This window comes from Paraburkholderia sp. Cpub6, from assembly GCF_014201065.1.
In the GTDB taxonomy this organism is placed as follows: domain Bacteria; phylum Pseudomonadota; class Gammaproteobacteria; order Burkholderiales; family Burkholderiaceae; genus Paraburkholderia; species Paraburkholderia tuberum.
The window spans coordinates 1-57,671 of record NZ_JACHDM010000029.1 but is presented as its reverse complement, the minus strand read 5'-3'; the positions used below and the strand labels follow the sequence as shown (position 1 = coordinate 57,671).

Below are 57,671 nucleotides of genomic sequence, written 5' to 3'. Positions count from 1 at the left end.
GAAGCCTATCTGCTGCGCGCCTTCCTCCAGTACAACAGCGCGTTCGAAGTTGTCCTGATGAATACGTTCATGGGACACTTCCATGCGGACCTGATGAACGCGCGGATGCCGCTCTTCATGCGCAATCCCGGCGCGAGCTTCTGGATTCGAAAGACACGTTAGGCGCCGCGGCGCAAACGTCTCACCTTTTGCGGAGATTGATAGATGACTTCGACGAACGCGCTCGAGCATCGCACCGAAGGCGCGTCCATGCGAGCCGGCTTGCAAGACGGGGTGCGCGCGATGAAGGTCGGCCGCATCCCGGTACCTGAGTTGCTACCCGGCACCGTGATCGTCAAGGTGGCGAGCGTCGGTATCTGCGGCAGCGATCTGCACGCTTACCGGAACGTCGACGTTCATCAAAGCGTTCCGAACGGCCACGAACTGAGCGGCACCGTGGTCGAGATCGGCGAGGGCGTGACGAGCGTGCGCGTCGGCCAGCGCGTGACGATCGACATGGTGATGGGCACCGCGTGCGGCAAATGCGAGTACTGCAAGCTCGGCACGCCGATTCACTGCCGCGCGCGCGAATTTCCGTTCGGCGGCGGCTTTGCCGAATACGTGCGCACCAAGGAATCGGGCGTGTTCCCGCTGCCCGATGCCGTCGACGATCAGCTCGGCGCCATCGTCGAGCCGGTGGCGGTCGGCATCCACGGGTGCCGCAAGATGCCGATTGCGCGCGGCTCGGTCGGCGTCGTGATCGGCGCGGGCACGATCGGCCTCGCGGCACTCGCCGCGGCGGTGGACGCTGGCAGTGAAAATGTCTACGTGGTCGCAAGACACGCGGCTCAGGCGCGCGCGGCGCTGGCGATGGGCGCCACCGCGATCCTGCCGGCCGATCGCGCCGAAGCGCTCGCCATGGTCGAACAGGCAACCGGCGGATTGGGCGCGCACTACGCGATCGAAGCGGTCGGCGGAACGGCCGACACGTTCGACTTCGCCTGTCAGTTCGTGCGCCCGCTCGGCCACGTGTGCGTGCTCGGTGCCTTCGATCACGGCTTCAGGAACATCGAAATCATCAAACCGCACATCAAGGAACTGACGATTCATTTGCCGAACTGCTACGGCTATATCGACGGTCAGCACGACTTCGCGCTCGCGATCGATCTGCTGGCGCGCAAGGGCGATACGTTGCGCGCCATGATCACGCACGACCTGAGCCTCGACGACGTCGACGAGGCCTTTCGTCTGGCCAGCGACAAAAGTTCGGACTCCATCAAGGTGCAGATGCATACCTGATGGTGTAAGCGGTCTCGCGCAATGCAGTGAACATCGGTCATAACTGGAAGCTGTGCCGTCCAATACGAGGAGGCAACATGGCGAAGGAAGACAATGCTCCAAGCATCGATGAATTTCGAGATAAGCGGCGTTGCCGTTTGCTGAAAGGCCTGAACGTCAAGGAAAGCGTCGGCGTGGAAATAGGCCCGCTTTGCTGGCCTCTCGTGCGACGCAGCGACGGCGGCGAGATCATTTACGTCGACCATACGGACACGCCGCACCTGCGAGAGAAGTACAAGGACGATCCTAATCTCGACGTCAATGAGATCGTCGATGTCGATGCGATATGGGGGCGCAATACGCTGCACGAAGCTATCAAGGGTCGCTATGTCGACTACGTGGTGGCCTCTCATGTCGTCGAGCATGTTCCCGATCTCGTGACGTGGCTAAGAGAACTGGCCACGGTTCTCAAGCGGACCGGCGAAGTGCGTCTCGCCGTGCCCGACCGGCGCTTCACCTTCGACTATTTACGCCGCGAAAGCCGGCTGCCCGAAGTGCTGGCAAGCTATATCGCCCGTGCCCGGGTACCGCAGTCCTACTCGGTACTGGATCACTGCCTGTCCGCCGCCGATATCTCGACGCTGGAAGCATGGCAAAAGCGGATCGACCCACATTCGGTCAAGCGGCTCCATACATGGCAGGGCGCGCTGCATGTCGCACGCGACGCCTTCGAAAACGGCACCTATCACGACGTTCACTGCTGGGTTTTCACGCCGCGCTCGTTTGCAAAACTGATCGCCGATCTTTGCGAAATGGAGCTGATCGATTTCGCTTGTGAAGATTTCAACGACACGCTGCACAACGATATCGAGTTTTCTGTCGTGATGAGGCGCTCGCGCGATCGCCAATATATTGCCGACAGCTGGCGGCGAATGGAGCGCGAGGCCAGCGACGCGACGCCGGCCGTGCCGTTCTGGCGCACGCATCGCAAACTCAAGGAGCTATGCGCCGGACCGAACGCCCGTAAGAGCACGCCGCGCGTGAGCGGACAGCCCAGCGAACTGGACCCGGACGTAGCGGTCGAATTGCCGCCGGGTTTCAACGAGCAGGAATATCTCGCCGTCAATACGGACGTGGCGGCGGTGGGCGTGAATGCGGGTCAGCATTACCTTCAATATGGATGGCGGGAGGGGCGGGCCTTGCGGCCGGCCCCCGAGGCTCAGGCTGCCCCTGCTCCGGTCGCCATTGAAGCGAGGTAACGATCGAGACGGGGAAACGCGCGATGACCTAATGGCTGGGCGGGCTAGCAGGAATCTGTACCGCCCAGTTCGGCGCGACCTTTAGCGTATGCCCCTTGTCGTTCGCCGTAATGTTCCACATTGGCCATTCCGACGCGGGAAATCTCGTAGCGCTGGCCAGCAGGATAACGACGGCGAATCCCCCCGCTAATACCCGCGACAGCTTCGACCTCGACGTTGCGATCGACAGCAGCGCGGCCCAGAAAAAGAACAGCAAGGCAGGATAGATGTACCGGGCACCGAAGCCGTACCACTCCATGTGCACCGAGTACGGATTCGATCTCGCGGCGCCGAGCAACCAGATGATGCCCGCCATCGGCGCGAGCAGCAGACAGGCAAAAACCGCTCGCGATCTCGCCACGACGAACACCAAGACGATCGCCAGGATCAAGCCGGCGATTAGCGGAATGCTATCCGGGGACGGCAGCAGACTGCAAAACAGCTCGCGGATCATCCGGGAGCCATAACGCCACACATACGGCGCCGGGCCGAAGTCGAGCGGCGGCGAGGCGTTCGTTGCGACCGCATAAACCTGCCCCGCTACGCCCGCGGTATAGACGGCCAGAAAGCCAGTCTGACGATATGAAAACTTCCCACGACGCCGCGCGCAGATACAAGCCAGCACGGTCGGGCCGAACGTGATGATGCCAAAGGGGCCTGTCAACGCAATGACCGCAGCCGCCAAGGCCCGAACGCTATACCAGGATGTCGGCGGATTGAACAGGTTTTCCCACAGCAGAACGATGAGCGCCGGAAGCAGTATCCATTGAATATTCGTAACGTTCAGCAGCGTCTCGCCCGTCTGCGGGACCAGCAGAGGTCCGAGTGCGAGAAGTGCGGCGATGGGACGCGAGAAGATTCTAAACGCGTGAGCCATGTAGGCGCTCGACCCGGCCGTGATCAACGCGCACGCCCACATGAAAAAGTACGGCGCCTCGTCGATTGGCGTCGTTTTCATCTGCAGCCACGCGACCAGACGCGGAACGACATGCCAATAGCCGGAATAGCCCTGGACGAATGACCGGATACCCAGTTCGTGCGCTTGCGCGATAAAGATCGTGGCGTCTTCGGCCCACAGAAAGCCGTGCTCGATGCGCTGAGGCGCCCGATACCACATGAGCAGCAACGCGCATAAAAACACGAGCAATGGGAAGAGGCGGGGTTTTTCTCGCTGCATACCCGTAATTCAGTATTTTTTGGACAAAAAGATGAGCAGAAGCCCACAGCCGACTCGAACATCGAGTCGGCCGTTATTGCCTCAAGCCGGCAGGCATGAAATCGCAACGAGTGTTGCAGGGCTCATCAGGTCCGCGGCCCTTTTGCGCATATTTGAATCTGCTGCTGCGTCCCCGCGGCGTCACTGCGCCGTAGCAGGCGGTAACCAGCGAAATGGAATGTGTCCACAGGAGCATAGGCCTGGCTCGCGAGCAGGCAATTCGCGCTTGCCTCGAAAGTCCAGAGCGGCTCATGCACGAGAATGTAATCCGGGCTGTACTTCGTGAGCCACGAGTAAAGATCCTTGCGAGCAATGTAGTCCGCGTTATAGCGATTGGTCAGACCGAGAATGTCGATGATGTACCGGTCGGAGTACCAGCCCACGGTTCCGATCTCGACGCTTGCAACGACCGCCTTGGCAGGTGTGTTGGTTTTTATCCATTCACCAATATTCTTGTATGCGTCCATGGGGCCGCGCTGCACGTTCGAGATACTAAAGCTGTGGTAAACGAAGCCGCTCGTGACGAGAAAAAACGCAAGGAACAGCGAGAGGAAAACAGAACTCTCCCGGGACCGCTCGTACGTGAAGCTGAGCACTCTCCACGCGCCGACACCAACGAACAACAAGCCGAAGAAGAAGAATGGTGCGTAGTACCAGTGGTAATTCGGAATATGCAGAAACACATAAAACGAGCCCAGCAGCACGAGATAGAGAATGACGAGCCACGCGATCCTTTTGCCGAGACTCGACAGCACACCGACGAGACCGATCGGCAGCATGAACGCGAGCAGCCGGAAGTCGCCCCCGAAGAAAGCGTCCTTCATGTACTGCACGTGGAGAAAAATCAGTCCCTCGCCCCAGTACCCCGACTTGCCCTGTCCGAGCTTCGCATTGCCGGTGGCCGGAAGAAACGCGCCGTAGTAGTAGTAGTTAAATATGAAATTGGCCGCGAGCAGAATGACCGGCGCGACCAAATACTTAACATGAGGCAGTTTTCTGTTCCTGATGAAGTAATCGACGACCACGACGAGGCCAAGGAACACACCTTCACTGCGCGTGATGAACAGCAGGCCCAGCACCACACCCAGACCGAAAAATTGCTCCCTGCGATAGAGTACCAATGCGAGCGCGGAGAGGAACAGAAACAGCGAAGTCTCCATCCCAAAGGTGTCGTAAAAATAATTGAAGGAAACAACGATCAGCGCGCACAGCGTCTGTTCGTATTTTCCGCTCGCCAGCAGATGCGCTCCGGTGATCGCGGCCGCGCACAGGAACACGAACGACAAAAAGATCGTCGTATATTGCAAATTACCGGCCACGACGTTCGCCACGATCAGCAAGTAGGAGTACAACGGCGAGGTGAGCCCGTTGAAGCGATCGCCCGCGTTGTAGGTAAGCCCTTGCCCGTCAAACAGATTGCGCAAATATCGCAGATAGATCAGCGAATCATCGAGCTGAAAGTTGCGCGTCTGCCACGCGAGATAACCACCCACGGCAATGGTGACCGGCAGTAGAAGCGCGTTCTCCGAAAGGTACTGTCTAAATCGTTGCATGTTCATTGGTCAATATTTTCTGATTACGCGCGTGCGGCAGCGCAACTACAAAAATCAATGCATTGCCCGAATCAGGCAAAAACGAACTTCTTGTCGAGCCGATATTTGACTATGTAACCGATCACGAGGCCAATCACGCCGCCCGTAAAGCGGGCAGGCTCGGAATGATAGATCGCGTCCGCGCCGAATTCGAAGCCCCAGAAAATCGCCGTAGTTGCGAGCCCCATCACCGTGTACAGCAGAAAACTCTGTATGCCGTGCGACAGATCGCGATGCTGGTATCGAAAGATCCAGAGCTTGTCGAGTAAGAACTTCACCACCAGCCCGCCACCCGTTCCGACGACCACCGACAGCGGCACGCTGAACGCTCCCGAATAGGTGATCAGCGAGAGCTTCTGCAGACCGATATTCGCGGCGATCGAAACTGCCGCGAATATCGCGTAAAAAATCACGAGGCGCGACGCGCTCATGGGAGTTGCCGAGGAGTTCACGAAAGGCACACCAGGTCAGGAAGGTCGAAAGAACATTCGCCGCGCCATGCGCTCGCTGGGCGGCGACGGTTGCCGTCGAGCACGGCAGATCCGTCGCGATGCATGCAATGCATCACAACGAGAGCCGCTTGAACACGCGGCCAGGAATAGAGCGAATGATCAGCATGATGCCCCACCAGAACCACGGGGTATAAATGACATCCCTACCCTTTTCCACCGCGCGCACGATGTCGCCCGCGACCTTGTCCGCGGTAGCAACAAGCGGTCCCGGCAAGGGAAGACCCGCTGTCATTGGCGTCGCGACAAAGCCAGGCTTGATCGTCAGCACATGCGCGCCCGCCTTGAACAGGCGCGCCCTCAGGCCCTCGCAAAACGCGGAGAGCGCTGCTTTTGCACTGCCGTACAGATAGTTCGACTGGCGACCGCGATCGCCGGCCACCGACGAAATGACCGCGATCGTGCCGCGCCGCTGCTGCTCGATCACAGTGGCAAAACGCGTCAGCAACGCGATGATCGATACGGCATTGGTATTGAACTCGCGGACCGCGACGTCGGCATCGTTCTGACAGTCCTGCTGGTCAGGCAGCGTACCGGGCGCCACCAGCACGATGTCGAGCGCGCCGAACTCGGCCGAACAACGCTGCATCATGGCGGCATGTTCACCGAGCTGATCGATGTCCAACTGCTGACACAGCACGTCTTGCGCACCACGTGCCTTGAGGTCGTCGGCAACCTGCTGGAGGCGCTCCATGTTGCGCGCGACGAGAAAGAACCGCGCGCCCTGTTTAGCCCATTGCCGTGCACAGGCAATGGCGATCGCCGAAGTGGCGCCTACGATAACGATGTTTTTCATACTCGAGTGGTTCGTTCCCAAAAGCGTGACAGCAAAGCCGGATCACGCAGCGCTTCGACCTGTTCCCACTGCGGATAGGCAGCGCGAAAATCTTCGCCCGACATATGCGCGTCCTTGGCGGGATACAAACGGCCGCCGCTCTCGCGCACGATCGCATCCAGCCGGTCGAAAAGCTTGCGATTCGATGCCTCGCGCTGCGGGAAGTCGAGCGCGAGCGAGGTGCCTTCGAGCGGAAAAGACAGCAAGCCCGGCGATTTGATGGCGCCGCAGCGCTTCAGCACGGCAAGTATCGACCCCGTGCCGCTGCGGGCAATCGCGTCGAGAATGGCCCGCGTTGCCTCGCGCGCAACGTCTGCCGGGATCACGCATTGATACTGCTGGAAGCCCGAGCGGCCATAGATGCGATTCCATTCAAGCAGGCTGTCGAGCGGATAGAAGTACGAGTCGTAACTGACCGTCGAGCGAACCGCGTCCGCGCGTTGCCGCCTGTAGTACAACTCGTTGAAGGCGCGCAGGGTCAGGCGGTTGAAAACGGGGATCGGCGACGTGAACGGCACCGTACGCGTCTTGCGGCGTTCGACGTCGAGCCCCCCCTCGGAGGCGTGATCGCCGACCATGAAAATGCCTCTGCCCAACGCGGCATCGCGGCTCTGACAGTCCACCCACGCCACGCTGTACTCATGCAGTTCGTCGAGCCGTTCGGACAGCGCGAAGAACTCGTCGAGGTTGGCAAAGCGGATACTGGTCACGTCGAGCATGCTCGACCTGATCGGCATCAGCTGGATTTCAGCCCACGCGATCAGCCCCGTCATACCAAGGCCGCCGATCGTCGCGGTGAAGTACTCGGGGTGGAGGTCCGGCGTACATTCGAACTGCGTGCCGTCGCTTCGCAGCAAGGAGAAACGCCGCACATGCCGGCCAAACGTGCCGCGTACATGGTGATTCTTGCCGTGCACGTCGTTGGCGATCGCGCCGCCCAACGTCGCGTACTTCGTCCCCGGCGTCACGGGCAACATCCATCCACGCGGAATCGCCACGTCGAGAATCTGCTCGAGCGTCATGCCCGGTTCAGCGCGCAATACGCCGTTTTGCCAGTCGGCCAGAATCATCCGGTCCAGCGGCAGCGTCTGGACCACGTGCCCCGACGACGCGAGGCAACTGTCGCCGTAACTGCGCCCATTGCCGAAGGCAAGGGTCGTGCGCTGCGTGCCGCCGACACTTCGCCATACCGCCGTGGCCGTATCACGCCAGGCGATCGGATGGGCCTCTTGCAGCGCGTACGGATAGCGCCCCCAGGACTGGACTTTCGACATGGCTAGATCGCCATCCAGAACACGGCACCGCATAGGGCCATGATCAGCCAGCTGCTCCGGTCTTTTGCCGCGAATATGATCGGGTCGTCATGCATGGAGCCGCGATGCGCGATGATCCACGTGCGGCTCACCCAGTAAAGCAGCAGAGGACAGGCCACCCAGATGTACTGTGGATGCCGATAGAGGCTCGCCGTATTGCCGTCCTGAATATAAAGCGCGAGAACCAGCACGGACAGATAGCCCGAGGCCGCGCCTAGTGACGAAATCAACGGCAGATCGCTCGCGACATAGCCGCGGCCGCGTGACTTCACGAGGCCGCGCTCCTTCAACGCGTGCAGTTCCGCATACCGCTTGACGAGCGCGAGGCTGAGAAAAATGAACATCGAAAACGCGAGCAGCCAGAACGTGAGCCGCGCATCGATCGCGGCGCTTCCGGCGATGATCCGTGTCGTATACAGCAAGGCCAGCACCACCACGTCCATCATGACTCGCCGCTTCAGATGGAACGAATAGGCCAGCGTGAGTACGTAATATCCAAACAAAACCAGCGCGAACTGATGAGGCAGGCAGAACCACGCGATCGCGCCGCCCACGGCCAGCAGAACGGGACAGAGCGCCGCGCCCCAAACCAGCGGCAACGCGCCCGAAGCAAGCGGGCGTTTGCGCTTGGTCGGATGATGCCGGTCGTCCTCGAGATCGAGCAGATCGTTCAACAGGTAGACGCTCGACGCACAGACACCGAAGGCAAAAAAAGCGAGGAGCGCGGCAATGACCAGCGCGGCGTCCGACAGTTGATGCGCCGCGAGCAGCGGAACGAAAATCAGCAGATTCTTCAGCCACTGATGCAGTCGCAACGACTTCGCCCAGGTTCCCGGCCACGCGGAGCGTTGGTCGATGACGCGCTCGACGTTGCCCTGCTTGCGGGCCGCGCGCTCTACGCCCCTCGACGGATTGATCACATAAGCACGCTCGGCCGCGGCCCAGACTGCGACATCGTCGTGCGAATTGCCCGCGTAGTCGAAGCCTTTCTCGCCGAACTCGGCCACGAGCCTGTCGCGCTTGCGATGCGCGGACAGATTGATGTCGCTATGCGTGGCGAAGGTTTTGTCGAATAGCCCAAGATGATCGGCAATCGCCTTCGCGTAGCGTTCATGGCTAGCGGTCGCCAGCACGAGCGACCGCCCGGCGGCCCGTTCTTCCTTCAGCCACTCGATGACCGTGGCGTCGTAGGGCAGGACGGTGACGTCGATATCGGTCGCTTCGGCCAAGCGGGCTTTGAGGCCGGCTTTGCCCCCGCGCAGGAGCCACAGAAGCGGCTCGTAGAACCGATGGGGAGCGGATCGGGTGAAAGCAAATCCGCATTCAATCAGGACGTCCGAGCGAATCAGAGTTCCATCAAGATCGACGACGAGTGGTTTGCTGCTCATTCAGTGAACCGCCGCAGGGCAGAAAAGAGTGTGGAAGGCACATGCGATGCCGTAGAAATTCGTTCTGGCGCGGCAGCGGGTCAAGTCGAACCACGAGGATCAGAATCCGGACCGCGTAAAGCGGCATCACGCTACCATCTCGCGCCCTCCCCTACAACCCGCTTCCAATTTATTTGTCAGCTTATTGCCGACTGATTTAACAACCATGAGCTCGCAATATCTGTAACGAAGCAGAATAATCAGTGTACCGGGCTCGACCGCGCAGATAATACCAACATCTCGCATATAGGCCGAATTTGCGCAAACAAAGGTGAATTAAACACTTTCGCAAGCTTTTCGGCGATATAGAGAGAAAGAAAATAACGACTCAGGAAGACAATACGTGTTCATACAGCGATTTATATGCGTTTCCCAACGCTGGCCCAGAAAATAGCCGCTCATATCGCTGCCGCGCCGCCGCTCCCATGCCGCGCGCCAGTGCTTCATCCAGCGCCAGCCGGTTAATCGCGGCGATCAGCGGTTCGGGCGCCTCGGGCGGCACGACAAACCCCGTCACCCCATCCTCGTTGACGAACGACGTCCCGGACCCCACCTCACAGCACACCATCGGTTTGCCGAACATCGCGGCTTCGACCAGCACCATCCCGAACGCTTCGGAGCGCAAATGCGAAGGCAGCACCATCGCGCGACAGCCCTCGAGCAGCGCAACCTTTTCCTCATGCGTGACCTGCCCGGCAAACACGACGTTGGTCGCGCCATGCTGCCGCGCCAAGGCGGCGAGCCGCTCGCGCTCCGGCCCCGAGCCAGCGATGACGATTTTCGCCTGCACATGCCGGGCGGCCTCGACGAGCGTATGCAGTCCCTTGTAGTAGCGCAACACGCCGAGCGCCAGAAAATACGGCTCGCCCGGCGCCAGGCCGAGCCGGCTCTCGAGCTTGCGCTGCGCGTCGAGCGGCTGCGGCTCGTCGCGATAGTCGATGATGCCGAGCGGAATCGTCTTCAAACGCTCCTTCGACACGCACGCGGCAAGCGTCTCACTGGTCCGCGCATAGGCGGCCGACGTCGCGACCACCGCGGACATGCTGCGCAGCGTGCGCCGCATCAGCGGTCCATAGACGGCGCCGAGCAGCTTCTGCCGCACGATGTCGGAGTGGTAAGTCATCACCGTCGGTTTGCTGGTGCGTCCGAGCAGATGCAATACGTCGGCGAACGGCCACGGAAAGTGGAAATGCACGACGTCGGCCCAGTCGGCCAGCTCGCGATACCTGATCACCGAGCAGGGCCCGCCGAGATCGCACGATGCCGGCGCCGCCCACGATTTCTCGCGGATCACCTGCCCTTCCGGGCGTTCGACGACGGTCGGCGTCGGGCTCGGCGACAGCGTCAGAATGCGCGGTTCGACGCCGCGCTCGCGCGTCGCTAGCGCAATCTGGCGGATCGCTTCCTGCAGGCCGCCGGGCGGGTCCGGGAAGTACGTGCGGTACACATGAACGACCCTCACGTGCGCACCTCAGCGCCGTGTGGCCGCGCGCTGCTGCCGCCCGCCTGCGGGAAGTGGAAGGTGATCGCCAGCATCTTGTCCAGCCGCGCTTCCCACGTGTTCTCGCCAACCGCCGCGCGGGCTTCCTCCACGCTCAGCTTGCCGCGTGCAAGCTGCTTCTCGATCGCCGCGATGAACGCGTCGGCATCGCTGCCCACTTCGAGCCCCGCGCGCGGTTCCTTCGCGAAATCGAGCGGCGTCGATACGACCGGCAGACCGGCCGCGAGATATTCGTAGAACTTCATCGGAAACATCGAGTGCGTGTATTCGTTGATCAGCGTCGGCAACACACCGACCCGCATGCCGCGCAAATACTGCGGCAGCACGCGATACGGCCGGTAGCCGAGCAGATGCACGTTCGGCAGACGCTTGAGCTGCGCGAGCAGGTCGCTGCGCTGCCCTTCGCGCTCCTCGCCGATGATCACCCATTGCCACTGCGGCCGCGCCTGAGCGGTTTGCAGCAGCAACGGCAGATCGACCTTGAAGTCCGACAGCACGCCGTGATACACGAGCCGCGGCTCGTCGATCGCGGCGAGCTCGGCGGGCAGTGGGCCGTCCGCGCGCGCCGCGCCGAAGTGCGCTTCATCGACGACGTTGCCGAAGAAATGCGTATTGGGGTTAAACGGCTGGCACACGTCCTTCAGCGACTGCGCAGTCGTGAATACCGCCTCGCAGCGCCCGAGCAGGTCCTGCTGGGCATTGCGGAACGCGTCGACGTCGACGCCCGGAATCGCCGCAATATCGTCGACGCAGTGGTAGACCAGGGGACCGCGCGGCAGCGTCGCGATCGCATCGAGCATGTACGGGTGGTACGTCCACACGACCGGCTTGACGTAGCGATGCGACCTCGCGAAGCGGTTCACCGAAAAACGCAGCATCGCCTGATTCAGCGAGCGCACGAACGGCAGATGATGCCCGGCCGGCACCATCAGCGGCGACAGCACCCAGATGTTGTCGGCGCGGCGCGGCGGGCCGAGCACGAGCGACTGCACGCCGCGCCACAGACGTCGCCACAGGCGCGACCAGTCGCGGCCGCTGGCCACTTTCGGCGAGCGGAAGCCAACGCTTTCCACATACAGAATCCGCCAGCCGCGCGCGGCGAGGATGCTCGCCGTGTGCTGCTTGTTGGTCCAGTACGGCTCGTCCCAGTCGGCGCTCGAAAACAGCACGCAGTCTTGCGGGGCAAGCACGGGGTTCTTGCCGTCAGCCAACGAACACCTCGACCGGTCGGCCGCGCAGGCTGTCGACGATGCGTCGTGAGGCCAGTCCATCGCCGTACGGATTCGCGCGATCGCGCAGCGCCGCGCGCCGCGCGGGATCGTCGAGCCAGCCGATCACCGCGCTTTCGATGCTCGCCGCGCTCTGGCCCGCGAGCGTCGCGAAACCGGCGTCGACGCCTTCACGGCGCTCGGTGTGATTGCGCATCACGACGACCGGCACGCCGAAGGTTGGCGCTTCTTCCTGAATGCCGCCCGAATCGCTGACCACGACGGCGCTGCCGCTGATCAGATAAAGGCTCGTCGGATAGTCGACCGGCTCGATCAGCGCGAGGTTCGGAATGCCATCGAGCTCGCGATGCACGGGCTCGCGCACGGCCGGGTTCAGATGCACCGGGAACACCCAGCGGTAATCGCTATAGCGCTGACACAGGTCGCGCAGCACGCGGCAGATGTCCTGCAGCACGTCGCCGAAATTCTCGCGCCGATGGCACGTGACGAGCACGTGCTGCTGCTGCGCGCCATGCCATGCGGGCAGCGGACTCGCCGGCGGCGTGACGCTCCAGCTCGCGCGCACTTCGCCGATCGCATCGACGACCGTGTTGCCGGTCACGACGATCTTCTCTGGCGCGACGCCTTCGCTGAGCAGGCTGTCGCGCGCGCGCGAGGTCGGCGCGAAATGCAGCGTCGCGATGCGGCCGAGCAGGCTGCGGTTCGCTTCCTCGGGAAACGGACTCGCCAGATCGCCGGTGCGCAGCCCCGCCTCGACGTGACCGACGCGGATGCCGCGCTGGAACGCCGCGAAGCCCGCGCAGAACGCGGTCGTCGTGTCGCCCTGCACGATCACCCAATCGGGACGTGTTTCGTCGAGCGCGCGATCGAGCGCGGCGATCAGGCGCGACGCGAGCGCGTTCAGCGATTGACCCGGGTGCATCGTTTCGAGCGTGATGTCCGGTTCGATGCCGAAGAATTCGAGCGCCTGCGCGGCCATGTCCCTGTGCTGCCCGCTCGCGCAGACGATCGTGTCGAACTCGCTGCGCAGCGCTCGCACGAGCGGTGCGAGCTTGATGACCTCGGGCCGCGTGCCCATCACCACCATGACTTTCATTGCAGTGCTTTCCCCGCCTCGACTTTGGTATGAGCGCCCCGGAACTCGACGCCAAGCGCGAGCGGCGTCGTGTCGGCGAAGGGCGTGACGACGCGAAAGACGCCGTCGTGTTCGACGATCTGCGCGAGCGAGCGCAAGCGCAGGAAATCGAGCGCGGCTTCCTCGTGCAGGAACAGCGGCCGTTGGGCCTTGCCGCGCATGTAGGCGATCAACTGCTCGTGCGCGTCGATGCGCGCCGCCTCGTCGGACCAGCCGTACGCATAGCGCTCGGAGAACGGATGGTCGAGATAGCCGAACAGCGTGTTGGTCGCGTACGCGGTGTCGAAGGCCTGCTTGAAGATCGCGAGCGGATCGCCCTCTTTCAGCATGCAGTCGCCGTGCAGCATGCACTGCTGGCTATGACCGACGAAGCCCGCCGGCAAACCGGCCAACGCGCCGCCGCGTGCGCTCAGAAACTCCGGATCGTTGCGGATGATGCCGCCGATGCAGCCCGCGTAGCCCGCGTCGATCAGGCCGCGCATCGCGTACGGCGGCGACTGGTGAAACGGCGACACCGCGTAGCGCACCGGCACGCCGGTCGCGCGTTCGAGCAGGTCGGCCGATTGCACGCCTTCCGCGATCGCGGTGTCGTAGCTGCCGCCCCAGTTCGGCGAGTGCGTCGCCGTGTGCGACAGCACCGCGCCCTGCTGCCGGTCGGCAAGCAGTTCGCGCAGGATGTCGTGCTGGCCGCCGCGTTGCAGGTTCTGCGTATGCACGGCGAGCGTGAACGGCACGCCGAGACGCCGGTACGCGTGCCACAACGGGCGCGCCGATTCGACGTCCTCGTCGCAATCGAGCCGCGACGTGATCGCCGCGTCGTAACCCCACGGGAGTTCGCTCAGCACCGGCTGACATGGCAGCGCATCAGCGCGGTAGCCCGACAGAAACTGCTCGACGAGGCGCCATTCGAACGAATCGCACGGGCCGACCGGCCGGTTGAACCACAGCACGGCCGATGCGCCCGCATCCCACAGCGCCGCGTACGCGAACTGTCGCTCGCCGTTCACGACGACCGCGGCCAGCTCCGCTTCGGCCGGAACTTCGGGCGCCTGCGCGAGCGCCCAGATCGAGCCGTCGGCGCGAATCGCGCCGTAGCCGAGGTTGTTCCATTCGTCGGTGAAATCGAAGCGCTCGAACGGGCGATGCCATGGCGCGCCGCCGAGTGTCTGCGCGAGCGCGCCGTAGCGCACCGCCGCCGCGCTTTCGCGCGACTCGCCCGAAGGCGCCGTTGCACTGCGGCTCGCTTGCGAGAGGTCGGCGGGCAACGCCGCGGGCCGATAGCGCAGATAGTCCGCGAGCGCGATCGGCATATGGCCGAACACGATCAGCTTGCGCGGCCGCGCCTGCACGAACGCGATCAGGTCGGCGCTCCATGCATCGGGCGCGTCGACCGCGACCACGACGTCGGGCGCGATCTCGCGCAGCATGTTGCGCGCGATCGCCTGGGCCTGGGTCGCGCTGACCGAGCGCCGCAGCGCCGCCAGCACGTATTGGCCGGCGTCGGCGCGCGCATCGGGATACGCGACGCCGATCATGCGCTCACCACGTGACGGAATTTGGCGCGACTGCCCACGCGCACGAAATCGTCGTGGCCGACGTAGGCGATCGTGAACGCGTCCTGCCAGAAGTGGCGCAGCTTCGCGGTGGTGTCCTCCGCGCTCGCGTGCGGTTCGAGCACGATGCGCAAAGTGGGCGGCGCCGTGCGCAGATCGATCTGGAATTCCTGGATGCCGCCGACGCGATGATCGAGCATGTCCTGGATGTGGTGCGTCGGATGCGCGACGCCGTTGATCGGCACGACGTCGTGAATCCGGCCGACCACGTCGGTCAGGAAGAAGCCCTTCTCCGTCTCCTGCACGCGCGCGAGGTCGCCGGTCGTGTAGCGGATCAACGGCATCAGCCGGTTGCGGAACCCGGTGAACACGAGCTCGTGCGCGCCATCGGGGTTGTCCGGCGCGACGCGGCTTTCCGGCCAACCTTCCGATTCGAGGATCTGGAAGCCGCCTTCGTGACCGTCGAGCTCATAGGCCATCACACCGAGCTCGGCGAGGCCGTAGCGGTCGATCACGCGGCAGCGCAACGCCTTCGCGATCATCTCGCGCGCATGCGGCTCGAGCAGTTCGCCGCTCGACTCGAACACCTGGAACGCGTTGCCGCCGCCGTACTTGCGCTCGACATAGCAGGCGAGCGCGTACATCGTCGACGGATGCGAGTGCGCGAGATACGGGCGGCGGCGCTTCAGCGTGCGCCACATTTCCTCGAGGCCGTGATCGTCGATGCGGTCGAAGAAGACATTGCTGCGGTTCATCGCGAAGCATTTGAAGTCTTCGCGCGACGGCCACTCGGGCACGACCTGATCCGGGAACCGGCACGCGAAGTGCAACTCCGAGCGATGGCGCAGCTTGCCGATCCGCTCGCGGCAATAGTTGGTGACCGCCGACGAATAATCGGCGCCTTCCTGGTCGTAGTAAATCGTCGTGGAGAGGCCGGTCGAGCCGCCGGTCTTGCACGCGTGGTGCCTGCCAGCCTCGAGCGGTCCCGACAGGAGACGCGGACCCTGCTCGCGGATGATGTCCTTGGTCAGATACGGCAGTTCTTCGAGGTAGCGCGGGTCGTTCCTGACCTTGGCGGGATCGAACTGCTTCGCCTGGAACAGGTCGCGATAGTAAGGCACCTTCGCGCCGGCGAATTCGAGCGTGGCGACGAGCCGTTCGAGCGCGATGCGGCGGCGATGCGGCATCGGCAGCGAATAGTGCTCGCGCAGCTCGCGGATTTTCGGGCGCACGTTGCGCTTTTCGGCGTTCTCCGCAATCGGATACGCGATATAGCCGCCCGCGAAACCCTTCAGCGTGCGAAACGGCTGACGCACCAGCAGGGATTCGGAGTAGCGCAGAAATGGGTGATTAGCTCGCATCAAATTCGAACCTTGTTACGCCTCGGGATTGGCCACGAGGGTGTTGCTGAACTGCGGGACTGGCTTGCGCCGGGGCGCGGTTTAGCCGATGAGCCGATGGATTTGCCTGCCGCCGTCGCGCTGGCAGCTCGCGCGCCGGCGCACATGCGGCAGGCGCAGCATGCGCCGCGCCGGTCGCGCGCCGGCGCGCTCAGTGCGGCAACTGCGCGGTGTGGCTGATGAGCGGCTCGTCGGATTTTTCCGACGGCAGCACGGCTTCGTCGGCGACCATCTTGCCGTGTTCCATCGAGATCTTGCGGCTGCACACGCGCGCGACCAGCGACGGGTCGTGCGACGCCACCACCAGCAGCGCCGCCTTGCCGACGAGGCCTTCCAGACGCTCGGCCGCCTTCACGCTGAACTCGGCGTCGCCGACGCTCAGCCATTCGTCCATGATCAGGATGTCGGCTTCGACGCTCGTCGAGATCGCGAACGCGAGGCGCAGCATCATCCCGCTCGAATAGGTGCGCACCGGCAGATTCAGGTAATCGCCCAGTTCGCTGAAGTCGGCGATCTCGTCGATCTTGCTGCGGATGCGCGCGGGCTTCAGCCCGTCGAGAATGCCGCGCAGATAGATGTTTTCGAAGCCGGTCGCGTCGGGGTCGAGGCCCATCGACACGTCGAGCAGCGACGCGATCTTGCCCTGCACCTTCAGCTCGCCGCGCACCGGCGCATAGACGCCCGACAGCGTGCGCAACAGCGTCGTCTTGCCCGAGCCGTTGTGGCCGATCAGGCCGATGCGCTCGCCTTCGCTGAAGGTGAAGCTCAGGTCGTCGATCGCGCGGACGATCGCATGGCGACCCGCGTCCTGGCCGATCCGGCCGCCCGTCGTCAAATTGAGCACCGCCTTTTTCAGCGAGCGATGCGAGTTCTCGTAAATCGGAAATTCGACGGAGATGTTACGAGCGACAATCGATGAAGAACTCACAATATCAAAGCCAGTAAGGAACGCGATTACGGAAACGCTTCATCAGGATCTGCGCGAACGCAAAGCCGACGATCAGGAGACCAATCGACCACGCCCACGACTCCCAGTGGGTCGGGCGGCCGGTGAGCGGCGCGCGCACCGTTTCGATCAGGTGATAGAGCGGGTTGTATTCGGCGACCCACGCGCGGTCCTTCAGGATTTCCGGCGACCACATGACCGGCGTGAAGAAGAACACGACCTGGATCAGGTTCGTGACGATCGGCGGAATGTCGCGAAAGCGTGCGCACAGCACGCCGAGCGTGACGCCGATCCACACGCCGTGCAGCAGCAGGATCACGAGCGCGAACGGCACCAGCACGATTTCCCAGCCCTGCCAGTGACCGAACACGAACAGCAGCACGACGACGACCGGCAGGCTATGCAGCAGGATCACGAAGTTGCGCCACGCGATGCGGCACACGTGCACGGTGAGCGGCAACCTTATCTGCTTGATCAGATAGGCCGAGCCGATAAAGGCCATGCAGCCCTCGTTGGCAACCGACGCCAGATACGCCCACACGACGAGACCCACCGCGAGATACGGTAGATAGTCGGAGAGTTCCTGGTGCAGCAGCGTCGAGTACAACGCGCCGAGCACGACCACCATGATGACCGTGCTGAGCGTGAACCAGAACGGCCCGAGCACCGAGCGGCGATAACGCTGCCGGATGTCGTGCCAGCCGAGCGTGCCCCAGACCCGCACCGCTTTCATGCCGACCAGCAGGTCGTCGCGCTCGTTGTGACGTGTCAGGTCTTCCGAGTCATTGGTAAAACTGATATCCATCTCAAGTACGTCCGTAAATGTCTTCGAAGCGAACGATATCGTCTTCGCCCAGATATTCGCCACTTTGCACTTCGATCATCACGAGCTCGACGACGCCCGGATTTTCGAGGCGATGTTTGTGACCCGCCGGGATATAGGTCGACTCGTTGGTCGACACGAAGAACTCTTTTTCGCCGTTGACGACCTTCGCCATGCCGCTCACCACGACCCAATGCTCGTTGCGGTGATGATGCATCTGCAGGCTCAGGCTCGCGCCCGGCTTCACCTCGATGCGCTTGATCTTGAAGCGCGGCCCCTCTTCGAGCACCGAGTACGTGCCCCACGGCCGATGCACGGTGCGATGCACCTTGTACGTCTCATGGCCGCGCGACTTCAGCTCCGCGAAAATCTGCTTCACGTCCTGCGCGCGATCCCGGTGCGCGACGAGCAGCGCATCGGGCGTGTCGATCACGATCAGGTTGTCGACGCCGACCGCGCCGATCAGGCGCCCGTCGCTGCGCAGATACGAGTTCTTCACGTCGACGAGCAGCGCCTCGCCTTCGACGCGGTTGCCGCTCGCATCGGCCGGCGACAGGTCGGACAGCGCGGTCCACGAGCCGACGTCGGTCCAGCCGAGGTTGCAGCACACGACCGCCGCGTGCTCGCACTTCTCCATTACCGCGTAGTCGAACGACAGCTCCGGCACCGCGCCGAAGCAGCCCGGCTCGAGACGCACCTGCGCGCCGCTCTTGCCTTCGGCGGACGGCGACTTGTCCATGCATTCGGCCGCGGCATCGAGAATGTCGGGACAATGCTCGCGCATTTCCTTCAGGATCGTGCCCGCGGTGAAGCAGAACATGCCCGAGTTCCACACGAACTTGCCCGACGCCAGATACTCGCGGGCCTTCTCCACCGACGGCTTCTCGACGAAGCGCACGACTCGCTCGCCATCGGCTTCGATATAGCCGTAGCCGGTTTCGGGCGTATCCGGATGCATGCCGAAGGTGACCACGTTGCCGGCCTGCGCAAGCGTCTGCGCACGCGCGACCGCCGCGGCGAACGCGGTTTGATCCGCGATCAGGTGATCCGCGGCGAGCACCAGCATCACGGTGTCTGCGCCATGCGCCTTCGCCGTGTGCAAGGCCGCCGTGGCAACCGCCGCGGCCGTGTTGCGGCCGAACGGTTCGAGAATGAACGAGGTCGCGACGTTCTTGCCGTTCACCTCGCGGAAATCGTCTTCGGTCTTGAAGAACAGCTCACGGTTGGTTACCGTGAGCACTTCCTTCACGCCGGGCAACGCGACCGCGCGCAGGAACGCTTTCTGCAGCAGGCTTTCGCCGTCCGCGAGACGGATGAACGGCTTCGGGTGCGATTCCCGCGAGACCGGCCAGAGCCGCGATCCCGCTCCGCCGCACAGAATGATCGGTAACAAACTCACAGCTTCCTCTCGATACCGTATTTTTTACGTGGCCATACTGGCTTGCGCGCGGTTGACGCACACGTTTGCAATCTACTGCGCATAGAACGTTAAATCCGCGCCTGGAACGCCCTCGCGTCGAGCGACATTCTACCGCCGCACCCCTTTCACCATTGTCAGACAACAATCGTCTCGATCGGTCCCGGACCACGACGGCATCATGGCGAGCGGCGTGCGCGGCAGGACGTCCGATGCGAGTGTTTCCTTCGCCGCACCGGCGCTCGCGAGCCCTGCGTCGAAACCGCGACTCAGGTGCGCGCCGCCGGCGACTTTGGAAAACCGTCCGTCAGACACAGCTTCAACGCGTCGCGCCAATGCGGCGCGGCGAGCCCGAACACGCGCGCCAGCTTGTCGTTCGACATTCTGGAATTGGCTGGGCGCTTCGCGGGCGTCGGGTAATCCGCGGCCGGAATCGGCAGCGTGTTCGGCCTGTTCGGCAAATCCGCGAGTTCAAAGATCGCCGACGCGAAACCGTGCCACGACGTCGAGTCGCCCGCGCACAGGTGATAGATGCCCGAACGCTCGTCCCACCACTTCGCGCCGTCTTCGGCGGCGAAGGACTGCGCGCACAGATGCGCGGTCAGCGTCGCGATCGTGTTGCACCAGGTGGGCGCGCCGAACTGGTCGGCCACCACCTTCAGCTCCGGACGATCGGCGCCGAGCCGCAACATCGTCAGCAGAAAGTTCTTGCCGCGCGTGCCGTACACCCAGCTCGTGCGCAAGACGAGGTGATTCACGCCGCTCGCCGCGATTGCCTGCTCGCCCGCGAGCTTGCTGCGGCCGTAGACGTTCTGCGGATCGGTTGGATCGTCTTCGACGTACGCGCCTTCTTTCGTGCCGTTGAACACGTAGTCGGTCGAATAGTGGATCAGCGCGGCGCCGAGCTTTTTCGCTTCCTCGGCGAGCACGCCCGGCGCTTCGCCGTTGATGCGCATTGCCAGGTCGCGCTCTTCTTCGGCCTTGTCCACCGCCGTATAAGCGGCCGGATTGACGATCAGCGCGGGACGCACGTCGCGCACCACCGCGCGAATCTGATCGAGGTTCGACAGATCGAGCCGCGAGCGGTCGACCGCGACCACGTTGCCGAGTCCTTGCAGCGTGCGCGCGAGCTCATAGCCGACCTGGCCATTTACGCCGGTGACGAGAATCGTCCGTTTCGCGTCGTGTGCGCTCATGCGATCCCCTTATGCGTAGACTTCGGCGTCGGCGAGACGCTTGCCCGCCGCATCCTTGGCCGCGAGCAGCGGCTCGAAGTCGACCGGCCATTCGATCCCGATCGCCGGATCGTTCCACACGATGCTGCGCTCGTGCTCGGGGAACCAATAATCCGTGGTCTTGTAGAGGAACTGCGCGGACTCTGACAGCACGATGAAGCCGTGTGCGAAACCGGGCGGCACCCATAGTTGCCGATGGTTCTCGACCGACAGCGTCACGCCGACCCACTTGCCGAAGTTCGGCGAACTCTTGCGGATGTCGACGGCGACGTCGAACACCTCGCCCTCGACCACGCGCACCAGCTTGCCCTGCGCATGCTGGATCTGATAGTGCAGACCGCGCAGCACGCCTCTCGCCGAACGCGAATGATTGTCCTGCACGAACTCGACGCCCGGCTCGACCTTCTCGGCGAATTCGAGCGCATTGAAGCTTTCGAAAAAGAAGCCGCGCGCATCGCCGAACACCTTCGGCTCAATGATCTTGACTTCGGGCAGCGCGGTTGCGGTTACCTGGATGGCCATGCGACGTGATCCGTGAGAATGTTTTGCAGGTATTGCCCGTAGGCATTTTTCGCGAGCGGTTTGGCGAGCGCGAGCAACTGCTCGCCGTCGATCCACTGACGCCGGTACGCGATCTCTTCCGGACACGCGACCACCAGACCCTGGCGCTTTTGCAGCGTTGCGATGAAGGTCGCGGCTTCGATCAACGAATCGTGCGTGCCGGTGTCGAGCCACGCATAACCGCGGCCCATGATCTCGACGTTGAGCGCCGCGTTCGCGAGGTAGCGCGAGTTCACGTCGGTGATCTCGAGCTCGCCGCGCGGCGACGGCTTGATGTCCGCGGCGATGTCGCAGACCTGCTTGTCGTAGAAGTACAGACCCGTGACCGCGTAGTTCGAACGCGGCCTGGCGGGCTTTTCCTCGATCGACAACGCGCGGAACTGCTGGTCGAATTCGACCACGCCGTAGCGTTCCGGATCCTGCACGTGATACGCGAACACGGTGGCGCCGTCGGTCTGATCGTCGGCGCGTTCGAGTTGCTTCGCGAGATCGTGGCCGTAGAAGATGTTGTCGCCGAGAATCAACGCCGACGGATCATTGTTCACGAACTCGCGGCCGATGATGAACGCCTGCGCGAGTCCATCCGGCGACGGCTGCACCGCGTACTGGATGTTCATGCCCCACTGGCTGCCGTCACCGAGCATCGCCTCGAAGCGCGGCGTGTCCTGCGGCGTGGAGATGATCAGCACGTCGCGGATACCCGCCACCATCAGCGTGGACAGCGGGTAGTAGATCATCGGCTTGTCGTACACCGGCAGCAGCTGCTTGGAGACCACGTGCGTGATCGGATACAGGCGGGTGCCCGAGCCGCCCGCGAGAATAATGCCTTTGCGCGCCATTGCCGTGCCTTTACGCGCGCTGCGCGTAGTTGGTCTCGACCCACTTCCGGTATTCGCCCGAAGCGACTTCGTCGACCCATTGCTGGTTGTCGAGATACCACTGGACCGTTTTGGCGAGCCCCGTCTCGAACGTTTCCGCCGGCTTCCAGCCGAGTTCGCGCTCGAGCTTGCGGGCGTCGATCGCGTAACGGCGGTCGTGACCCGGACGATCTTTCACATAGGTGATCTGGTCGCGATACGAGCCGGCCGCCTTCGGGCGCTGCTGATCGAGCAGGTCGCACAGCGTGTGCACGACCTCGAGATTCTTCTTCTCGTTCCAGCCGCCGACGTTGTACGTCTCGCCCGGCGTGCCGCGCGCGAGCACTTCACGGATCGCGCTGCAGTGGTCGCCGACGTACAGCCAGTCGCGCACGTTCTGCCCGTCGCCATACACGGGCAGCGGCTTGCCGCCGAGCGCGTTGGCGATCATCAGCGGAATCAGCTTTTCGGGGAACTGGTACGGGCCGTAGTTGTTCGAGCAGTTGGTGGTCAGCACCGGCAGGCCGTACGTGTGGTGGTAGGCGCGCACGAGGTGATCCGAACCGGCCTTGGTCGCCGAATAGGGGCTATTCGGCGCATAAGCCGTAGTTTCGGAGAACTGCGGATCGGTTGCCGACAGCGAGCCGAACACTTCGTCGGTTGACACGTGCAGGAAGCGAAACGCGGCGCGCTCCGCAACGCCCAGCGTGTTCCAGTAGCTGCGCGTCGCTTCGAGCAGCGTGAAGGTGCCGACGACGTTGGTTTGCACGAAATCGGCCGGACCGTGGATCGAGCGATCCACATGGCTCTCGGCCGCGAAATGCAGCACGGCGCGCGGCTTGTGCTCGGCCAATAGCGTATCGAGCGCGGCGCGATCGCAAATGTCGACGCGCGCGAAAATGTGTTTGGGATTGCCCTGTAGCGACTTCAGCGTGCCCAGGTTGCCGGCGTAGGTCAGTTTGTCTACGTTGAGCACCGCATCGTCCGACGCATTCAGCCAGTCGAGCACGAAATTAGCGCCGATAAAGCCGGCACCGCCCGTTACCAGGATCATGTAATTCCCTTGTCGATGTTAGTGACAGGCGGCGAAGAGCTTGCGACCTGTTCACCCCGCGTGGTGTCCGTTTCTCTGGTCGTCCGTCGCGTTCCCCGGAGAGTGGACACTCAGACGCCAATTTTATGAATCCCCAATTATAAAGCCGCCCAGTGCAAAAACCAGAACCCTAACAACTTGAAACAGCTTGACAGAATTCGTTGCCGTTGGTCTGTGAAAAGGGGCTTTTCGGTGCGGTTACGCGCATTTTGGCGCCTGTAATGATGTGCGCCACATACTGTGCGGCGCGGCGCGGAAAGAGTGGGAAACGAAGAAGAAGAACGGCGAAAGCGTCACGAAAGGCCGCAAACGCGGCCCTTCGGTGCAGACCGTCAGGCGGTTGCTCGCGCGAGCGCGCTCAGGCCGCGAGCATCCAGCGCAGCGTATCGATGAAAGGGATCGACTCGACCGCCGGCACCAGCGAGTGCAATTTGGCGGGCGAACCGGCAAGCATCTTGACGTCCGTTTGGCGGACAAAGGCGGGATTGACCTGGACTTCGATGTCGTGACCGGTGAGTTCGCTCGCGGTCGTGAGGATTTCACGCAACGAATACGGCGCGCCGGTGCAGACGTTGACGATTTCGGCGGCGACATTGGAGTCGAGCAACGCCTCGTACGCGCTCGCCACATAACGCACGTCAGAGAAGTCGCGCGCGATGTCGATATTGCCGAGTTCGATCGATGCCGCGCGCCGCGCGAAGTGGCTGACGATCTTCGGCACGAGGAAGTTCACCGCCTGGCCGCGGCCGGTGTAGTTGAACGGCCGCACGATCAGGATCGGCAGGCGGTCGAACCAGGTGCGCACCAGCGCTTCCATGGCCGCTTTGCTGGCCGCGTAATGATTGACCGGCATAAGCGGGAAGCTCTCGTCGATCGCGGCGCTGCTGACGTTGCCGTACACGTTCGCGCTGCTTGCGATCAGCAGCTTGCGCGGCACATGGCCGATCGCGACACAGGCTTCGAGCAGGTTCTGCGTGCCGATCACGTTGACGCGATAAAAGTCGAGCGGATCGTTGTGCCCCACGAAGCTGATCGCGGCCAGATGCACGATGAAATCGGGCCGCACGGTTTCGAGCACGCGTCGGCAGTCTTCCGGTGAGATGATGTCGAGTTTGACGCGTGCCGGCGTGTCGGGCTCGTCGCGGCCGGACACCGCTTCGATCACGGTATGGCCGCGCCCGGTCAGCTTCTCGACCAGATAGCGGCCGGTAAAACCGTTCGCACCGGTGACGAGCGTGCGAAATGATTGCTTCGCCGCGGCAGACGACATGCTGGCTTCGTTCACGAGAGAGTCATCCTGTTGTTGTATTGGAATCGCGCGCGGTCCATGCGTGGTTGCCGCGGTGCCGTGTTACGGCGGTTTTCCACCCGCGTCCCGCAACGTGATCGCGCGATACCCGAACCCCAAACGGGCTATTATCTCACGCTATCTTGCTGCTCTGCCCAGCGTGGCACGCGTCGTGCGGCACCGCGCGTATCGAATCGCCTTGATTTCCTCGATGACACCCCTTAACGCTTCCAGTACCTCCGCTCCCCTCGTCCCTCTTGCTTTCGGCGATCTGCAAGGCTGCCGCGCGCCGTTTCGGCAACTGCTGGCCAAAGCCGCGCCGCCGGACGGCACACCGCTGTGGTTCGCCGGCGATCTGATCAACCGCGGCCCCGACTCGCTCGACACCTTGCGCGACGTGATCGCGTTTGGCGAGCGCGCGGTGCCGGTGCTCGGCAATCACGATCTGCATCTGCTGTCGGTGTCGGCGGGGATTCGCAAGTCGAAGAAAGGCGACACGATCGAAGAGATCCTCGCCGCGCCCGATGCCGCCGATCTGCTCGAGTGGATACGCCACCGCCCGCTCGCGCATTTCGACAACGGCATGCTGATGGTGCATGCGGGCGTGCTGCCGCAATGGGATGCGACGCTGACGCTCGAACTCGCCGACGAGTTGCAACGCGCGCTGCGTGCGCCGAACTGGAAAGAGACGCTGGCCGGCTTGTACGGCAATGAACCGAACCGCTGGAAGCCGGGCCTGAAGGGTATCGAGCGTCTGCGCGTCACGTGCAGCGCGTTGACGCGCATGCGCTTTTGCAGCGCCGATGGCGTGATGGATTTCAGCAGCAGCGGCACGCTCGCATCCACGCCGAGCGGCTGCATGCCGTGGTTCGACGTGCCGTCGCGCAAGACCGCCGACGTGACCGTCGTGTTCGGACATTGGGCCGCGCTCGGCCTGATGTTGCGCGACAACCTGATCGGCCTCGACTCGGGTTGCGTGTGGGGGCAGAAGCTGTCGGCGGTACGGCTCGCGAAAGTCCCGGCTGAGCGGACGTTGACGCAAGTCGATTGCGATTCGCGCGGCGTGCCGCGCGGGGGCAACTAAACAGAAGACGGCGACGCTGCCCGGCAGCGCCGCCGCTTAGACCGAGCGGCGCGGCTGATCGACGGGCTCGATCAGCGTTTCCGCCGTCTCAGCGGCGTCGCTCGACGACGCAGCATCTACGACGTCGCCCTCTTGCGCGACCGTCCCCGCCACTGCGTTGCCGGCCTGCATGTCCCGCAACGCGTTCGCCACCACCTGCTGAGCCTGCGCCGCGAGCACCCGCCGGTCCGCGTCCGGCGCGAGCGGTGCGCCAACATATACGTGGGCGGTCAGCGGACCGCCACGCAACAGCATGTCGAGCGAGTCGGACAACGACACGTCGTCGATATATGCGGGTGCCGTCGACTGCCGGCCCTGCGCGTCCTCGTACATGATGCACAGCGGCTGCACCGGCACACCGGCCGACACCGCGGCCTGGAACATGTTCGCGTGAAACGGCAGCAACTCGAGCCCGTTCGACGTCGTGCCTTCGGGGAACACGCACATCAGCTCGCCCGCGCCGAGCCGTGCGGCGAGTTCGTGCATGATGCGCTTCGCGTCGCTGCGCTTCTCGCGCTGGATGAACACCGTATCGAGCTGCTGTGCGAGCCATCCGACCACCGGCCATTGCCGGATCTCCGCCTTCGAGACGAACGGCGTCGGCCGCCACGCGTTGATGACGTAGATGTCGATCCACGAGATGTGATTGGCGACGACGAGCACGCCACGATCGAGCCGCACCGCGTCGTTATGCACGACGAGGCGCATGCCGCACAGCCGCAGCATCTTCAGCGACCACGCGCGATTGAGCGCGTGACGCCGCTCGGCGCTCGCGTTCGGAAAGCGCGTCGCGACGGTCCACATGCCGTGCAGCAGATGCGTGATGAGACGGACCTTGCGTAACGCGAGTTTCATGGCCGGAGCTTTCCTTGACTGGACCGAAACGATACCGCTCAGCGCTGTTCGTAGGCGAGCTGACCGGACACGACGGTCGCGCGCACCTGTGCCGGCAGCTCGTAGCCGAGGAACGGCGTGTTGTGCCCCTGGCTCTTCAGCGCACGCGGCTCGACGCGCCAGTGAGCGTGACGGTCGAACACGCAGAGGTCGGCCACCGCGCCGAGCGCGATGCGGCCAGCCGCTTCGAGGCCGAGCACCTGCGCCGGCGCCGCGGTGATGCGATTGAGCGCGGTCGCGAGCGGCACGCCCGCTTCGTCGGCCCACTTCACCGTCAGCGACAGGAACAATTCGAGGCCGGTTGCGCCCGGCGTCGCTTCGGCGAACGGCAGCAGCTTTTCGTCGTCGTCGACCGGCGTGTGCGCGGAGCAGATCGCATCGATCGTACCGTCGACGAGGCCCGCGCGGATCGCTTCGCGATCGCGCTGCTGGCGCAGCGGCGGATCGAGCCGGAACTGCGCGTCGAAGTAACCGATGTCGAGGTCGATCAGATGCACGTGGTTCACGGTGACGTCGCACGACACCGGCAGGCCCTCGCCCTTCGCCGCGCGCACGAGCGCCACGCCCGCCGCCGACGACACATGCGACACATGCACGCGCGCGCCGGTTACGCGCACGAGTTCAAAGATTGTATGCAGCGCGATCGTTTCGGCCACCACCGGGACACCCGACAGCCCGAGCCGCGACGCCAGCGCGCCGCTCGCGGCGACGCCGCCCTTGCCCAGATACGCATCGACGGGACGCAGCCACACGGTGAAATCATAGGTCTTCGCGTATTGCAGCGCGCGCATCAGCACCTGGGTATCGACGATCGGCGTGTCGGCCTGCGAGAAGCCGACGCAGCCCGCCTCGGTCAGCTGGACCATCTCGGTGATGACCTGCCCCTTGAGACCGACCGTCAGCGCGCCGAGCGGATACACGTGCGCCTTGTTCAGATTGCGCGCGCGGAACTTCAGCATTTCGACGAGACCCGGCTCGTCGAGCATCGGATCGGTGTCCGGCGGACATACGAGGCTCGTCACGCCGCCCGCGAGCGCCGCGGCCATTTCCGAGCCTAGCGTCGCCTTGTGCTCGTAGCCCGGCTCGCGCAAACGCGCGCACAGGTCGACGAGACCCGGCGCGATCGACAGACCGCGCGCGTCGAGCGTGCGCTCCGCCTGGAAGCCGGCCGGCGCGTTGCCCAAGGCAGCGATCTTGCCCGCCTCGATAAAGATGTCCTGCTGCTGTTCGGTGCCCGCTGCCGGATCGATCAGCGTGCCGCCTTGAATATGAATCTTCATGCGCTGCCTTTGTTAAACCTGTGGTTCAGCCTATCGTTCGGCTTCCCGATCAGTCGTTGCTTAGTCGTTATTGCCCGCGACGATCCCCATCACCGCCATGCGCACCGCGATACCGAACGTGACCTGATTCAGGATCACCGATTGCGGGCCGTCCGCGACCTGCGAGTCGATCTCGACGCCGCGGTTCATCGGGCCGGGGTGCATCACGATCGCATCGGGGGCGGCGAGCGCGAGACGCTCGGGCGTGAGCCCCCAGCTCTTGAAGTACTCCTGCGACGACGGCAGCAGCGCGCCGCTCATGCGTTCGTTCTGCAGGCGCAGCATGATGATCACATCGACATCCTTGAGACCTTCGTCGAGGTTGTGGAACACGCGCACGCCCATCTGTTCGAGGCCGCCCGGCAGCAGCGTGCGCGGACCGATCGCGCGCACTTCGGGCACGCCGAGCGTGGTCAGCGCATGAATGTCCGAGCGCGCGACGCGCGAATGCAGGATGTCGCCGACGATCGCCACGCGCAGCTTCGTGAAGTCCTTCTTGTAGTGGCGGATCGTGTACATGTCGAGCAGACCCTGCGTCGGGTGCGCGTGACGGCCGTCGCCGGCGTTGATCACGTGCACGTGCGGCGCGCAGTGCTGCGCGATCAGGAACGGCGCGCCGCTCGACGCATGACGCACGACGAACAGATCCGCGTGCATCGCCGATAGGTTGTTGATCGTGTCGAGCAGCGATTCGCCCTTGCTCGTCGACGACGCGTTGATGTTCAGATTCAGCACGTCGGCCGACAGCCGCGTGGCCGCGATCTCGAACGTGGTGCGCGTGCGCGTCGAGTTTTCGAAGAACAGGTTGAACACCGACTTGCCGCGCAACAGCGGCACCTTCTTCACTTCGCGATCGGTCACGCTGACGAACTGGTCGGCGGTCTCGAGAATGTGATTGACGATGGCCTTCGGCAACCCCTCGATCGACAGCAGATGTTTGAGCTCGCCGCTCTTCGTGAGCTGCGGGTTGCCCTTCAGGAAGCCGTAGCGGAAGCGCTCGGATGCGCTAGCGGAGGAATCTTGCGGAGCCGGGGTGGCGGTGTTCATGATGTACCTGCTTCAAATACGGGCTTCAACGTGATCGAGGTCGCGTCGACACGCCGCTCACGCGCGTTTCAATCGACGCGTGCTTCAGTGTGAAAAGAAAACCGCTGGCCGCCCGCGCCGTCGTCTTCACGGGCCAGCACGAGCGTCGCGTCGTCGGGTACGTCGACAACGCCACCGACGAAGCGCGCCGCCACCGGCAACTCGCGTCCGCCCCGATCGGCGAGCACCGCGAGTTCGACCGATGCCGGCCGGCCATAGTCATACAGCTCGTTGACCGCCGCGCGAATCGTGCGGCCGGTGTACAGCACGTCGTCGACCAGCACGATGCGGCGGCCATCGACCTCGAACGGTAGCGAGGTCGGGCTTGCTTGCGCGTGCAGCCCTTTCTTCGCGTAGTCGTCGCGATGCAGCGCGACGTTCACCACGCCGAAGCTCGCCAGCTTCAGGTCACGCGCGAGCCGCTCGGCGAGCCACGCGCCGCCGCTATGGATACCCGCCAGTACCGCCGCGTCGGCACCGTCTTGCGTGGCGGCGAGCTGGTCGCCGTACGCCGCGCGAATCTGGTCGAGCAACGCGCGATACAGCGCTTCGGCGTCAATGAAACTCATGATCGTCGGAAAGTCCGTCAAGATATTGCTGGAGGATGATGCTCGCGGCTTCGGCGTCGAGCATGTCGGCGCGGGCATTGCCGGCGCGGATTTCCGCCTCGGCCTCGACCGACGAGTAGCGCTCGTCGACCCAGGTGACCGGCAGATTGAAGCGGCCGTTCAGCTGGTTGCCGAAGCGCTTCGCGAGTTGCGTGCGCTCGTGCGGTGTGCCGTCGGGGTGCATCGGCAGGCCGACCACCAGCGCATCGGGCTTCCATTCGGCGATCAGCTTGCCGAGCGCTTCGAAGCGGTACTCCCTGCTGCGGTTCTGCACGACGACGAGCGGCCGCGCGCGGCGCGTCAGCGAATTGCCGACTGCCACGCCGATGCGTTTCTCTCCGTAGTCGAACGCAAGCAGCGTCGCCTCACGTCCGGCCGGCAGATTCATGCGCGACCCCTCATGCGTGCCCGGCCTCGCCCGACAGCATCGACAACGACACGCCGAGCAGCGCGAGCGCCGCTTCGAGACGATCTTCGGCGGGCACGTCGAAAACGATCTTCGGATCGGCCTCGACCGTGAGCCAGCCGTTCTTGGAGATTTCGTCTTCGAGCTGACCCGCGCCCCAGCCGGCGTGGCCGAGCGTCAGCAGGAAACGCTCCGGACCGTTGCCGCTCGCGACGGCCTCGAGCACGTCTTTCGACGTGGTCATTTCGAGCCCGCCCGGCACCGACATCGACGACGTGTATGCGCTGCCGCCTTTCGGGTCGTGCAGCACGAAGCCGCGCTCGGTCTGCACCGGGCCGCCGAAATACACGGGGACATGGAGAAGCGGTTCGATCTCGAGCTTCAGATCGATGCGATTGAAGAGCGCCTGCAGGTCGATATCGGTCGGCCGGTTGATCACGAGGCCGAGCGCGCCGCGCTCACTGTGATCGCAAAGGTAGACCACCGTTCCTGAAAACGTCGGATCGGCCATGTTCGGCATGGCGATCAGGAACTGGTTGGTCAGATTGATGCGATCGGTACTCTTGGACATAGTTCGGATTTTAGCAAAGACGATGCGCGATGGCGGGCTGCTTAGCATTGCAACCCGTTGGGTTGCACGCTACGCGACGCGCCATCGACGCCGGATCAAGTTGCACTCTATCACGCGCGCGACTTGCGCCATGCCGCGATCAGGCGCCGAAACACCGCGTAGAACGGCACGTTCGGCGCGCGTCGCGAAGTAGCGGGATTGTGACTTGTCACAATGGGTTTCAGCGGGTTCGGCGCGCGTCGGTCGAAGCGTTGCGGACGCAATTCGCGCGCCACGTCGCGCGTTTGGTTCGACCCGGCTTGCGCTTCACGCGCCGCCCTGCTCGATCGCACGCGTGAGCGCGGCGAGCGCCGCCTGCGTGAAGCTGCCGCCCGCCGGCCCAACGCCCGCGGCGACCTTGTGCAGCGACGCACGCAAGGCCTCGGCGGCCTGCTCGAGCGTGTCGGCCGGCGGCGCGCCGACGATCACGTGCGCGCGCACCGCCGGCGTCGCGACGCTCGCATGCGCACGACGCCGCCATGCGAGACCGAGCGCGTCGGCGAGCAGCGCCACGTGACCGAGACCAAGCGCGCAGGCGGCCGAGCCAAGCCGGTAGGCGGCGTCGCCCGCCTGCAGCGCTTCGCTCGGGTCGGCTTTTTCCGGCTGATCGGCCGCGCGCGCATGGGCGGCGAGCGCCTCGATGGACGCGTCGGCGGTCTGCAGGAAGTCTTCGTACGCGTTCGCGTTGACGCTCAGCACGCCGAGATCGCGCGTGTGCGGCAGCGACTGCGCCTCGAGCGCGCCCGCCTCCCACAGCGCTTCCGACGACTGCGTGCCGGCGACGTGCCAGTCGACGGTCAAGCCATAATCGTGCAGCACCTCGACCTGGTCGGCGTCTTGCGCGGCCGCGCCGAACAGCGCGTAGTCGCGCCACAGCAGCGCGAGCGTCGCGCGCACCAGCGAACGCGGCGCGCGCTCGATGCCGCGCGCGTGATCGGCGAGCGCCAGGTTGCAGCGCGCGTAGAAGCGCCGCGCCTCGATATCGCGGATTGCGTGCCCGCGCGCGCGCAGCGCCTTCGCGCAGGCGCGCGCGAGCCGCCAGAAGTCATACGGATCTGGGCCCGCGAGTTCGGTGAACACGGCGTCGAGCTCGTCGAGCGCGGCGTTCGTGACCGCAAGCGCCACCGCGCTGCCTGTGTCGGCCTGCGAGCGCAGCACCGGCAGCAACGCGCGCTCGTAGCGCGCCCGCAGATGGGCAAGCTGATCGGCCGATTGCGCGTGCAGCGAAGCCGGCGGCACTGGCCGCGCGCACAGCGCGAGGTCTTCGAACGCGACGGCGGAGCCCGGCGTGGGTTCGATGAGTTGCGCACACAGCTCGCGGTAGTGGTTGAACAGGGTCGGCGAGCAACTGAGCTCGCGCAGATTGTGACGCTCGAGCGCCGCGCGGAAGTCGCGCAGCGCCGCGCCGAACACTGGCCGCGCGCTTTCCGCTTCGGCTGGCTCGCCGCTCGCGAGCGGCGAGAGCCGCACGAGGGCGTCGGTGAAACGCTGCGCGCTGAGCCAGCCCGCCGTGCGCAATGCATGCGACGCGCGCAGCAGCGCGGCACCGCTCTCGTCGCGCTGCTCGAACGCGAGCGACGCCTCGGCGAGCGCGAGTTCCGCAGGGCGGACCGCGCCGCCGCGCGGGTTCGGCAGTGCATCGATGGAAACGGGTGCTGCGGATCGAAGAGTCATGGGCAGGCGACACGAAGCTGACGGGGCCGTCGCTTCGCGCCGCATACTGAGTGAGCGGCCACCGCGCGAACCGGCGACAGGACAATGACAGACTACCGTTGCGACACGACGCGACCGGCGATGTTCCGCGCCGGCGCGCTCAGACAGGCGCCGGGCGTGCCGGACGCATCAAGCGATTGCAGCAATTGCGCGGCGGATGACGCCGCTGACTTTTCGGGATCGAAGCTCAGGGTTCAGGTTTGGACCGAATCTCGGGACCCGGTTTGGGGGCCGAAGCTTCCGGCGTGTCGCACGAGCCCATCAAACCGCGACGCCGGAACAATGATCAAGCGACGCGAACGACCGGCCGGCTGACGCCGGCGGCTTGCCGAACTTCAGATCTGGACCATTTCGAAGTCTTCCTTGCGCGCTCCGCACTCAGGACACGTCCAGTTGATGGGCACGTCTTCCCAGCGCGTGCCCGGCGCAATGCCTTCGTCGGGCAAGCCGGCCTCTTCGTCGTAAATCCAGCCGCAAATCAGGCACATCCAGCTTTGATATTCCATTCTTTTGTCGCGTCGTTGAGTCCGTGGAAGCGGGAGCCATGATGGTACCGTGTTGCCGCCCCCATGCCTAGCAATCGAAAACTCGCAATCGTAGCGTGGACCGGGCTTCGGCGGTGCGCCCGCGCGCCGTGCGCACGATGCTCGCGGCGTCATGCCGCATGGCGGTGGGGACACCCGGCAGCGCGATAGAGGGCGCCCTCGGCAAGCTCGCGGCGCTAGCGTGGCAACCTCAACGCGATCCCCGCCGGCCGCGCGTCAGCGGGCCGCGAGCCAGCCTCTGGCGATCCCCGCCGCGCGAAAAAACGCCCTCTCCACGGTTTAGGCCGCATAATTGAGCCAATTGCGCATTGCGCGCCGAAATCCTGCTTTCCTTATCCATTTTCATGCCCAGCGACACGCCTCCGATCGTCCTCACCTTCGGTCTCTCCGACCCCACCGGCGGCTCCGGCCTGCAGGCGGACCTGTTGACACTTGCCAGCATGGGCTGCCACGGCGTTTCCGTGCTCACGGGCTATACCGTGCGCGACTCGGCGAACTGCGACGAAGTCACCGGGCTCGACCCGGACATCGTCGCGACGCAGGCGCGCATGCTGCTCGAGGACATGCCGATCGCCGCATTCAAGGTCGGCGCGTGCACGCGCGCCGAAGTGGTCAGCGCGATCGCGGAAGTTGTCGCCGACTACGACGACATCCCGCTGATCCTCGCCCCGGACTTCACGCTCGACGACGAGCACGTGCTCGCCGCCGACGAACTGCGCGAAGCGATCGCCGATCTGCTCGCGCCGCAAACCACGCTGCTGGTCGCCGACTCGGCGACGCTGCTCGCGCTCGCGCAGCCCGACGGCGACGCGGAGGCGCCGAGCCTCGACGCGGCGATCTCGCATCTGCTGTCGCAGGGCTGCGAGTACATTCTGTCGACCGAAACCGGCACGCATCGGCTCGTCAATACACTCTTCAGCGAGGACGGCCAGTTGCGTCAGGACATGTGGGACCGCGCGCCGCATCGGTTGACGGGCCTGACCGATACGCTCGGCGCGGCGATCGCCGCGCTTCTCGCCAACGGCCAGGAGCCCGCGGAAGCGGTGCGCGAAAGCCAGGAGTATCTGTATCAGGCAGTGCGCAATGCGTTCCGGCCCGGCATGGGGGCGTACATGCCCGATCGCTTCTTCTGGGCGCGAAGCAGCGATGAAGACGAAACGCCGCCCGCGCAAGGCAAGGGCGCGGCGCCGGGGGAAGCGCGGCACTGACCTCGCCATTCGTCGGCATCTTAAAAACCCCTGTCAGCCGGTTTTTCATTAATGTGACTTTCGCGATTGGTGCGACTTTCCATTCGATTTATCCAAATTGAACAATGTAATTAGCGCGTAGCTATCGATACTGCCGCGCCCAATTCGTCTCGCGGGCATCCAGTCAATTATTTTGCATAGCCGCATGAATCTTGCTGTCGGCGATGCAACCAGACGTTTTACCGCGTAATCAAACGTTACAACGCCGATGACATCTTTTGTCTAGACTTTACGCATCACGATCAGTCATATGTCCCCACATGTCATTTCCCACCTTTTTCATCCATCCACCGAAATGCGGCGGTTCGACCGTTATTTCGTTTTTTGATTTGAATAAAGGTAATGACCAATTCATTAGCTTTGTCTGGGATCAGGATGGATGGGGAAACTGTCGCGCAAAACTGCTCGAGACGCAGGTAGGCGGCGGTCATCTCCCGTATGGCATTCATCGGATGATCAAACATCCGGTCAACTACTGCACGATCCTGCGCGAGCCGCTCGCGCGCCAGATCTCGCACTACTGGTATGCGGCGAACGGCAAGAACGGCGAGGTCACACGCGGCGTCAGCGTGTCCACGCCGGAAGCTCTGGCGCAGCAAGGTGTGCTGTCGCTCGACGAGTGGGTCAGCGAATCGCTCGGCGGCAAGAACCTGTTCGTGCACATGTTGAGCGGCGAGCCAGTGGCTAACCAAACGAGCCTCGCCGTTGCGCAAATCCATTTGCGCGAACAGATCGGCACCGTCGGCGTCTGCGAGGACATGAGCGAATTCTTACTGCGGCTTTGCGGTTCGACTGGGATAAAATTGCCGTTCTATTTCGAAGCGAATCGCACCAATGGCACGGCGAAGGGCAAGGCTCACTTAAGCGACGCAACAAGACAAAAATTTATCGAGGACAATAGCCTCGATTACGAACTGTTCCGCGACGCGAGTCAGATCGTGGAAGCTTACGCGAAAGAAACGGGCAGCGTCTTTTCGAATGCGCTCGAATTGGTCCGCGTGATTCAGTCCGAAATCGATCAGCTCGACAATCCGCACGTCTATAGTTCGACCGTTTTCGGCTTCGACGGCTCATTCCTGTCGCGCGTGCATGAGGTGATCCGCCGCTTCGATCTCGCGCCGATCGATACCTATCTGGAGTTCGCGCGAAGCCGGCAGCGTCCGCCGGTCGACCTGTTCGACGGTTTTGTCGACACGGTGCGCGACGGCGTAGTGTGCGGCTGGGCCGTCAACCTGAGCGAGCCGCAGCGGCAGGTACCGCTCGAGGTGCGGGTCGGCACGCAGATCATCGCGACCGGCTGCAGCGGCGAGCCGCGGCCCGATGTGGCGAGCGCCGGCTATCCGAGCGCAAACAGCGGATTTTCGATTCCACTGCCGAACGATATTTTGGAAGGCTTTCGCGTTACCATTGCCAATTCCACCGAAAGCCTGCACAACGCCGGCACGTGGCGGCAAGGCTGGCACTGCGAATGAGCCAGAAGAGCCAAGAGAACCTATCCATGAAAGAGCCGCCCCAGTTCGTGCAACGCTTCCACGGCAAGATCGCGGTGCAGGACCGCATACGCATGTTCGATCAGATGCCCGCCACGATCTGGCTGACCGGCCTGTCCGGCGCCGGCAAATCGACGCTCGCGTTCGCGCTCGAGGAGCAGCTGATCGCGCTCGGTCACGCCTGCTATGTGCTCGACGGCGACAACATCCGCCACGGTCTGGCGAGCGACCTTGGATTCGAGCCCAACGACCGGCGCGAAAACATCCGCCGGGTCGCGCACGTCGCCCAATTGATGAACGACGCGGGTCTGATCGTGATTTCCGCGCTGATTTCGCCGCTACGCGAAGATCGGGCGATGGCGCGCGCGATCATCGGTGCCGACAAGTTCGTCGAAACCTATGTGTCCGCCTCGCTCGCCACCTGCGCGAGCCGCGATCCCAAAGGTCTTTACGCGAAAGCGAGGTCTGGCGAGATCAGCTCGTTCACCGGCGTATCAGCGCCCTATGAAGCGCCGATCGATCCCGACCTGCACGTCGACACGGGAACGCTGAGCCCCGCGCAAAGCGTCGCGCAGATCTTCCACTACCTGCGCGAAAAGTGCCTCGGAAGGTCCTCTCATCGCTCGGCTCACGCCGCGGGCGCCTGATCCGGCAAAAGGGCGTCCGCAAGCGCTCGCCAGCAAGCACATCAACGCCGGCCCCAAACGAAAAAAAACCCGCATAAGCGGGTTTTTTCGTTTGGGGAAACGCCTCGCGGCGCACTCCCCACATGGACTTTCCAGCCGGGCCTCGTCCGTGATCCAGACGCGCGGCAGTTCAACCACGCGGCCGGACCACGAGGCCCGAGCGGAATTACATGTCCATGCCCATGCCGCCCATGCCGCCGGGCATGCCGCCAGGCATCGGAGCATCTTCCTTCGGCAGTTCGCAGACAGCTGCGTCGGTCGTCAGCAGCAGGCCAGCAACCGAAGCTGCGTTTTGCAGCGCCGTGCGCGTCACCTTCGTCGGGTCCACGACACCTGCGTCGACCAGGTCGACGTACTCGCCGGTCGCTGCGTTGTAGCCGTAGTTGCCCTTGCCAGCAGCAACCGCTGCCACGACGACACTCGCTTCTTCGCCACCGTTGGCGACGATCTGGCGCAGCGGCTCTTCCATGGCGCGCAGAACGATCTTGATACCTGCGTCCTGATCGGCGTTAGCGCCCTTCAGGCCAGCGATTGCCGTACGTGCACGGATCAGCGCGACGCCGCCACCCGCCACGATGCCTTCTTCCACAGCCGCGCGCGTTGCGTGCAGTGCGTCTTCGACACGTGCCTTCTTTTCCTTCATTTCGACTTCGGTCGCAGCACCGACCTTGATCACCGCAACACCGCCTGCCAGCTTGGCGACGCGCTCTTGCAGCTTTTCACGGTCGTAGTCCGAGGTCGCTTCTTCGATCTGCGTGCGCACTTGCTTGACGCGAGCTTCGATGTTCGCTGCTTCGCCAGCGCCGTCGATGATCGTGGTGTTTTCCTTGCCCACTTCGATGCGCTTCGCCTGGCCCAGTTCAGCCAGCGTTGCCTTCTCGAGCGTGAGGCCGGTTTCTTCAGCGATGACCTGACCGCCGGTCAGGATCGCGATGTCTTCCAGCATCGCCTTACGACGATCGCCGAAGCCCGGAGCCTTGACGGCAACGGTCTTCAGGATGCCGCGGATGTTGTTGACGACCAGCGTTGCGAGCGCTTCGCCTTCGACGTCTTCAGCGATGATCAGCAGCGGACGGCCAGCCTTCGCGACTTGCTCGAGCACCGGCAGCAGGTCACGGATGTTCGACACCTTCTTGTCGTGCAGCAGCACGAACGGGTTCTCGAGCACGGCGACTTGCTTGTCCGGGTTGTTGATGAAATACGGCGACAGGTAGCCGCGGTCGAATTGCATACCTTCGACGACGTCCAGCTCGTCTTGCAGCGACTTGCCGTCTTCGACGGTGATCACGCCTTCCTTGCCGACCTTGTCCATTGCTTCAGCGATGCGCTCGCCGATCGACGAATCGCTGTTCGCCGAGATCGCGCCAACCTGGGCGATTTCCTTGTTGGTCGTGCACGGCTTGCTGATCTTGCGCAGTTCTTCGATTGCGGCTGCAACAGCCTTGTCGATACCGCGTTTCAGGTCCATCGGGTTCATGCCCGATGCGACGTACTTCATGCCTTCGCGGACGATCGATTGCGCGAGAACCGTAGCGGTCGTCGTGCCGTCGCCTGCGTTGTCGCTGGTCTTGGAAGCGACTTCCTTGACCATTTGCGCGCCCATGTTCTGGAGCTTGTCCTTCAGTTCGATCTCTTTCGCGACCGACACACCGTCCTTGGTGACCGTCGGGCCGCCGAAGCTGCGCTCGAGAACCACGTTGCGGCCCTTCGGACCCAGCGTGACCTTCACGGCGTTGGCGAGAATATTCACGCCTTCGACCATCTTGGCACGGGCGGAATCACCGAATACGACGTCTTTAGCTGCCATCTTCTAACTCCTTGAATACTTTGGATATAACCGGTGAAGTAGCGACCTTGCGCTTACTTCTGCACCACGGCCATGATGTCTTCTTCGCGCATCACGAGCAGTTCGTTGCCGTCGACCTTGACGGTCTGGCCTGCGTACTTGCCGAACAGGACGCGGTCGCCGACCTTCACGTCGAGCGCAATGGCTGCGCCCTTGTCGTCGCGCTTGCCCGGGCCGACTGCGAGGATTTCACCTTGATCCGGCTTTTCCGCTGCGGCTTCGGGGATCACGATGCCCGACGCGGTCTTGGTTTCCTGATCCAGACGTTTGACGATCACGCGATCATGCAAAGGACGAAGGTTCATACATACTCCTCTCTGATTGAGACTGAAGAACGCTGAGAAAAACCCGGCTGGCCGAGCCAACCGGAGATGTTGTTAGCACTCTCGTGCAGCGAGTGCTAATTATATGGACGGGCAGTGACAAATTCAAGAAGGGGGAACGCGGTCGAAGGTCTCTGACCCTGAAACGTGATTCGCTCGGGCTTGAACCCCGCCCCGTGCGGAACGTCTGCCGTTCGGCATTTTCTCTAAGAAAACAATAATTTACCGACGTGTTGCGTCGAGATTCGGCCCTTCGTGAAGAAAGAGGCGAGCCATGACGAGGCAGCGACTTCGGAGCGGCGCGCCCGCTCGAAACGTCAAACCCAGGGAAATCCCCATAAGCGCGGGCCGTTACGATAGTCAGCCTTCAGGCAAGTCGAGGCGGCTCGTGAATGTGCTTCACGGCTGAGGCACCAGTCGGTCCAGGTATATCTGGACCGTTGCAGCGGCCGTTGATAGTGGGATTGTGAAATTGATAGCAGCTGCAAGGACGATACTTGCAGAACCGTAGCGCTATAACTGAGTTCGAAAGATTTGAGATCTTTCCACTCTGAAGATCAGCGACAAATATGTCCAACTGACAAGTCGGTAATTGCGCTCCTCCAGATAGCGAAATATGGCGGAATCTATTACTTCCCTTATCGAAGTCAGCGTCGACTCCACAATGATGATCTTTGGTTTATACCTGCTGATATCAATCGATCGCAAGACTTCGTAATCGTGACCTTCCACGTCGATGGAAAGCAGATCGATTTCCTGGCCGGCGTACGGGGTGTGCTCGAGAACGTCGTTCAATGTGGTGGTTTCAACGGTCCGGACAGAGATAGGCTTCTGGACTTCGGCCGCAGCCACTATGGGATCTATGGTCGAAGTCAACCCATAATTTGAAAAATTATAGACTTCCTTGAGCTGTTTCTCGTTCGAGACGGCCGCACATACATTGACATCACCAGACCGCGCAAGAGAAAACGTTTCAATTTTCACTGGATCCATGTCTATGTTGATGCCGCGCCAACCACGCTTGTAAAGCGCATGTGTGTTCGAGAACTTGACAGGGTGGTATGCACCAACGTCGACATAAACACCCTTATTGCACCGGGGACTGATTATCTCGCGCAACACCGCGTCCTCTCCAAACTGCGAGTAGTACAAACGCGGCCCGCGTGTTATCCACGTCTTGCGGACGAGCCAAAGGAAGTGTCCGAACGTCTTCGGGTTCAACATAATCGCTCCCCACTTCGAAACGATAACGGCAATAGGTCAAACAGCGTTTGACCTGGAAGCTTGCCGAGCAGAAGGTCGGTCCGGCATTACGTTAGCTAATATTCGCATAGCAGGCCTCATTACCGCTGCAAATGTGCCGTAGTACGGACAAAACGATATTCGCGAATTAGTTACATGCTCGAAAAGTCGTTGACAGTTACATCTGCAGACTACTCGACGGTTAGCCGAACATTAAGCGAAAGTCATAATAATGTGTATTTTTGGCCGAAACCGTCGAGTGATGCAAAAAGCTCCCGGTTCCAGTCGGTTCGCATGTCGCGGAATACAGCCGCGCGAGATTCAGCCCGGCGAAGCCTTCTGCATCAGGCCACGATCCGCCAGTTTCGGTCGCCCGACAGCGCGCTCGTTTCACTTCACTTCTGCGCAGGCCGGTGCAACGCATTACCCGCCATCCACTTGAGCCGTTCGCAATTGACCTTGATGCGCGCCGCGAATTCCTTCGGATCTCGCTCGCGCAGTGCGTTCATCTGGCTATTGGTGATGTCGGCGCGGTGCCAGCCCGTGTCCCAGTGCTGATCGAAATCGGTCGCACCGGTCAGGACCTTTCGGAGCCGCTCCTTATAGGCGCCGATCCGCTCGGGCGACACGTCGCAAAACGCCTGCGCGAAGCTTGCGCGCTCGCCCGCCGTCTCCGCGCTCAGGTTGGCGTCGCTCGCACCGCTCGCGAGCGGCGCGGCGAGCGACAGCACCGACAGACAGAACGCTGCGCAAAGCGGCCGATAGCGATACGATAGGTTTTTCATCTTCGACTCCTGACGATCCTTCGTGGCGACCAGGGATTGTCCCGATCTTCAACGCCGCCTCGCCGATTGTGTCCTGATTGCACTGCACGATGGCGTTTTCGCGCGCTATCCGATGCATCGCGTGGCCAAACCGCGGTGCTACGCTCGTTAAAGCGGCATTCGCGACGTGCCCGTTCCGGGGAGCCGTGGCGCAAGCACCGCAACGCCACGGCCTATCGGCAGGCCGCGACAGAAGCACGAGCGCCAGGCATGAGAACGAGCTCGAACACGACGCGCAACGAGCACAGAACGAAAGCACGACACGAAATCAAACACAAAAAGGCGAGACATCGCTGCGGGAGTGACTGCGATGGCATTTAGAACATATACCGTACTGACGCTGTTGGTGACGAGCACTGCCGCGTTCGCGTGGCGGCCTGTCACCTATCCGATCCGAAGTCAGAGCCCTTACGAGCGCAGCATCGACAACGCGATGTGCTACGCCGAGGCGAACCGCGTGACCGGGGTCAACATGGCCCACGAGTCGCAGATTCCGCCGCGTCAGCCGCCCGCGGCCAAAGGTGCGTCGACCGGCGTACCGTCGAAGCCGCCGCTTCCGCCTAGTTCCTTCTCAGCCACGCCGCTGCCGTGGAGCGCGAGCGCGCCCGAAGCCGCGAGCGCGCCGTTGGCTGGCGCGCAAGCGCCTGGCGGCGCATCGTCGGCGAAACCGGTGAACGAAGCCGCGGCCGGCGCCAGCGCGCCAGGCGCGCCAGCCACCGCGGCGGCGAATGCACCGTCGAACGCATCGGCGGCGGCACCGGGCGCGAGCGAGAACGCGGCACCCGGCGCGTCGGATGGGGCGGCCGCTTCGCTGCAGGCCAACGCGGCGTCGAACGTGAAGCTGCCGCCGCTACCCGCGCCCGAGCCGCCGATGACCCGCTATTGGGCCGCCTACGGCGCGTGCATGCAGGCGCGCGGTTACGTCGTCCAGTAGTCCGGCCGACGCCGCTTGCGGGCGTCGTTGCATTCATTCTTTTTGATGGCGCCGCCCTTCGGCGCCAGTGGAGCGACACGGCCATGCCGCGCGACACGACCTCCGACCAGCCGTTTTTCCATCACTGCGCATACTGCGGCGTGCCGCTGCCGGGCCGCTTTTCGCCGTGTCCCGCATGCCATGCGCTGCCGATCGATTCGTTCGATACGGACGACAAGCCCGGCGAGCGCTCCGCGCGATCCCGGGCGCTGAGCGCATCGCGCACGCAACTCGAACCGCTGCCAGCGGCCGCGAGCTTGCCCGCGGACCGTTCCTCGCGACGCTCCGCGCAAACGAAGATGAGCCCCTACGATCTGCTCGACGAAGCGACGTTCGAGCCAGGCGGGCGTCGACGGCGGCATCCGCTCGCGCTTGCCGCAGCCGCGCTCGCGGCGCTCGGCGTCGTGTACGTCGGCTTCGTTCTACTCAACGACGACGATGCGAGCGTCGACACGCCGGTCACGGTCTTCGGCACGGTGCGCCCGGACAACCCTGGCCAAGCCCCTGCACAGAACGTTGCGCAGAATGCGGCGCCGTCGGTTGCCGCGGCGCCGAAGCCGGCGTCGATCGTCGCGCAACCGCCGCGTCCCGTTGTCGCCGCGCGGCAGCAACCGGCGAAAGTGCACGCGTCCCCCGTCGCGCCACCGGCACCGCCCGTCGTGGCGACCGCGTCCACCGTAGCGCGATCGTCACCGCCCGTCGTGGCGACCGCGCCGACCGTCGCGCCATCGTCAACGCAGGTCGTTGCGACCGCGCCCGCCGTAGCGCGATCGAGCCCGCCCATTGTGGCGACCGCACCGACCGTCGCGCCATCGTCACCGCCCGTCGTTGCGACCGCGCCTGCCGTGGCGCGATCGGCTCCACCCGTCGTGGCGACCGCGCCCGTCCCAGCGCGACCGTCAACGCCCGTCGTTGCGACCACGCCGACCGCAGCGCGACCGACACCGCCCGTTGTCACGACCGCGCGCGCCGTAGCGTCAACGAAGACATCGAGCGCGGCCATCTCCGCGCCCACGCCGCGTGGCACGGCGCTCGCGTCGACCAGCACCAACACCAACACCGACACGATGGCCGCCCCGCTCACGCAAGCCGACAAACAGCGCGCCGACGCCGAGCGCAATCTGAAAGCCGCGCACGGCTATCTGCAACGAGGCAATCTGGCGGCGACCAGAGCACGCCTCGCCGCCGTAATCACCGCGCAGCCCGACAATCGCGACGCGCGCAGCATGCGCGCCCAGGTGAGCACGCTGGAGCAGCAACGCGACGCGTTGCTGAGCCTCGCGCGCGGCTGCAGCAACGTGGGACATTGGGAGTGCGCGTCGCACAACGCCAACGAGGCGTTGCGGATCGATTCGAGCAGCAAGGCCGCGCAACGGCTCGTCGCGCTCGCGTCGCACGAGTCGGCGTGGCAGACCATGCAGCCGACGGCGGAAGAGTCGCGCGCATTGCGCGATCTGCTGCGTCACCACTAAGGATTGCGAGGTATCTCGCGGGACGGCGGCACGGGCGTGCAGTCGATCACGCCCGCCCGCGCGGCGCCCCGAAAGACGCGCGCGCGGGCAGCAGTGTCAGCCGGCGATGCTGTCGTAGCCGTAATAGCCGCCCTGATACCCTGAGCCGAGAAACGCCGCTTCCTGCGGCACGTCGGTGAGCAGCACGCCGCGCAGACCGACGCCACCGTTACGCAGGCGTTTGGTGGTTTCGATGATCTCATGCAGCGGTTGACGCCCATGCCGCACGACGAGCAGCGTCGTCGCCGCGTATTTGCCGATCAGCGTCGAGTCGGTCACGGCGAGCACCGGCGGCGTGTCGATGATCACGACGTCGTATTGCGGCTTCAACACCTCGAGCATCGCTTCGAAGCGTTTGCTCATCAGCAGCTCGGCCGGGTGCGAAGGCAGCGTGCCTTTCGCGAGCACGTCGAGGTTGGGCAGCACGTCGCGCTGGATCATCGCGTTGAGATCGCCGCCGCACAGCACGTCGGACAGTCCCGGCCGATGGCTGACGCCGAAATGCGAATGCACGTCGCCGCGTCGCATATCGGCGTCGATGATCAGCACGCGCTTGTTCGCCGACGCGACCAGCGTCGCCAGATTCACCGACAGGAACGACTTGCCCGCATCGGGCCGCGAGCCGGTGATCATCACGACGTTGTTGGCCGCATGATCGAGCGACAGCTGCAGCGAGGTGCGCAGATTGCGCACCCCTTCCACCGCGATATCTTCGGGCGCCTGTTGCGCCAGCACATGCTGCCCGCGCTGGCGCAGCGACACCTTTTCCTGCAGGCGCAATTGCGTCTGGCTGCGCGGCACCACCGCGAATACCGGCACGCCGAGCATCCCCTCGAGTTCGTCCGGGCGCTCCACGCCGCCGCGCATCGCGCGCCGCAAGAAGACCAGCAGCAAGCCGAGCGCGAGGCCGCCGCCGAGCGAGATCAGGATCACCAGCATGCGCTTCGGCCACACCGGATCGTCGGGCGTTTCGGCGAAGTCCACCACGCGCACGCCGCCCACCTGCCCCGCCTGCGCGACCCGCAGTCGCTGCACGCTGTTGAGCAGGTTCGTGTACAGATCGGTGTTCACGTGCACGTCGCGCTGCAGACGCAGCGCGGTCTGCTCGGTGTCGGGCATCGTCGAGACGCTGTGGTTCATCGTGCTCTGCGCGCCCTGCAACGCGGCGATCTGCGCATCGAGCGCGGCGACCATCGGATGATTCGGCGTAAAACGCTGCAACAGCTCCGCGCGCTGCTGCTGCAGATCGAGCAGCTTCGTCTTGTTGTCGACGATCTGCTGCAGCAGCAGCTTGCTTTCTTCACCGAGATCGACGGCGCCATGTGTATTGCGGAACTTGCCGTAGCGCTCTTCCGCGTCGTCGAGCGCCTTGCGCGCGTCGGGCAGTTGCTGTTCGAGATACGCGAGCGTGTGGTCGGATTCGGTCGATCGGCTCGCGAGATCCTGCCGCACGAACTGGCGCGCCACGTTGTTGACGATCGCCGCGGTCAGCGCCGGATCGGCGCCTTCGAGACTCACGCGGATCACGCCGGAGTCCTCCGCCGTTTCCTGCACGACCATCGTCTTCGCCAGACGCTCTACCGTGCCGAGCGTCGACGCGCGCGTCAGCTCGAAACGCGAGCCGGGCGCGCCGACCAGTGTGTCGACGTGCAGCGTGACCGGGCCGACCGCGGTATCGGTTTGCACGGTCTCGCCGACGCGCCCCGACAGGATCGCGCTGCCGTGAGGATCGCGCAGCATGAAGGTGTTGCCGGCGCCCGCGACCAGCGTGAAGGTCTCGCCATACAAGTCCTTCGACGTGTCGAAGCGCGACACCGCGATGCTCTCGTTGCCCCACGCGAACCCGCGCAGGTTGACGAACGACGGCAGCCGGAACCACCAGTGCCCGTTCACGAGTCCGGCGATCTTGCTGCCGATCACCGGCAGATAACGCGGCTTCGCCGTAATGTCGAGGTGCAGCGCGCGGACCGCTTCCTCGGTGACGAGACGCGACTTCAAAAGCTCGATCTGCGCCGCGGTCGACGGCTTCGAATCGTACGCGCCGGGAAGCGGCGCCGCCGCGTCCCGGCCGTTCGCATTGACGTTCACCGCGTTCGCCGTCCTGTCCTGGACGTGAAACAGCACGTCCGAACGATAGACCGGCGGCGTGAGGAACGCGTACGCGCAACCGAGCGCGAGCGCGATCAGCGTCACGGTGAGGATCGTGCGCCAACCGCGCACGATCGTGCGCACGTAGTCCGACAGATGCAACTGCCCCGGTTCATACACGCCGGCGTAACGGTTTTCGTAATTGATTGCCATGTTTTCACCCAACAAGGCCTGCCGGTTCAGATATCGCGTCACGCATGCGTCACTTCGACACGACGACTCCCGTCACCGCCGCGTTGATCGCGGGCAACAGCAGGTTCAACACACGGTTGAAGCGAACCAGACCGCCCTGACCGACGTACACGATGTCCTTCGGCTGCAGCTCGAACTGGTTCGCGAGCAGCATCGCCACCGGCGAGGTCGCATCGAGGTGATAGATCTGCGGCGAGTCGCTGGTCGAATTGCGGATCACGAACAGCTGCTGCCCCGAGGCCGTATTCGAGTCGAAGCTGCCGCCGTCGGAGATCGCCTGCGACAGCGTCAGCGAGCCGTTGCGCAACGGCAGCACCGTGGCCGGCTTGTTGACTTCGCCCATCACGTAGACGCCGCTGTCTTCGCGCGCGTTCACGCGCACCGTATCGCCCGGCTGCAGATAGATATCCGACGGATTGCGGCCGTGCTTGATGAGGTCGTCGATGTTCAGCCTATAGGTCTTGCCGTCGCGGATCAGATCGACCCGGCTGCGATCCGCGGTCGCGTTGAAGCCGCCGCTCAGGCCGATCGCGTTCGTCAGCGACATCGGAATGTCGTTGATCGATTGCGTGCCCGGTGTGCGCACTTCGCCGTCGATATACACCGTCGCGTTACGGAACGACGCGACGCGCACCGTCACCTCGGGCTTCTGATAGACCTTGCTCAGCCGCGAATGCAGTTCGCGCTGGATCGTCGCGACGTCCTTGCCGGCGACGTGCAGGTTGCCCGCGTACGGAAACTGGATGTCGCCGTTCTCGTCGATCAGGAAGCCCGGACTTGCATCGGAAGGGCGCGAGGTCGTCGGCGGCTGTCCCAGCGCGGCCGCGAGTTCCGGGTGATCCCACACGACGATCTGCAGCACGTCGCCGGGGCCGACCCTGTACATGGCTGGCTTGCCGAACAGACCCGTCGTCGTCGGCGGCAACACCGAGGCAGTCTGGTCGGCATTCAGCTTCTTCAGCAGTTCCAGATTGATATCGGTGATCGGAATCTGCTTCTGCTGCGAGGCTTCGGTACTGAATTCGCCACCCGTGTCCTGAATCGCGGCCGGCGTGACCATCCGTTGTCCCGGTACGATCTGACATCCGGAAAGCAATGCTGCGCTTGCGAAAACCACAAGACTTCCTGTGCGAAAACCAAGTGAGCTCATGATCTTTACTCCTTCGCCCCGAGGCGTTGTTATCGACTTTCTAGTAAGCGTTTCGATGCACCAGTCCGGCGACAATCGTCGCGCCGATGATCCGCATGTCGAGTGCGAACGACCAGTGACCCAGGTAGTACAGGTCATGTTCGACGCGACGCTCCATCTTCTCGATGCGGTCGGTTTCGCCACGGAAGCCGTTGATTTGCGCCCAGCCCGTGATTCCCGGTTTGATCCGGTAGCGATTGATATAGCCCGCGACCACCTTCTGATAGAGGTCGTCGTGCTCGAGCGCATGGGGACGCGGTCCTACGACCGACATGTCGCCACGCAACACGTTGAAAAATTGCGGCAGCTCGTCGAGGCTCGTGCGGCGCAGAAACGCGCCCACTTTCGTCACGCGCTTGTCGTTGCGCGTCGCCTGGCTCAAAGTGCCCTTCGCTTCGGTATGCACGCGCATCGAGCGGAACTTGTAGATCGTGAACACTCGGCCGTCCGCGCCCTTGCGCTTCTGTTTGAACAGCACCGGTCCGCGCGAGGACAGCTTGACCGCGATCGCGATGCCAAGCAGCAGCGGCGCGAGGGCAACGATCGCGGCCGCGGCGAACAGCCGGTCGAAGACTTCCTTTTTCAGCATCGCGTTGGCCGACAGCGGCGAGGCGACCAGATTGATCGCCGGCACGCCGAGCAGATCGACCACGCCACTGCCTTCGAACAGCGCATGGCTGCGCACGTCCGGCATGAAGCGGATATTCACGAGGTCGTCGCGGAACTCGTCGATCAGCGCGCAGATCAGCGGCTCCTCGGACAGCGACAGCATCAGCCATAGCTCGTGCACGTCGTTGGTGCGGATGTAGTCGGCCAGCAGATCCACGCGATCGAACACCGGCACGCGCGGATTCGTCACGCCGGAGTCGTCCGGGCGCGTGTTGTAGACGGCGGTCGCGCGAAAGCCCGCGGTCGGCGCCGACTCGATGCGGTGCAGGAGCGCATCGCACTGCGAACCGCTGCCGACGATCGCCACCTGATGCAGGTTCATGCCCGCGCCGCGCGCCCGCGCGAGCACCGCGTGCGCGATCACCCGATTCGCGATCAGCAGGCCACCCGTCGTCGCGGTCCAGTACGAGAACCACAGCCGCGACACGATATCGATGCGATGCAGCGAGTACATCAGCACGAGCGCGCAGGCCTGCACGATCAGCCACGCGAGCGACACCTGACCGGCGAGCCCGAGCTTCGAGCGGCCGCGCCATGATTCGTAGACGCCGAACGCGGGGAAGATCGCGAGCGCGAACGCAGCCGAAAACATCACCAGCGCCCAGTAGAAACCCGACTGGCCGAGATAATCGAAGCGGATCCGCGACGCCACGGTCGCACCCGCCAATACCAGAGCGACATCGAAAATCCGCGCGAGCAGATCCTGAAACTTGCGCATTTTACTTACCTCGTTCTGCCGTTCCTGTACGCAAAAAGGGGCGTGCATGGGCGTCCTACGGGCAGCGGCCGTAGTTGTCGTCAAACCTCACGATGTCGTCTTCGCCGAGATAGGTACCCGACTGGATTTCGATGATTTCGAGCGGCACCCTGCCGGGGTTTTCGAGCCGGTGACGCGTGCCGAGCGGAATGTAGGTCGATTCGTTTTCGCTGAGCAGGAACTGCTCTTCGCCGCGCGTGACGAGCGCGGTGCCGCGCACGACCACCCAATGCTCAGCGCGATGATGATGGAGTTGCAGCGACAGCTTTGCGCCGGGCGTCACGACGATGCGCTTGACCTGGAAGCGCTCGCCGCGATCGATCGAGTCGTAGAAGCCCCACGGGCGCCGCACCTTGCGATGCGCGTCGGCCTCCGGCGCGTGCTGCGCCTTGATGCGCGACACGAGCCCCTTGACGTCCTGCACATGCGAGCGATCCACCACGAGCACCGCGTCGGCGGTCTCGACCACGACGACGTTCGCGGTGCCGACGCACGCGACGAGCCGCCCTTCCGAATGCGCATAGCAGGACACCGCGCCTTCGAACGCCACGCGGCCGCGCCCGGCGTTGCCGTTCGGGTCCTTCTCCATCGCCGCCCATACCGCGTCCCATGAGCCGAGGTCGGACCAGCCGGCTTCGAGCGGGATCACGACGCCGGGCGGAATGACCGCGGCTCGACTTTGAGCTTGCATGTCAGTCTGTGCCGCGCCTTGCGCTTCGACGTTGCTCGCGCTGTCGTCTTGCGCCGGCGCCGGTTCGGTCAAACGCTCCATCACCGCGTAGTCGATCGAATCGGCGGGCACGTCGAGGAACGCGTCGTGCGATGGCCGGAATACGTCGCCGTCCTGCTTGCCGCTCGCGAACGCGGTTGCGCACGGCGCATGCATGTCGGGCCGCAGCGCCGCGAGCGTGTCGAGCCACACGCGCGCACGCACGATGAAGATGCCGCTATTCCACCAGTAGGTGCCGGCCGCCAGGTATTGCCTCGCGATTTCCTCGGCGGGCTTCTCGACGAAACCGGCGATCGCGTGGCCGCCAGCGGCCAATGCCGCGCCGATCCGGATATAGCCGAAGCCGGTGTCGGGACGCGTCGGCGGCACACCGAGCGTCGCAATCGCGCCCTCGCTCGCATGGTGCGCCGCGCACGCTAGCGCGCGCTGCAGGGCAGGCACGTCCGCGATCGCGTGGTCGGCCGGCATCACGATCAGGATCGCGTCGTCGCCGGCCGCGCACGCGAGCGATGCCGCGAGCGTCAGCGCGGGCGCCGTGTCGCGGCGCGCGGGCTCGACGATCAGACGCGCGTCGACGCCGTTTTCATGCAACTGTTCGGCGATCACGAAGCGATGCTCCTCGCCGCACACGACGATCGGCGAAGCGTCGACGCTCCAGCCCGCCGGGAAGCCCTCGAGCCGCCGCGCGGTCGCCTGCAGCAGCGAGTCGGAGCCGACCACGTCGATCAGCTGCTTCGGAAAGTTTTCGCGCGACACCGGCCAAAGCCGCGTGCCCGAGCCGCCCGCGAGAATGACCGGGACGATGTGCGCGCAGCGCGCGCCAGCAACCCCGGCGCTTGCGCCGTTCGGCTCGACGGATCGGGCGCTCACACCTGCCTGCGTCAACATATCGGGAATCCTTTTCGATCTGCAAGGTACGACGAACAACGGACCAGTCCCCGCCTGTCACGCGCGGTTACCGGGCTGGCTCCGTCGGTGCTACTCGCCTGCCATACGGCGGCTTTGAATCCTGAACTCGGTCGGCGAAATCCTCATCCGCTTGCGAAACACTTTCGCGAGCCGGTCGCCGTTGCCCATCCCGGTGCGCCGGGCGATCTTGTCGACCGGCAATTCCGATTCGATCAACAGGCTGCACGTCACCGCGAGGCGCTCGTGCAACAGGAAACTCGACGGCGTGATACCCATTTCCATCTTGAAGCGGCGCAGAAAGTTGCGCTCGCTCATCGCCGCGAACTGCGCGGCATCCGCAATCGAAATTGATTGCTGGCAGTTTTCCTGCAGCCAGCGCGCCGCCGCGCGAACCTTGTCGCCGGGACTCATGCCGCCGTCCTCGCCGAGCAGCGGCGCGAGGTTCGTGCACGAGTCGGACAGCAGCCGCTCGGCAGCCGAGCGCGCGGTCGCGTTGCCCAGATCGCGCTTGATCATCGCGAGCGCGCTGCGCATCGATTCCAGCCGGTCGTTAAGGTCGACGACGCCCTGCTCCGCCGAGCCCGCGCCATTTCTGGCCAAGGCCGGCTGGTGCGGGTCGCTCCCGTCCTTGTCCTCGGGCAGGGCCGCCGCGTCGAGCACCGCGCGCCCTTCGGCGATCGGCCGGATCATCGCGGTGTTGCGACGCACGCGCCGCAGCCAACCAAGCAGACGCTCATCGCGCGCCGCCGACGCCGCGCCCTTGCCGCCCGCCACATAGAGCGCGTCGAAGCCGCCGTAATGGCGCGCGTCGAGTCCGTCGGTCCAGACGCGCAAACCCGACGACGAAATCACCATGCCGCCGCCGGCGGACAAGAACGACACGTCGTACAGCCACGCGCCCGAACCGGAAGTGGCGAGTTCGTTGGCAGCCTGGAACACCTCGGCGATCACGCCCGCCCCTTGCAGCGAGCAGTCGTTGAACAACAGAATCGCGACACGACGCACGCCCTTGTTCGGAGCATGCACCCAGCGCAGCATTGCAGACTCCAGACTCGCGCAGGTCATAGTCATCCTCTCGACAGAAAACGATCTACTACACCTTTTACGATCACGCACAATGCGAACTCCGCGCAGTGCATCATAGCGACGGCCTCCGGCGCTCTGCCGTCATGTCCGAAAGTGCAGACATATTGGCACTATGAATACGTGATCGGCCAGTGCAATTCGGCACAATACCGAAACGACCGTCTTTTCAATGGATTAATCGTCTAACCGCATATGGTTCAATATGCACTCGCAAATCTTAATGCAATTTAAAAAATGAATGCGTACGCCAGCGCACACTGCGCGGCTACTCGAAAAACGGCGTGTCCCGCCTTATGTACCCGCCGAGGCGGCATTTTAAAAGAGATTTTTTGCCGGAATTGGCTATCGATGAGTGAAACACCCCCCGCCCTACCAGGCGGGTCCGGCTGCATCGACAACTTCCCCTGACGATCCGCGCAAGCGCCGCGCAACCGACCCTTCCGCCGTCCAATGTAAGCACTCAACGCGCCAGAAAAGATTATTTAATTCATTTTTACTAATGACGGGAATATAAACGTGGCGATCAACGTTTCAAACCTGAAACACGGATATCGGACGACTTTAGCGCCCCCGCAATAGATGGGCCAATGGCGGAATAAGTCGGGTGCGAGCGGGTGCATTTCCGCCAACCGATTGCGGAAATGGACTACGAGGTTTCCGCAAGGGGGTTGGGGACAGCGAACGAAGTCCGCCATCCCTACGCAACGACTGTGACACCCGTGCAAAACGCGCCGCGTAATGGCACGACGCGACGATAGTTTGGCGTCGCCTGACAGGTTTACGGCGGGCAAGCGCACATAAAAGTGGTTCTGAACGGGGTTACGATGCCCCCGACAAACGCGCTGGAACCGCACACATGAACGGCATTTCATGGATCACGCTGATACTTGCCACGATGATCGGCGGGTTCCTGTTCGCAACGATCGGCGTGGTGCTGCTCGCGCTGCTGCTCGGCAACGTATCGGACCGGCTGTCGAGCAACGACGAGACTCGCCAGGACTCATAGGGCCTGTTCACAGGCCCTAGCTACTTCGAAAGATCCTCGAGCGCGACATCGCGCGTCTTCGGTCCCAGCGTACCGATCGCGACCATGACGATCGCCATTGCCCCCGAGATGAACACGAACACGCCGTTCACGCCGAAGCGACCGAGGCAGGCGGCGATCACGAACGCCGAGAACATCGCCGAAATCCGGCTCCACGAGTAGACGAAGCCGACCGCGCGCGCGCGGATGCCGGTCGGAAACAGTTCGGCCTGGTACGCGTGATAGCTGTATGAAATGATGTTGCCCGCGAGCACGAGGCACACGCCGAGGCTCACGAGCAGCACCGTCTCGCGCGCCTGGCTGAACGCGAGTCCGCACACGACGTTGATCGCCGCCATGCAGACGATGACGGTCTTGCGCTCGAAGCGATCGGCGATCAGCAGCCCCAGCAACGGCCCGAGCGGCGCCGCGATCGCGATGATGCTCGCGTACATCAGACTCGTCGTCACCGTGATGCCCTGCTTCATCAGCAGCGTCGGAATCCAGTTCGCGAAGCCGTAGTAGCCCATCGTCTGGAACACGTGAAAGATGATCAGCATCAGCGTGCGCCTGCGATACGGCGGCACCAGCAGATCACGAAACGCGGCCCGCGCGCGCACCGGTTCGGGCAGCGCGGGCTCGGGCAACGGCAGGCCGCATTGGCGCCGATACTCGCGCGCGACGCGTGCTTCGAGACGCGTCATCACCGCGTCGGCTTCGTCGAGGCGGCCTTTTTGCGCGAGCCAGCGCGGGCTCTCCGGCAAGCCGCGGCGAATCCACCACACCACGATCGCGCCGAGCGCGCCGATCAGCACGACCACACGCCAGCCATCGAGACCGAACAGGCGTTGCGGCACCAGCAGATACGACAGGAACGCGACGATCGGCACCGCGCAGAAGCCGACCGCCTGCGAGCACGCCGAAGCGCGCCCGCGAATGTGCTTCGGCACGAGTTCGGAAATATATGTGCCGATCGTGACGATCTCGACGCCGATGCCGATTCCCGCGATAAAGCGCCAGCAGTTCAATCCGAGCGCCGTGTGCTGGAACGCCATCACGACGTTGGCCGCCGTGTACCACAGCAGCGACCAGGTGAAGATCGCGCGCCGGCCGAAGCGGTCGGCGAGAAAGCCGCACGCAGCCGTGCCGATGAACAGGCCCGCGAACAGCGCGGCGATGAAACTCGCGACGCCGCTCGTGCCGAACAGGCCGCGCGTCGTGGCCGTCAGCAGGCCGCTGTGCACGAGTCCCGGCGCGATATAGCCGGAGTACATCAGGTCGTAGAGTTCGAAGAACATGCCGAAGCTCAGCAGCATCACGAGCTGCCAGATCGTGCGGGTCGCGGGTAGCCGGTCGAGCCGCGCGGAAATGCGCGCGCCGTCGAGCGCGATCGCGCCGGCGCGGTCCGGGCCTGCTGCATCTGCGCCCGCGTCCGTGGGTGAGCCGTCGAGCGCGCCGGCATCGCCGAGCGCCGTTGAGTACATGGCCTGATTCGACGATTTCATCGTCTGTCTCCAGAATTATTGGTCTATTGCCCGCTGCAGCGGGTCAAGCGCGGCACGACGCTCACGCAGCCGCGCGCGGCGCCCGCGATTGCACGCCACCGCCGAGCTCCGCGATCCGCGCGTCGTCGAACCCGAGTTCGCGCAGCACCTCGACGGTGTGCTCGCCGATCTTCGCGATCGGCCGACGCGGCCCGAGACGCGCACCGTCGAGCGAAATCGGCAGCAACGGCATCGCGGTTTCGCTGCCGTCGTCGAGCGTCAGCGGCACCAGGCCGCCGCTCGCGTTCAGGTGCGGATCGTCGAACAACTCCTCGGGCTTCGTGATCGACGCGAACGGAATGTGATTGCGCTCGAACAGCGGCACGAGCGTCGCGCCGTCGAGACGGCTCAGGCTTTCGCCGAGCGTCTGCAGCAGCCAGCCGCGCGCGAGCACGCGGTCGTTGTTGGTCGCGAGGCGCGCATCGGCGAGCAGATCGTCGCGTTCGAGAATCGCGCACAGCGCGCGCCACTGCGCGTCGCCGGTCGCGGCGATGAACATCTGCTCGCCGTGCGCGAGCGTAAACACATCGTAGACGGCCCAGGCGCTGATGCGTTCGGGCATCGGCGCGGCGGCCACGCCGGTCGCCGCGAACTGCTGCATGTGCTGCGCCGAGAGCAGCACGCAGTTCTCGAACAGCGCGCTCTGCACCTCCTTGCCGCGGCCGCTCGCGTGCCGTTCGTGCAGCGCCGCCAGCACGCCGATCGCGCCGAACATGCCTCCCATGATGTCGTTGACCGAGCTGCCCGCGCGTAGCGGACGGCCCACCGGACCGGTCATGTACGCGAGGCCCGCCATCATCTGCACGACTTCGTCGAGTGCCAGACGATGTTCGTACGGACCATTGAGAAAGCCCTTGTGGGACACGTAAATCAGCCTGGGATTGCGCTCGCGCAGCGTCGCGTAATCGAGGCCGAGACTCGCCATGCGGCCGGGCTTGAAGTTTTCGACGAAGACGTCGGCGCTATCGACGAGTTGCTTCAGCGCGGCGAGACCGGCTTCACTGTCGAGATCGAGCGCGACGCTCTTCTTGTTGCGATTGAAGGTGCGGAAAAAGCCCGCGCCGGTGCCGAGCAGCCGGCGCGTGCTGTCGCCGCGCGGCGGCTCGACCTTGATCACTTCGGCGCCGAGGTCGCCGAGAATCATGCCGCAGGTCGGACCCATCACCATATGCGACAACTCGATCACGCGGATGCCCGCGAGCGGCAAGGTACCCGGCTGCGGCGAAGACGTCGACGACGAAGCTGAAGTAGCGGAGGAAAGCGGAGTCATTGCGGCACCTGCGGAACGGAAGAATGGGGACGACGCAAAGATTCGGCGTAGCTGGCGAAGTCGCGCGCGACCGCTTGCGCGTGCGCGAACTGTTTCGGTAGTCCCGCTCGCGCGAGATAGCCGTACAGCGGCTCGCCCGGCAGCGCTTGCGCCAGCACCGCGCGCGATGCGAGTAGCCGCGCGATGTCGATACCGGTGTCGTAGCCCATGCTGTGGAGCATGAACACGAGGTCTTCGGTATTGACGTTGCCGGTTGCGCCCGGCGCATGCGGACAGCCGCCGAGACCGGCCAGCGACGCATCGAACTCGCGGATCCCGTGCTGCAGCGCGACCAGCGTGTTGGCGAGCCCGAGGCCGCGCGTGTCGTGGAAATGCAGCGAGCGCAGCCTGTCGCCCGCGACGTCGCGCACCAGCTCGATGACCTCGCCGACCTGACGCGGCGTCGCTTCGCCGGTCGTATCGCCGAGCGCGATCACGTCGGCGCCGGCCTGCACCGCGGCGCGCGCGATCGCGGCGATATCCGCGTACGGCACGGCGCCCTGCAGCGTGCAGCCGAACACCGTCGACAAACCGGCGATCAACTCGACGCGGCGCCCACCTGGCGGGGGCGCGCCATCGATCAGCTCGCGCATCGCGGCGAACGAGTCGATCATCTCGGCGGGCGTCTTGCGCACGTTCGCGGCGCTATGCGCGGCGCTCACCGAAATGGGCGCGACGATGCGCTCTACGCCTGCCTCGAGCGCGTGCTGCGCGCCCTTCAGGTTCGGCACGAGCGCGCTCACGCTGAGATCGTCGTAGCTACGGGCGTGGGCGACTACGTCGGCGGCGTCCGCCATTTGCGGCAGCAGCTTCGCCGGCACGAACGACGCGACCTCCATGTTGCGCACGCCGGCCGCGTAGGCGGCGTCGATCCAGCGCCGCTTGTCGTCGGTGGACATGATGCGGGCAATGCTTTGCAGACCGTCGCGCAGACCGACCTCGGTCACGACGACGCGCTCGCGGGTTTCATTCATTGGTTGGAATCCTGGTCGTGGACGCGGGCTTCAGAGGCCCGTTGGATGGAAGTGATGCGCTGACTGGGTCACAGCGTGCCCGCGTGACGACGCGCGGCAAAGTCTGCTTTGACGAAGCACACCATCGCCGCTCGCGATGGCCGCTCAGGCCGATGGGGCGGGCTTTGGCGCTCGCCTGGGTGAAATGCCTAGGGGTTTGTCTGGGGAGGTGGCGAAGGCGTGGGTGACGAGGCGTGTCGCCCGTCTTATCTGGCGCTCAGCAGATGCTCGAGCAATCGCGCGGCCGCCAGCGTCAACGCCGCGCGATCCCGCATGCAGATCACGAAGCGCCGCGCGGCCCAAGCCTCGCGCAACGGCACGGCGACGATGCCGTACTCGTCGGCCGCATGGCGCGGCAGCGCCTCGCGCGGCAGGATCGCGACCGCGAGACCCGCCTGGATGAAGCGATAGGCGGCGTCGAACGTCGATACATAGGTGCGGTAATTCAACTCGCTGCCCTTCTCCAGCGCGATGCGCTGCATCAGCGCATTGACCGACGCATTCGATGCGAGCCCCAGATGATCGAACCCGAGCGTCTGCTCGAAGCCGATCTGCGTCTCGCCCGCGAGCGGATGCGCGCGCGGCACGATCAGCGCGAGATGGTCGGCGCGATACGGCAGCGTGTCGAGACTGCCGAGCGGCACCGTGTCGCGGCAGATGCCCAGATCGGCCACACCCTCTTCCAGTCCGCGCACGATGTCCGCGCTGACGCGCTCCTCGACGTCGACGCGAATCGCCGGATTCGCCTGCAGAAACGCCGACAACGCCTCGGGCAAAAACTCCACCATCGACGACACGTTGGCGAGCACGCGCACATGCCCACGCGCGCCGGCCGCGTACTCGCTGAGTTCGGCCTGCAGGCGTTCGTGGCCGCGCATGATGAGCCGCGCGTGGCGCAACAGCGCTTCGCCGGCGGCGGTGGCGCGCACGCCGCGCTGGCTGCGCGACAGCAACGCGACATCGACGAGCGCTTCGAGATCGGCGAGCCGCTTGCTGACCGCCGACGGCGCGATGAACTCACGCTCGGCCGCGCGCGCGATCGTGCCTTCCTCGCACACGGCGATGAATAAGCGCAGCGTCACCTGATCGATTTGCCACATCGGCGCAGCGGATTTGTGGGTTGGGGGTGGGGGAAATTATGGTTGATCGTGGAAGGCCGTGGAGGATTTCTGTCGCTTGCGGTGCGGCTCGAACCACGGCTTGCCGTGCAAAGCAGTGCAGAAACAAGCACGTTGACGCTCGAATGGAAAGCCCGCAAAGCGGGGCGACTTGTTTGAGGCGCGGTTGCCTTCCGTTAGTCTTCCGTGCTCTTCAGATCGCTTATCCGCCCTTTCGTTATGCGCGCCATGCAATCCCAAAACGTCATATAACGCACCGACGCTTCGCCTAATGAATAGGTCTCAGCGTAACACTGGTTGTCGCGATACTCGACCCATGCCCTTTGTCCTTTCTCAAAGTAAGGCAATGCGACAGGATTGTTATCGACCTTCAAATCAACATCGCCTTTCCTCAACTCAGTTTCCAACGATTTAATCGTGGAATTCAATTCTGCGTAAATTTGTTCGAAATTCCTGTGGCTGCACGCAGCGATATCGGCGGTTGCCGCGTGCTCACCGGTCTTGCAAAGACGGTCAATTTCTTCGCGCAATTTTCCGGAAAAATAAACCGATGATGGCGCTGCTTTTTTGTAGTCGAACTGCACCGAGTAAATTGTTTTGCTCAGCGCAGTTGAATCAAGAAAGTTAAACATCGAAACCATGATAAGCCGCACAGCAAGCATTCTAGTGGGACGCATCATATACACCTTCAGAGAACACTCCAGCCTCCGTTTCCCGGCGTTGACGCAAGCTCGAGGAACAGCGAAATCTTTTTTATGTAATTCGGAATATTTCGGTAGTCACCTGATTTTCGCGATGCGTCAATTCGTCCGCAGCATGGTCTGCTACAGCATTAAAAAAAACACTCACCAATGCATCGTACACGTACTGAAACAACGGTACGTGCACTTTTGCATTGATGGCGCGTTCTTTCGCCTCAAGTCCTTTCAAAAACTCTCTGGCGTGTTGACTGATACTGGGCAGTCTCAAGAGTCAAGTGCAACGTTTAGCTAATCCGGCCTTCTCTAACTCTTTAGCCATTGCTTCCTCGGGGGAGTCCCAGCCGAGCGTCT

General features: G+C 63.7%; 53 protein-coding genes (1 of these 53 running past the window's edge). 10 read left to right on the top strand and 43 right to left on the bottom strand.

Annotation, left to right across the window (positions count from 1 at the left end; genetic code table 11):
- The 3 genes from HDG33_RS31380 to HDG33_RS31370 all read left to right on the top strand — a co-directional run.
- Positions 1-162, top strand: the 3' end of a protein-coding gene (locus HDG33_RS31380) for a class I SAM-dependent methyltransferase (protein ID WP_184038536.1). It extends 795 nt beyond the left edge of the window; 162 of the gene's 957 nt are visible here — the last part of the coding sequence; its start codon lies beyond the left edge, outside the window; it ends in the stop codon at positions 160-162.
- Positions 163-204: 42 nt separating this feature from the next.
- A complete protein-coding gene (locus HDG33_RS31375) occupies positions 205-1,278 on the top strand; it encodes a zinc-binding dehydrogenase (RefSeq protein WP_184038533.1) in 1,074 nt (357 codons plus the stop codon).
- Between the two features lie 77 nt (positions 1,279-1,355).
- Positions 1,356-2,516: a methyltransferase domain-containing protein gene (locus tag HDG33_RS31370; RefSeq protein ID WP_184038530.1), complete on the top strand. Its 1,161-nt coding sequence runs from the start codon at positions 1,356-1,358 to the stop codon at positions 2,514-2,516.
- A gap of 28 nt (positions 2,517-2,544) precedes the next feature.
- On the opposite strand, the gene HDG33_RS31365 is transcribed toward HDG33_RS31370, so the two are convergent.
- From HDG33_RS31365 to HDG33_RS31275, 19 genes are all read right to left on the bottom strand, one after another.
- Positions 2,545-3,732, bottom strand: a complete 1,188-nt coding sequence (locus tag HDG33_RS31365; protein ID WP_221311601.1) for a hypothetical protein — start codon at positions 3,730-3,732, stop codon at positions 2,545-2,547.
- Positions 3,733-3,857: 125 nt separating this feature from the next.
- The gene (locus tag HDG33_RS31360; protein ID WP_184038524.1) at positions 3,858-5,330 is read right to left on the bottom strand and encodes a hypothetical protein; all 1,473 of its coding nucleotides are present in this window, start codon (positions 5,328-5,330) and stop codon (positions 3,858-3,860) included.
- Between the two features lie 65 nt (positions 5,331-5,395).
- Positions 5,396-5,794: a GtrA family protein gene (locus HDG33_RS31355; RefSeq protein WP_184038521.1), complete on the bottom strand. Its 399-nt coding sequence runs from the start codon at positions 5,792-5,794 to the stop codon at positions 5,396-5,398.
- Positions 5,795-5,927: 133 nt separating this feature from the next.
- Positions 5,928-6,668: an SDR family oxidoreductase gene (locus HDG33_RS31350; RefSeq protein ID WP_184038516.1), complete on the bottom strand. Its 741-nt coding sequence runs from the start codon at positions 6,666-6,668 to the stop codon at positions 5,928-5,930.
- On the bottom strand, positions 6,665-7,981 hold the full coding sequence (locus tag HDG33_RS31345) for an FAD-binding oxidoreductase (protein ID WP_184038513.1): 1,317 nt from the start codon (positions 7,979-7,981) through the stop codon (positions 6,665-6,667). Before HDG33_RS31345 ends, HDG33_RS31350 begins: the two co-directional genes overlap by 4 nt.
- Before the next feature lie 2 nt (positions 7,982-7,983).
- On the bottom strand, positions 7,984-9,408 hold the full coding sequence (locus HDG33_RS31340; protein ID WP_184038507.1) for a UbiA family prenyltransferase: 1,425 nt from the start codon (positions 9,406-9,408) through the stop codon (positions 7,984-7,986).
- A gap of 367 nt (positions 9,409-9,775) precedes the next feature.
- Complete coding sequence (locus HDG33_RS31335) at positions 9,776-10,909, bottom strand: glycosyltransferase (RefSeq protein ID WP_184038504.1); 1,134 nt, start codon at positions 10,907-10,909, stop codon at positions 9,776-9,778.
- Positions 10,906-12,159 carry a glycosyltransferase gene (locus HDG33_RS31330; RefSeq protein ID WP_184038502.1) on the bottom strand — a complete coding sequence of 418 codons (1,254 nt, stop codon included), beginning with the start codon at positions 12,157-12,159 and terminating at the stop codon, positions 10,906-10,908. Before HDG33_RS31330 ends, HDG33_RS31335 begins: the two co-directional genes overlap by 4 nt.
- Positions 12,152-13,273, bottom strand: a complete 1,122-nt coding sequence (gene wecB / locus HDG33_RS31325) for a non-hydrolyzing UDP-N-acetylglucosamine 2-epimerase (RefSeq protein ID WP_184038499.1) — start codon at positions 13,271-13,273, stop codon at positions 12,152-12,154. The genes HDG33_RS31330 and wecB overlap by 8 nt, the downstream gene beginning before the upstream one ends.
- Positions 13,270-14,847, bottom strand: coding sequence for a polysaccharide deacetylase (locus HDG33_RS31320; protein WP_184038497.1), 1,578 nt, complete (start codon positions 14,845-14,847; stop codon positions 13,270-13,272). The genes wecB and HDG33_RS31320 overlap by 4 nt, the downstream gene beginning before the upstream one ends.
- A complete protein-coding gene (locus tag HDG33_RS31315) occupies positions 14,844-16,226 on the bottom strand; it encodes a phenylacetate--CoA ligase family protein (protein WP_184038494.1) in 1,383 nt (460 codons plus the stop codon). The genes HDG33_RS31320 and HDG33_RS31315 overlap by 4 nt, the downstream gene beginning before the upstream one ends.
- Before the next feature lie 190 nt (positions 16,227-16,416).
- Complete coding sequence (locus tag HDG33_RS31310; RefSeq protein ID WP_184038491.1) at positions 16,417-17,193, bottom strand: ABC transporter ATP-binding protein; 777 nt, start codon at positions 17,191-17,193, stop codon at positions 16,417-16,419.
- A 4-nt stretch (positions 17,194-17,197) separates the two neighbouring features.
- Positions 17,198-18,016, bottom strand: coding sequence for an ABC transporter permease (locus tag HDG33_RS31305; protein ID WP_184038489.1), 819 nt, complete (start codon positions 18,014-18,016; stop codon positions 17,198-17,200).
- Between the two features lies 1 nt (position 18,017).
- Entirely contained in the window at positions 18,018-19,433 is a 1,416-nt protein-coding gene (locus HDG33_RS31300; protein WP_090803287.1) for a mannose-1-phosphate guanylyltransferase/mannose-6-phosphate isomerase, read from the bottom strand.
- Positions 19,434-19,720: 287 nt separating this feature from the next.
- The gene (rfbD, locus tag HDG33_RS31295; RefSeq protein ID WP_184038486.1) at positions 19,721-20,647 is read right to left on the bottom strand and encodes a dTDP-4-dehydrorhamnose reductase; all 927 of its coding nucleotides are present in this window, start codon (positions 20,645-20,647) and stop codon (positions 19,721-19,723) included.
- Between the two features lie 9 nt (positions 20,648-20,656).
- Positions 20,657-21,208 carry a dTDP-4-dehydrorhamnose 3,5-epimerase gene (rfbC, locus tag HDG33_RS31290; RefSeq protein WP_184038484.1) on the bottom strand — a complete coding sequence of 184 codons (552 nt, stop codon included), beginning with the start codon at positions 21,206-21,208 and terminating at the stop codon, positions 20,657-20,659.
- Positions 21,193-22,086: a glucose-1-phosphate thymidylyltransferase RfbA gene (gene rfbA / locus HDG33_RS31285; protein WP_090803282.1), complete on the bottom strand. Its 894-nt coding sequence runs from the start codon at positions 22,084-22,086 to the stop codon at positions 21,193-21,195. Before rfbA ends, rfbC begins: the two co-directional genes overlap by 16 nt.
- Before the next feature lie 10 nt (positions 22,087-22,096).
- Complete coding sequence (rfbB, locus tag HDG33_RS31280) at positions 22,097-23,158, bottom strand: dTDP-glucose 4,6-dehydratase (protein ID WP_184038481.1); 1,062 nt, start codon at positions 23,156-23,158, stop codon at positions 22,097-22,099.
- Between the two features lie 397 nt (positions 23,159-23,555).
- Positions 23,556-24,467, bottom strand: coding sequence for a GDP-mannose 4,6-dehydratase (locus HDG33_RS31275; protein ID WP_184038581.1), 912 nt, complete (start codon positions 24,465-24,467; stop codon positions 23,556-23,558).
- Positions 24,468-24,696: 229 nt separating this feature from the next.
- On the opposite strand from HDG33_RS31275, the gene HDG33_RS31270 reads away from it, so the two are divergent.
- Complete coding sequence (locus tag HDG33_RS31270) at positions 24,697-25,569, top strand: symmetrical bis(5'-nucleosyl)-tetraphosphatase (RefSeq protein ID WP_184038478.1); 873 nt, start codon at positions 24,697-24,699, stop codon at positions 25,567-25,569.
- 36 nt (positions 25,570-25,605) lie between these two features.
- Here HDG33_RS31270 and HDG33_RS31265 read toward each other — a convergent pair whose 3' ends face one another.
- The 8 genes from HDG33_RS31265 to HDG33_RS31230 form a co-directional block, all read right to left on the bottom strand.
- A complete protein-coding gene (locus HDG33_RS31265) occupies positions 25,606-26,463 on the bottom strand; it encodes a 1-acyl-sn-glycerol-3-phosphate acyltransferase (protein ID WP_184038475.1) in 858 nt (285 codons plus the stop codon).
- Positions 26,464-26,501: 38 nt separating this feature from the next.
- The gene (locus HDG33_RS31260) at positions 26,502-27,782 is read right to left on the bottom strand and encodes a dihydroorotase (protein ID WP_184038472.1); all 1,281 of its coding nucleotides are present in this window, start codon (positions 27,780-27,782) and stop codon (positions 26,502-26,504) included.
- A gap of 60 nt (positions 27,783-27,842) precedes the next feature.
- A complete protein-coding gene (locus HDG33_RS31255; protein WP_090803276.1) occupies positions 27,843-28,868 on the bottom strand; it encodes an aspartate carbamoyltransferase catalytic subunit in 1,026 nt (341 codons plus the stop codon).
- A gap of 68 nt (positions 28,869-28,936) precedes the next feature.
- Positions 28,937-29,476: a bifunctional pyr operon transcriptional regulator/uracil phosphoribosyltransferase PyrR gene (pyrR, locus tag HDG33_RS31250; RefSeq protein WP_184038469.1), complete on the bottom strand. Its 540-nt coding sequence runs from the start codon at positions 29,474-29,476 to the stop codon at positions 28,937-28,939.
- Positions 29,463-29,903 (bottom strand): Holliday junction resolvase RuvX, encoded by a 441-nt coding sequence (gene ruvX / locus HDG33_RS31245; protein WP_184038467.1) that lies wholly within the window; start codon positions 29,901-29,903, stop codon positions 29,463-29,465. Before ruvX ends, pyrR begins: the two co-directional genes overlap by 14 nt.
- 10 nt (positions 29,904-29,913) lie before the next feature.
- Positions 29,914-30,492 (bottom strand): YqgE/AlgH family protein, encoded by a 579-nt coding sequence (locus tag HDG33_RS31240; protein ID WP_090803272.1) that lies wholly within the window; start codon positions 30,490-30,492, stop codon positions 29,914-29,916.
- A gap of 306 nt (positions 30,493-30,798) precedes the next feature.
- The gene (locus tag HDG33_RS31235; protein ID WP_184038464.1) at positions 30,799-32,205 is read right to left on the bottom strand and encodes a hypothetical protein; all 1,407 of its coding nucleotides are present in this window, start codon (positions 32,203-32,205) and stop codon (positions 30,799-30,801) included.
- A gap of 374 nt (positions 32,206-32,579) precedes the next feature.
- Positions 32,580-32,750 carry a rubredoxin gene (locus HDG33_RS31230; RefSeq protein ID WP_006047743.1) on the bottom strand — a complete coding sequence of 57 codons (171 nt, stop codon included), beginning with the start codon at positions 32,748-32,750 and terminating at the stop codon, positions 32,580-32,582.
- A gap of 383 nt (positions 32,751-33,133) precedes the next feature.
- Here HDG33_RS31230 and HDG33_RS31225 point away from each other — a divergent pair, with 383 nt between their 5' ends.
- Entirely contained in the window at positions 33,134-33,997 is an 864-nt protein-coding gene (locus tag HDG33_RS31225) for a hydroxymethylpyrimidine/phosphomethylpyrimidine kinase (protein WP_090803266.1), read from the top strand.
- A 302-nt stretch (positions 33,998-34,299) separates the two neighbouring features.
- Here the strand turns inward: HDG33_RS31225 and HDG33_RS37750 are convergent, their stop codons facing one another.
- A complete protein-coding gene (locus HDG33_RS37750) occupies positions 34,300-34,500 on the bottom strand; it encodes a hypothetical protein (RefSeq protein ID WP_260330646.1) in 201 nt (66 codons plus the stop codon).
- On the opposite strand from HDG33_RS37750, the gene HDG33_RS31220 reads away from it, so the two are divergent.
- Both HDG33_RS31220 and cysC read left to right on the top strand, forming a co-directional pair.
- Positions 34,489-35,508, top strand: coding sequence for a chondroitin 4-O-sulfotransferase (locus tag HDG33_RS31220; protein ID WP_260330645.1), 1,020 nt, complete (start codon positions 34,489-34,491; stop codon positions 35,506-35,508). The two genes, HDG33_RS37750 and HDG33_RS31220, sit on opposite strands and share 12 nt — an antisense overlap.
- A 26-nt stretch (positions 35,509-35,534) precedes the next feature.
- On the top strand, positions 35,535-36,173 hold the full coding sequence (cysC, locus tag HDG33_RS31215; protein ID WP_184038457.1) for an adenylyl-sulfate kinase: 639 nt from the start codon (positions 35,535-35,537) through the stop codon (positions 36,171-36,173).
- A gap of 205 nt (positions 36,174-36,378) precedes the next feature.
- On the opposite strand, the gene groL is transcribed toward cysC, so the two are convergent.
- The 4 genes from groL to HDG33_RS31195 form a co-directional block, all read right to left on the bottom strand.
- Positions 36,379-38,019 (bottom strand): chaperonin GroEL, encoded by a 1,641-nt coding sequence (gene groL / locus HDG33_RS31210; protein WP_018419577.1) that lies wholly within the window; start codon positions 38,017-38,019, stop codon positions 36,379-36,381.
- Positions 38,020-38,072: 53 nt separating this feature from the next.
- Entirely contained in the window at positions 38,073-38,363 is a 291-nt protein-coding gene (groES, locus tag HDG33_RS31205) for a co-chaperone GroES (RefSeq protein ID WP_008923887.1), read from the bottom strand.
- 531 nt (positions 38,364-38,894) lie between these two features.
- On the bottom strand, positions 38,895-39,605 hold the full coding sequence (locus HDG33_RS31200; protein WP_260330644.1) for an FkbM family methyltransferase: 711 nt from the start codon (positions 39,603-39,605) through the stop codon (positions 38,895-38,897).
- Between the two features lie 413 nt (positions 39,606-40,018).
- The gene (locus HDG33_RS31195; protein ID WP_184038454.1) at positions 40,019-40,408 is read right to left on the bottom strand and encodes a hypothetical protein; all 390 of its coding nucleotides are present in this window, start codon (positions 40,406-40,408) and stop codon (positions 40,019-40,021) included.
- Between the two features lie 349 nt (positions 40,409-40,757).
- Here HDG33_RS31195 and HDG33_RS31190 point away from each other — a divergent pair, with 349 nt between their 5' ends.
- Both HDG33_RS31190 and HDG33_RS31185 read left to right on the top strand, forming a co-directional pair.
- Positions 40,758-41,381 (top strand): hypothetical protein, encoded by a 624-nt coding sequence (locus HDG33_RS31190; RefSeq protein ID WP_184038451.1) that lies wholly within the window; start codon positions 40,758-40,760, stop codon positions 41,379-41,381.
- Between the two features lie 83 nt (positions 41,382-41,464).
- On the top strand, positions 41,465-42,892 hold the full coding sequence (locus tag HDG33_RS31185; protein WP_184038448.1) for a hypothetical protein: 1,428 nt from the start codon (positions 41,465-41,467) through the stop codon (positions 42,890-42,892).
- A gap of 96 nt (positions 42,893-42,988) precedes the next feature.
- On the opposite strand, the gene HDG33_RS31180 is transcribed toward HDG33_RS31185, so the two are convergent.
- From HDG33_RS31180 to HDG33_RS31160, 5 genes are all read right to left on the bottom strand, one after another.
- A complete protein-coding gene (locus HDG33_RS31180; protein ID WP_184038444.1) occupies positions 42,989-45,232 on the bottom strand; it encodes a polysaccharide biosynthesis tyrosine autokinase in 2,244 nt (747 codons plus the stop codon).
- Between the two features lie 49 nt (positions 45,233-45,281).
- Positions 45,282-46,421, bottom strand: coding sequence for a polysaccharide biosynthesis/export family protein (locus HDG33_RS31175; RefSeq protein ID WP_184038426.1), 1,140 nt, complete (start codon positions 46,419-46,421; stop codon positions 45,282-45,284).
- Between the two features lie 40 nt (positions 46,422-46,461).
- Positions 46,462-47,847 (bottom strand): undecaprenyl-phosphate glucose phosphotransferase, encoded by a 1,386-nt coding sequence (locus tag HDG33_RS31170; RefSeq protein ID WP_184038420.1) that lies wholly within the window; start codon positions 47,845-47,847, stop codon positions 46,462-46,464.
- Positions 47,848-47,902: 55 nt separating this feature from the next.
- The gene (locus HDG33_RS31165) at positions 47,903-49,504 is read right to left on the bottom strand and encodes a sugar phosphate nucleotidyltransferase (protein ID WP_184038407.1); all 1,602 of its coding nucleotides are present in this window, start codon (positions 49,502-49,504) and stop codon (positions 47,903-47,905) included.
- A 90-nt stretch (positions 49,505-49,594) separates the two neighbouring features.
- Entirely contained in the window at positions 49,595-50,590 is a 996-nt protein-coding gene (locus tag HDG33_RS31160) for a helix-turn-helix domain-containing protein (RefSeq protein WP_184038577.1), read from the bottom strand.
- Between the two features lie 877 nt (positions 50,591-51,467).
- On the opposite strand from HDG33_RS31160, the gene HDG33_RS31155 reads away from it, so the two are divergent.
- Positions 51,468-51,617: a hypothetical protein gene (locus HDG33_RS31155; protein WP_184038404.1), complete on the top strand. Its 150-nt coding sequence runs from the start codon at positions 51,468-51,470 to the stop codon at positions 51,615-51,617.
- 20 nt (positions 51,618-51,637) lie between these two features.
- On the opposite strand, the gene HDG33_RS31150 is transcribed toward HDG33_RS31155, so the two are convergent.
- The 6 genes from HDG33_RS31150 to HDG33_RS38485 all read right to left on the bottom strand — a co-directional run bounded on the left by HDG33_RS31150 (position 51,638) and on the right by HDG33_RS38485 (position 57,549).
- Positions 51,638-53,140, bottom strand: a complete 1,503-nt coding sequence (locus tag HDG33_RS31150) for an MFS transporter (RefSeq protein WP_184038402.1) — start codon at positions 53,138-53,140, stop codon at positions 51,638-51,640.
- A gap of 61 nt (positions 53,141-53,201) precedes the next feature.
- Positions 53,202-54,449 carry a CaiB/BaiF CoA-transferase family protein gene (locus HDG33_RS31145; RefSeq protein WP_184038399.1) on the bottom strand — a complete coding sequence of 416 codons (1,248 nt, stop codon included), beginning with the start codon at positions 54,447-54,449 and terminating at the stop codon, positions 53,202-53,204.
- Positions 54,446-55,462, bottom strand: a complete 1,017-nt coding sequence (locus HDG33_RS31140) for a hydroxymethylglutaryl-CoA lyase (protein ID WP_184038396.1) — start codon at positions 55,460-55,462, stop codon at positions 54,446-54,448. The genes HDG33_RS31145 and HDG33_RS31140 overlap by 4 nt, the downstream gene beginning before the upstream one ends.
- A 245-nt stretch (positions 55,463-55,707) precedes the next feature.
- Positions 55,708-56,601, bottom strand: coding sequence for a LysR family transcriptional regulator (locus HDG33_RS31135; protein WP_184038395.1), 894 nt, complete (start codon positions 56,599-56,601; stop codon positions 55,708-55,710).
- A 194-nt stretch (positions 56,602-56,795) separates the two neighbouring features.
- Entirely contained in the window at positions 56,796-57,299 is a 504-nt protein-coding gene (locus HDG33_RS31130) for a lysozyme inhibitor LprI family protein (protein ID WP_184038393.1), read from the bottom strand.
- A 73-nt stretch (positions 57,300-57,372) separates the two neighbouring features.
- Positions 57,373-57,549 (bottom strand): glycoside hydrolase family protein, encoded by a 177-nt coding sequence (locus HDG33_RS38485; RefSeq protein ID WP_409259102.1) that lies wholly within the window; start codon positions 57,547-57,549, stop codon positions 57,373-57,375.
- Positions 57,550-57,671 lie beyond the last annotated feature (122 nt).

Coding starts and splice junctions, on each gene's coding strand:
- rfbD (WP_184038486.1), bottom strand. CDS start 20,647: ATGAGCGCACACGACGCGAAACGGACGATTCTCGTCACCGGCGTAAAT.
- HDG33_RS31235 (WP_184038464.1), bottom strand. CDS start 32,205: ATGACTCTTCGATCCGCAGCACCCGTTTCCATCGATGCACTGCCGAAC.
- groES (WP_008923887.1), bottom strand. CDS start 38,363: ATGAACCTTCGTCCTTTGCATGATCGCGTGATCGTCAAACGTCTGGAT.
- HDG33_RS31135 (WP_184038395.1), bottom strand. CDS start 56,601: ATGTGGCAAATCGATCAGGTGACGCTGCGCTTATTCATCGCCGTGTGC.
- HDG33_RS31175 (WP_184038426.1), bottom strand. CDS start 46,421: ATGAGCTCACTTGGTTTTCGCACAGGAAGTCTTGTGGTTTTCGCAAGC.
- HDG33_RS31230 (WP_006047743.1), bottom strand. CDS start 32,750: ATGGAATATCAAAGCTGGATGTGCCTGATTTGCGGCTGGATTTACGAC.
- HDG33_RS31360 (WP_184038524.1), bottom strand. CDS start 5,330: ATGAACATGCAACGATTTAGACAGTACCTTTCGGAGAACGCGCTTCTA.
- rfbC (WP_184038484.1), bottom strand. CDS start 21,208: ATGGCCATCCAGGTAACCGCAACCGCGCTGCCCGAAGTCAAGATCATT.
- HDG33_RS31265 (WP_184038475.1), bottom strand. CDS start 26,463: ATGAAACTCGCGTTACGCAAGGTCCGTCTCATCACGCATCTGCTGCAC.
- HDG33_RS31165 (WP_184038407.1), bottom strand. CDS start 49,504: ATGTTGACGCAGGCAGGTGTGAGCGCCCGATCCGTCGAGCCGAACGGC.
- HDG33_RS31145 (WP_184038399.1), bottom strand. CDS start 54,449: ATGACTCCGCTTTCCTCCGCTACTTCAGCTTCGTCGTCGACGTCTTCG.
- HDG33_RS37750 (WP_260330646.1), bottom strand. CDS start 34,500: ATGTTTGATCATCCGATGAATGCCATACGGGAGATGACCGCCGCCTAC.
- HDG33_RS31195 (WP_184038454.1), bottom strand. CDS start 40,408: ATGAAAAACCTATCGTATCGCTATCGGCCGCTTTGCGCAGCGTTCTGT.
- HDG33_RS31315 (WP_184038494.1), bottom strand. CDS start 16,226: ATGCGAGCTAATCACCCATTTCTGCGCTACTCCGAATCCCTGCTGGTG.
- HDG33_RS31185 (WP_184038448.1), top strand. CDS start 41,465: ATGCCGCGCGACACGACCTCCGACCAGCCGTTTTTCCATCACTGCGCA.
- HDG33_RS31255 (WP_090803276.1), bottom strand. CDS start 28,868: ATGAACACCGCCACCCCGGCTCCGCAAGATTCCTCCGCTAGCGCATCC.
- HDG33_RS31320 (WP_184038497.1), bottom strand. CDS start 14,847: ATGATCGGCGTCGCGTATCCCGATGCGCGCGCCGACGCCGGCCAATAC.
- ruvX (WP_184038467.1), bottom strand. CDS start 29,903: ATGAATCTGCCGGCCGGACGTGAGGCGACGCTGCTTGCGTTCGACTAC.
- rfbA (WP_090803282.1), bottom strand. CDS start 22,086: ATGGCGCGCAAAGGCATTATTCTCGCGGGCGGCTCGGGCACCCGCCTG.
- HDG33_RS31345 (WP_184038513.1), bottom strand. CDS start 7,981: ATGTCGAAAGTCCAGTCCTGGGGGCGCTATCCGTACGCGCTGCAAGAG.
- HDG33_RS31190 (WP_184038451.1), top strand. CDS start 40,758: ATGGCATTTAGAACATATACCGTACTGACGCTGTTGGTGACGAGCACT.
- HDG33_RS31200 (WP_260330644.1), bottom strand. CDS start 39,605: ATGTTGAACCCGAAGACGTTCGGACACTTCCTTTGGCTCGTCCGCAAG.
- rfbB (WP_184038481.1), bottom strand. CDS start 23,158: ATGATCCTGGTAACGGGCGGTGCCGGCTTTATCGGCGCTAATTTCGTG.
- HDG33_RS31260 (WP_184038472.1), bottom strand. CDS start 27,782: ATGAAGATTCATATTCAAGGCGGCACGCTGATCGATCCGGCAGCGGGC.
- groL (WP_018419577.1), bottom strand. CDS start 38,019: ATGGCAGCTAAAGACGTCGTATTCGGTGATTCCGCCCGTGCCAAGATG.
- HDG33_RS31275 (WP_184038581.1), bottom strand. CDS start 24,467: ATGTCGTCTGCCGCGGCGAAGCAATCATTTCGCACGCTCGTCACCGGT.
- HDG33_RS31220 (WP_260330645.1), top strand. CDS start 34,489: ATGATCAAACATCCGGTCAACTACTGCACGATCCTGCGCGAGCCGCTC.
- HDG33_RS31365 (WP_221311601.1), bottom strand. CDS start 3,732: ATGCAGCGAGAAAAACCCCGCCTCTTCCCATTGCTCGTGTTTTTATGC.
- HDG33_RS31305 (WP_184038489.1), bottom strand. CDS start 18,016: ATGGATATCAGTTTTACCAATGACTCGGAAGACCTGACACGTCACAAC.
- HDG33_RS31340 (WP_184038507.1), bottom strand. CDS start 9,408: ATGAGCAGCAAACCACTCGTCGTCGATCTTGATGGAACTCTGATTCGC.
- HDG33_RS31155 (WP_184038404.1), top strand. CDS start 51,468: ATGAACGGCATTTCATGGATCACGCTGATACTTGCCACGATGATCGGC.
- HDG33_RS31160 (WP_184038577.1), bottom strand. CDS start 50,590: ATGACCTGCGCGAGTCTGGAGTCTGCAATGCTGCGCTGGGTGCATGCT.
- HDG33_RS31270 (WP_184038478.1), top strand. CDS start 24,697: ATGACACCCCTTAACGCTTCCAGTACCTCCGCTCCCCTCGTCCCTCTT.
- HDG33_RS31375 (WP_184038533.1), top strand. CDS start 205: ATGACTTCGACGAACGCGCTCGAGCATCGCACCGAAGGCGCGTCCATG.
- HDG33_RS31150 (WP_184038402.1), bottom strand. CDS start 53,140: ATGAAATCGTCGAATCAGGCCATGTACTCAACGGCGCTCGGCGATGCC.
- HDG33_RS31225 (WP_090803266.1), top strand. CDS start 33,134: ATGCCCAGCGACACGCCTCCGATCGTCCTCACCTTCGGTCTCTCCGAC.
- pyrR (WP_184038469.1), bottom strand. CDS start 29,476: ATGAGTTTCATTGACGCCGAAGCGCTGTATCGCGCGTTGCTCGACCAG.
- HDG33_RS31180 (WP_184038444.1), bottom strand. CDS start 45,232: ATGGCAATCAATTACGAAAACCGTTACGCCGGCGTGTATGAACCGGGG.
- HDG33_RS31130 (WP_184038393.1), bottom strand. CDS start 57,299: ATGATGCGTCCCACTAGAATGCTTGCTGTGCGGCTTATCATGGTTTCG.
- wecB (WP_184038499.1), bottom strand. CDS start 13,273: ATGAAAGTCATGGTGGTGATGGGCACGCGGCCCGAGGTCATCAAGCTC.
- cysC (WP_184038457.1), top strand. CDS start 35,535: ATGAAAGAGCCGCCCCAGTTCGTGCAACGCTTCCACGGCAAGATCGCG.
- HDG33_RS31240 (WP_090803272.1), bottom strand. CDS start 30,492: ATGTCCAAGAGTACCGATCGCATCAATCTGACCAACCAGTTCCTGATC.
- HDG33_RS31355 (WP_184038521.1), bottom strand. CDS start 5,794: ATGAGCGCGTCGCGCCTCGTGATTTTTTACGCGATATTCGCGGCAGTT.
- HDG33_RS31370 (WP_184038530.1), top strand. CDS start 1,356: ATGGCGAAGGAAGACAATGCTCCAAGCATCGATGAATTTCGAGATAAG.
- HDG33_RS31140 (WP_184038396.1), bottom strand. CDS start 55,462: ATGAATGAAACCCGCGAGCGCGTCGTCGTGACCGAGGTCGGTCTGCGC.
- HDG33_RS31350 (WP_184038516.1), bottom strand. CDS start 6,668: ATGAAAAACATCGTTATCGTAGGCGCCACTTCGGCGATCGCCATTGCC.
- HDG33_RS31170 (WP_184038420.1), bottom strand. CDS start 47,847: ATGCGCAAGTTTCAGGATCTGCTCGCGCGGATTTTCGATGTCGCTCTG.